Origin of the sequence: Serratia proteamaculans, assembly GCF_008830365.1 — a bacterium.
Lineage (GTDB): Bacteria > Pseudomonadota > Gammaproteobacteria > Enterobacterales > Enterobacteriaceae > Serratia > Serratia proteamaculans.
This window is the reverse complement of record NZ_WBKI01000002.1, coordinates 228051-285721: the sequence shown is the minus strand read 5'-3', so window position 1 is coordinate 285721 and position 57671 is coordinate 228051. Positions and strand designations below refer to the sequence as shown.

Annotated in this window: 55 protein-coding genes (2 of these 55 cut by a window edge); 28 read left to right on the top strand and 27 right to left on the bottom strand. The window is 54.4% G+C overall.

From position 1 onward, the window contains the following. The 4 genes from F8R23_RS10285 to F8R23_RS10270 form a co-directional block, all read left to right on the top strand. A protein-coding gene (locus F8R23_RS10285; RefSeq protein WP_129935491.1) for an MFS transporter crosses the window boundary here: on the top strand, positions 1-768 show its 3' portion. The gene continues 657 nt to the left of window position 1, outside the view; 768 of the gene's 1425 nt are visible here — the last part of the coding sequence; the start codon falls outside the window, past its left edge; it ends in the stop codon at positions 766-768. A 61-nt stretch (positions 769-829) separates the two neighbouring features. Then, complete coding sequence (locus tag F8R23_RS10280; RefSeq protein WP_151415595.1) at positions 830-1462, top strand: FMN-binding negative transcriptional regulator; 633 nt, start codon at positions 830-832, stop codon at positions 1460-1462. Between the two features lie 39 nt (positions 1463-1501). Beyond that, positions 1502-2461, top strand: coding sequence for a DNA-binding protein YbiB (ybiB, locus tag F8R23_RS10275; protein ID WP_129935488.1), 960 nt, complete (start codon positions 1502-1504; stop codon positions 2459-2461). A 50-nt stretch (positions 2462-2511) separates the two neighbouring features. After that, complete coding sequence (locus F8R23_RS10270; protein ID WP_151415594.1) at positions 2512-4368, top strand: M3 family metallopeptidase; 1857 nt, start codon at positions 2512-2514, stop codon at positions 4366-4368. A gap of 65 nt (positions 4369-4433) precedes the next feature. Here F8R23_RS10270 and F8R23_RS10265 read toward each other — a convergent pair whose 3' ends face one another. Next, positions 4434-5072: a flavin reductase family protein gene (locus F8R23_RS10265; protein WP_151415593.1), complete on the bottom strand. Its 639-nt coding sequence runs from the start codon at positions 5070-5072 to the stop codon at positions 4434-4436. Positions 5073-5191: 119 nt separating this feature from the next. Here F8R23_RS10265 and rlmF point away from each other — a divergent pair, with 119 nt between their 5' ends. Together rlmF and F8R23_RS10255 are read left to right on the top strand one after the other, a co-directional pair. Then, complete coding sequence (gene rlmF, locus F8R23_RS10260; RefSeq protein WP_170287984.1) at positions 5192-6157, top strand: 23S rRNA (adenine(1618)-N(6))-methyltransferase RlmF; 966 nt, start codon at positions 5192-5194, stop codon at positions 6155-6157. A 302-nt stretch (positions 6158-6459) separates the two neighbouring features. After that, on the top strand, positions 6460-7764 hold the full coding sequence (locus F8R23_RS10255) for a methyl-accepting chemotaxis protein (protein ID WP_129935480.1): 1305 nt from the start codon (positions 6460-6462) through the stop codon (positions 7762-7764). A gap of 40 nt (positions 7765-7804) precedes the next feature. Here the strand turns inward: F8R23_RS10255 and ybiO are convergent, their stop codons facing one another. The 6 genes from ybiO to dps form a co-directional block, all read right to left on the bottom strand. Next, positions 7805-10024, bottom strand: coding sequence for a mechanosensitive channel protein (gene ybiO, locus F8R23_RS10250; RefSeq protein ID WP_151415592.1), 2220 nt, complete (start codon positions 10022-10024; stop codon positions 7805-7807). A gap of 153 nt (positions 10025-10177) precedes the next feature. After that, positions 10178-10900, bottom strand: a complete 723-nt coding sequence (glnQ, locus tag F8R23_RS10245; protein ID WP_012005910.1) for a glutamine ABC transporter ATP-binding protein GlnQ — start codon at positions 10898-10900, stop codon at positions 10178-10180. Then, positions 10897-11556: a glutamine ABC transporter permease GlnP gene (gene glnP, locus F8R23_RS10240; RefSeq protein WP_099064044.1), complete on the bottom strand. Its 660-nt coding sequence runs from the start codon at positions 11554-11556 to the stop codon at positions 10897-10899. Before glnP ends, glnQ begins: the two co-directional genes overlap by 4 nt. 105 nt (positions 11557-11661) lie before the next feature. Next, a complete protein-coding gene (gene glnH, locus F8R23_RS10235; protein ID WP_085115857.1) occupies positions 11662-12405 on the bottom strand; it encodes a glutamine ABC transporter substrate-binding protein GlnH in 744 nt (247 codons plus the stop codon). 354 nt (positions 12406-12759) lie between these two features. Further along, complete coding sequence (locus F8R23_RS10225; protein ID WP_099064186.1) at positions 12760-13026, bottom strand: DksA/TraR family C4-type zinc finger protein; 267 nt, start codon at positions 13024-13026, stop codon at positions 12760-12762. Positions 13027-13185: 159 nt separating this feature from the next. Next, positions 13186-13689, bottom strand: coding sequence for a DNA starvation/stationary phase protection protein Dps (gene dps / locus F8R23_RS10220; protein WP_099064045.1), 504 nt, complete (start codon positions 13687-13689; stop codon positions 13186-13188). Positions 13690-14051: 362 nt separating this feature from the next. Between dps and F8R23_RS10215 the strand changes: the two genes are divergently transcribed. Continuing rightward, complete coding sequence (locus F8R23_RS10215) at positions 14052-14591, top strand: P-loop NTPase family protein (RefSeq protein ID WP_129935476.1); 540 nt, start codon at positions 14052-14054, stop codon at positions 14589-14591. Positions 14592-14633: 42 nt separating this feature from the next. On the opposite strand, the gene nanQ is transcribed toward F8R23_RS10215, so the two are convergent. Both nanQ and rhtA read right to left on the bottom strand, forming a co-directional pair. After that, a complete protein-coding gene (nanQ, locus tag F8R23_RS10210; protein WP_129935474.1) occupies positions 14634-15101 on the bottom strand; it encodes an N-acetylneuraminate anomerase in 468 nt (155 codons plus the stop codon). A 145-nt stretch (positions 15102-15246) separates the two neighbouring features. After that, positions 15247-16134 carry a threonine/homoserine exporter RhtA gene (gene rhtA, locus F8R23_RS10205; protein ID WP_151415591.1) on the bottom strand — a complete coding sequence of 296 codons (888 nt, stop codon included), beginning with the start codon at positions 16132-16134 and terminating at the stop codon, positions 15247-15249. A 398-nt stretch (positions 16135-16532) separates the two neighbouring features. Here rhtA and ompX point away from each other — a divergent pair, with 398 nt between their 5' ends. After that, positions 16533-17051 (top strand): outer membrane protein OmpX, encoded by a 519-nt coding sequence (gene ompX, locus F8R23_RS10200; RefSeq protein ID WP_012005917.1) that lies wholly within the window; start codon positions 16533-16535, stop codon positions 17049-17051. Positions 17052-17152: 101 nt separating this feature from the next. On the opposite strand, the gene F8R23_RS10195 is transcribed toward ompX, so the two are convergent. Beyond that, entirely contained in the window at positions 17153-18136 is a 984-nt protein-coding gene (locus tag F8R23_RS10195) for a nitrilase family protein (protein WP_112348210.1), read from the bottom strand. Between the two features lie 93 nt (positions 18137-18229). Here F8R23_RS10195 and F8R23_RS10190 point away from each other — a divergent pair, with 93 nt between their 5' ends. Beyond that, positions 18230-19105 carry a LysR family transcriptional regulator gene (locus F8R23_RS10190; RefSeq protein ID WP_129935472.1) on the top strand — a complete coding sequence of 292 codons (876 nt, stop codon included), beginning with the start codon at positions 18230-18232 and terminating at the stop codon, positions 19103-19105. 10 nt (positions 19106-19115) lie between these two features. Here the strand turns inward: F8R23_RS10190 and F8R23_RS10185 are convergent, their stop codons facing one another. From F8R23_RS10185 to ltnD, 6 genes are all read right to left on the bottom strand, one after another. Continuing rightward, positions 19116-19646, bottom strand: a complete 531-nt coding sequence (locus tag F8R23_RS10185) for a GNAT family N-acetyltransferase (protein WP_129935470.1) — start codon at positions 19644-19646, stop codon at positions 19116-19118. Positions 19647-19697: 51 nt separating this feature from the next. Then, positions 19698-21068 carry a GntP family transporter gene (locus F8R23_RS10180; RefSeq protein ID WP_129935469.1) on the bottom strand — a complete coding sequence of 457 codons (1371 nt, stop codon included), beginning with the start codon at positions 21066-21068 and terminating at the stop codon, positions 19698-19700. A 107-nt stretch (positions 21069-21175) separates the two neighbouring features. Beyond that, positions 21176-21952, bottom strand: coding sequence for an HPr family phosphocarrier protein (locus F8R23_RS10175; protein WP_112348213.1), 777 nt, complete (start codon positions 21950-21952; stop codon positions 21176-21178). Between the two features lie 3 nt (positions 21953-21955). Beyond that, positions 21956-22588: a 3-oxo-tetronate 4-phosphate decarboxylase gene (gene otnC, locus F8R23_RS10170; RefSeq protein ID WP_112348214.1), complete on the bottom strand. Its 633-nt coding sequence runs from the start codon at positions 22586-22588 to the stop codon at positions 21956-21958. Then, complete coding sequence (otnK, locus tag F8R23_RS10165) at positions 22572-23846, bottom strand: 3-oxo-tetronate kinase (RefSeq protein WP_129935467.1); 1275 nt, start codon at positions 23844-23846, stop codon at positions 22572-22574. The genes otnC and otnK overlap by 17 nt, the downstream gene beginning before the upstream one ends. Further along, a complete protein-coding gene (gene ltnD, locus F8R23_RS10160) occupies positions 23846-24760 on the bottom strand; it encodes an L-threonate dehydrogenase (protein WP_129935465.1) in 915 nt (304 codons plus the stop codon). The genes otnK and ltnD overlap by 1 nt, the downstream gene beginning before the upstream one ends. A 283-nt stretch (positions 24761-25043) precedes the next feature. Between ltnD and ygbI the strand changes: the two genes are divergently transcribed. Beyond that, positions 25044-25808, top strand: a complete 765-nt coding sequence (gene ygbI / locus F8R23_RS10155; RefSeq protein WP_112348217.1) for a DNA-binding transcriptional repressor YgbI — start codon at positions 25044-25046, stop codon at positions 25806-25808. Positions 25809-25840: 32 nt separating this feature from the next. On the opposite strand, the gene F8R23_RS10150 is transcribed toward ygbI, so the two are convergent. The 5 genes from F8R23_RS10150 to F8R23_RS10130 all read right to left on the bottom strand — a co-directional run bounded on the left by F8R23_RS10150 (position 25841) and on the right by F8R23_RS10130 (position 28641). Continuing rightward, on the bottom strand, positions 25841-26041 hold the full coding sequence (locus F8R23_RS10150; protein ID WP_129935463.1) for a hypothetical protein: 201 nt from the start codon (positions 26039-26041) through the stop codon (positions 25841-25843). Beyond that, positions 26025-26510 (bottom strand): hypothetical protein, encoded by a 486-nt coding sequence (locus F8R23_RS10145; RefSeq protein WP_129935461.1) that lies wholly within the window; start codon positions 26508-26510, stop codon positions 26025-26027. Before F8R23_RS10145 ends, F8R23_RS10150 begins: the two co-directional genes overlap by 17 nt. 124 nt (positions 26511-26634) lie before the next feature. Next, complete coding sequence (locus F8R23_RS10140) at positions 26635-27402, bottom strand: molybdopterin-dependent oxidoreductase (protein WP_129935459.1); 768 nt, start codon at positions 27400-27402, stop codon at positions 26635-26637. Continuing rightward, on the bottom strand, positions 27395-28000 hold the full coding sequence (locus F8R23_RS10135; protein ID WP_129935457.1) for a cytochrome b/b6 domain-containing protein: 606 nt from the start codon (positions 27998-28000) through the stop codon (positions 27395-27397). Before F8R23_RS10135 ends, F8R23_RS10140 begins: the two co-directional genes overlap by 8 nt. 14 nt (positions 28001-28014) lie before the next feature. Next, positions 28015-28641, bottom strand: coding sequence for a hypothetical protein (locus tag F8R23_RS10130; protein ID WP_112348220.1), 627 nt, complete (start codon positions 28639-28641; stop codon positions 28015-28017). 140 nt (positions 28642-28781) lie between these two features. Here F8R23_RS10130 and F8R23_RS10125 point away from each other — a divergent pair, with 140 nt between their 5' ends. The 9 genes from F8R23_RS10125 to F8R23_RS10085 all read left to right on the top strand — a co-directional run bounded on the left by F8R23_RS10125 (position 28782) and on the right by F8R23_RS10085 (position 39735). Beyond that, positions 28782-29453, top strand: a complete 672-nt coding sequence (locus F8R23_RS10125; RefSeq protein ID WP_085115875.1) for a heavy metal response regulator transcription factor — start codon at positions 28782-28784, stop codon at positions 29451-29453. Next, complete coding sequence (locus F8R23_RS10120) at positions 29450-30874, top strand: heavy metal sensor histidine kinase (RefSeq protein WP_129935453.1); 1425 nt, start codon at positions 29450-29452, stop codon at positions 30872-30874. The genes F8R23_RS10125 and F8R23_RS10120 overlap by 4 nt, the downstream gene beginning before the upstream one ends. Before the next feature lie 582 nt (positions 30875-31456). Then, complete coding sequence (locus F8R23_RS10115; protein ID WP_242506417.1) at positions 31457-32260, top strand: winged helix-turn-helix domain-containing protein; 804 nt, start codon at positions 31457-31459, stop codon at positions 32258-32260. Between the two features lie 198 nt (positions 32261-32458). Further along, a complete protein-coding gene (locus tag F8R23_RS10110; protein WP_151415590.1) occupies positions 32459-33088 on the top strand; it encodes a helix-turn-helix transcriptional regulator in 630 nt (209 codons plus the stop codon). A 435-nt stretch (positions 33089-33523) separates the two neighbouring features. Beyond that, on the top strand, positions 33524-34111 hold the full coding sequence (ecpA, locus tag F8R23_RS10105; RefSeq protein ID WP_112348224.1) for a common pilus major fimbrillin subunit EcpA: 588 nt from the start codon (positions 33524-33526) through the stop codon (positions 34109-34111). A gap of 81 nt (positions 34112-34192) precedes the next feature. Then, a complete protein-coding gene (locus tag F8R23_RS10100) occupies positions 34193-34861 on the top strand; it encodes an EcpB family pilus assembly chaperone (RefSeq protein ID WP_112348225.1) in 669 nt (222 codons plus the stop codon). A gap of 54 nt (positions 34862-34915) precedes the next feature. Then, on the top strand, positions 34916-37438 hold the full coding sequence (locus F8R23_RS10095; RefSeq protein WP_129938497.1) for a CS1-pili formation C-terminal domain-containing protein: 2523 nt from the start codon (positions 34916-34918) through the stop codon (positions 37436-37438). Further along, the gene (ecpD, locus tag F8R23_RS10090) at positions 37428-39062 is read left to right on the top strand and encodes a fimbrial adhesin EcpD (RefSeq protein ID WP_151415589.1); all 1635 of its coding nucleotides are present in this window, start codon (positions 37428-37430) and stop codon (positions 39060-39062) included. Before F8R23_RS10095 ends, ecpD begins: the two co-directional genes overlap by 11 nt. A 10-nt stretch (positions 39063-39072) precedes the next feature. Beyond that, positions 39073-39735, top strand: coding sequence for a fimbria/pilus periplasmic chaperone (locus F8R23_RS10085; RefSeq protein WP_129938495.1), 663 nt, complete (start codon positions 39073-39075; stop codon positions 39733-39735). Here F8R23_RS10085 and F8R23_RS10080 read toward each other — a convergent pair. Both F8R23_RS10080 and F8R23_RS10075 read right to left on the bottom strand, forming a co-directional pair. Then, positions 39732-41198, bottom strand: coding sequence for a sensor histidine kinase (locus F8R23_RS10080; RefSeq protein ID WP_129935445.1), 1467 nt, complete (start codon positions 41196-41198; stop codon positions 39732-39734). The two genes, F8R23_RS10085 and F8R23_RS10080, sit on opposite strands and share 4 nt — an antisense overlap. 3 nt (positions 41199-41201) lie before the next feature. After that, positions 41202-41915 (bottom strand): response regulator transcription factor, encoded by a 714-nt coding sequence (locus F8R23_RS10075; RefSeq protein ID WP_129935443.1) that lies wholly within the window; start codon positions 41913-41915, stop codon positions 41202-41204. Positions 41916-42065: 150 nt separating this feature from the next. On the opposite strand from F8R23_RS10075, the gene F8R23_RS10070 reads away from it, so the two are divergent. The 3 genes from F8R23_RS10070 to F8R23_RS10060 are packed head-to-tail and all read left to right on the top strand — an operon-like array spanning position 42066 to position 43841. Then, a complete protein-coding gene (locus tag F8R23_RS10070) occupies positions 42066-42677 on the top strand; it encodes a cytochrome b/b6 domain-containing protein (protein ID WP_129935441.1) in 612 nt (203 codons plus the stop codon). Between the two features lie 10 nt (positions 42678-42687). After that, on the top strand, positions 42688-43476 hold the full coding sequence (locus tag F8R23_RS10065) for a molybdopterin-dependent oxidoreductase (protein ID WP_151415588.1): 789 nt from the start codon (positions 42688-42690) through the stop codon (positions 43474-43476). Between the two features lie 59 nt (positions 43477-43535). Beyond that, positions 43536-43841, top strand: coding sequence for a pentapeptide MXKDX repeat protein (locus F8R23_RS10060; protein WP_151415587.1), 306 nt, complete (start codon positions 43536-43538; stop codon positions 43839-43841). A 66-nt stretch (positions 43842-43907) separates the two neighbouring features. Here F8R23_RS10060 and F8R23_RS10055 read toward each other — a convergent pair whose 3' ends face one another. Then, a complete protein-coding gene (locus F8R23_RS10055) occupies positions 43908-45947 on the bottom strand; it encodes a choline transporter (RefSeq protein WP_099064074.1) in 2040 nt (679 codons plus the stop codon). 414 nt (positions 45948-46361) lie between these two features. Here F8R23_RS10055 and betI point away from each other — a divergent pair, with 414 nt between their 5' ends. The 3 genes from betI (at position 46362) to betA (ending at position 50316) form a co-directional block, all read left to right on the top strand. Continuing rightward, positions 46362-46958, top strand: coding sequence for a transcriptional regulator BetI (gene betI, locus F8R23_RS10050; protein WP_207213256.1), 597 nt, complete (start codon positions 46362-46364; stop codon positions 46956-46958). Between the two features lie 20 nt (positions 46959-46978). After that, on the top strand, positions 46979-48451 hold the full coding sequence (betB, locus tag F8R23_RS10045) for a betaine-aldehyde dehydrogenase (protein ID WP_151415586.1): 1473 nt from the start codon (positions 46979-46981) through the stop codon (positions 48449-48451). Between the two features lie 197 nt (positions 48452-48648). Next, a complete protein-coding gene (gene betA / locus F8R23_RS10040; protein WP_112348235.1) occupies positions 48649-50316 on the top strand; it encodes a choline dehydrogenase in 1668 nt (555 codons plus the stop codon). 93 nt (positions 50317-50409) lie between these two features. Here betA and F8R23_RS10035 read toward each other — a convergent pair whose 3' ends face one another. From F8R23_RS10035 to F8R23_RS10025, 3 genes are all read right to left on the bottom strand, one after another. Next, the gene (locus F8R23_RS10035; RefSeq protein ID WP_112348236.1) at positions 50410-52032 is read right to left on the bottom strand and encodes an FMN-binding glutamate synthase family protein; all 1623 of its coding nucleotides are present in this window, start codon (positions 52030-52032) and stop codon (positions 50410-50412) included. Positions 52033-52203: 171 nt separating this feature from the next. Continuing rightward, on the bottom strand, positions 52204-52794 hold the full coding sequence (locus F8R23_RS10030; RefSeq protein WP_061807054.1) for a LuxR family transcriptional regulator: 591 nt from the start codon (positions 52792-52794) through the stop codon (positions 52204-52206). 22 nt (positions 52795-52816) lie between these two features. Beyond that, a complete protein-coding gene (locus F8R23_RS10025; RefSeq protein ID WP_112348237.1) occupies positions 52817-53533 on the bottom strand; it encodes an EAL domain-containing protein in 717 nt (238 codons plus the stop codon). A 472-nt stretch (positions 53534-54005) separates the two neighbouring features. Between F8R23_RS10025 and F8R23_RS10020 the strand changes: the two genes are divergently transcribed. The 3 genes from F8R23_RS10020 to F8R23_RS10010 all read left to right on the top strand — a co-directional run. Continuing rightward, entirely contained in the window at positions 54006-54563 is a 558-nt protein-coding gene (locus F8R23_RS10020; RefSeq protein ID WP_129935433.1) for a fimbrial protein, read from the top strand. 66 nt (positions 54564-54629) lie between these two features. Continuing rightward, positions 54630-55358 (top strand): fimbrial biogenesis chaperone, encoded by a 729-nt coding sequence (locus tag F8R23_RS10015; RefSeq protein WP_129935431.1) that lies wholly within the window; start codon positions 54630-54632, stop codon positions 55356-55358. A 77-nt stretch (positions 55359-55435) separates the two neighbouring features. Further along, a protein-coding gene (locus F8R23_RS10010) for a fimbria/pilus outer membrane usher protein (RefSeq protein WP_129938490.1) crosses the window boundary here: on the top strand, positions 55436-57671 show its 5' portion. The gene runs 326 nt beyond the window's last position; only the first 2236 of its 2562 coding nucleotides appear in the window; the start codon lies at positions 55436-55438; its stop codon lies beyond the right edge, outside the window.

Genomic DNA, 57671 nt, shown 5'->3' with positions numbered 1-57671 from the left:
CCGTTGCTGGAAGGGCCGTCACGCGGCTGGCCCTGGTGGGTATTGCCTGCGCTGGTGCTGAGCGTGGCGGTGCTGTGGGGCTTTATTCGCTGGGAACGCCGACTGGCGCTGAGTGCTGGGGACGCAGTGCTCGATCCGGCGTTGCTGCGGCAGGGGAGTTTCGCCCCAGGTGTGGCGGTGGTGTTGGCGATTTACTCGACCGCTTCTTCGTTCTTCCTATGTTTTGCCCTGCTGCTACAGGCAGGCATTGGCCTGACGCCGTTTCAGGCCGGCAGCCTGTTTGCCCCCGCCAGCGTGGCTTTTATGCTGGCTTCATTTTTGGCACCGATGTTGGCGCAGCGTTGGGGCAATGGCGTGTTGGCACTTGGCGTGGTGATTTACGCCGCGGGGATGGCGCTGCTGGTGGCACAGGTATTGTGGGGGGCGGCGCTGGTGCAGCCCCTGTGGTTGTTGCCGGGGCTGGTGATCCTGGGCTTTGGCCAGGCACTGAGCATGACACCCTTGCTTAATCTGGTACTCGGGCTGGCAAAACAGCAGCAGGCGGGGATGGCCGCCGGGGTGATTTCCACCGTGCAGCAGGTTGGTGGGGCATTGGGAATTGCCGCCAGCGGTGCATTTTTTGTCCCCTTGCTGGCAGGCGGCGCGGGTGCTGAACGCTATGGGCAGGCGTTTGCCGGGGCAATGGTTTACAACCTGCTGGCGATGGTTGTCGCCTTTGTGCTGCTGAGGTGGATCATCCAACAACAGCGCAAAGTGGCTCTTCAGTAAACCGCGGGTGAGTGTTATTGCTATTTCATCTCCCTGATTACGCTAAAGGACGCCCAACGCCATGTATCAACCCGCTTCATTTCGTGATGACTGCCTGGAAAGCCAAATTGCGCTGGTTCGTGCCCACCCGCTGGGCATGTTAATCAGCCAGGGTGAGCAGGGACTGGTAGCCGACCCGCTGCCGTTTTTAATTGATGCCGATGAGCAGGGAAACGTGGTGCTGCGGGCGCATCTGTCCCGTGCCAATCCCCACTGGGCATTGTTACAGAAGGTGCAGGAATGCCTGGTGATATTTCAGGGGCCAGAGGGATATATCTCGCCCGGCTGGTATGAAACCAAGCGTCAGACCGGCAAGGTGGTGCCGACCTGGAATTACAGCGTGGTGCAACTGCACGGCGTGCCCAGGGTAACGGAGGACGCGGGCTGGTTGCGGCAACAGCTGGAAGGATTGACGGCGTTGCAGGAAGGACGCCAGCCTGAACCCTGGCGCATCGACGACGCCCCGGCCCATTACATTGCTGCGCAAATCAAGGGCATTGTCGGCATCGAGATCGCCGTGACTCACCGTGAAGGCAAAGGGAAGATGAGCCAAAATCGCAGCGCCGAAGACGTTGACGGGGTGATCGCCGGGCTGCGTGCCGGTGATGCAGCGCAGCAACGACTGGCGGATGAGGTTGAGCGGCGGCGTGGATAAGGTATGCTGAACCCAGAATGAATCAGGGGAACGCAGACGATGGATTACACCAAAATTATCAAAGAAATAGGCCGTGGCAAGAACCATGCGCGCGATCTGGACCGGGAAACCGCCTTTCAGCTCTATCAAAAGATGCTGGCCGGTGAAGTGGGCGAGCTGGAACTGGGGGGCATCCTGATTGCCATGCGCATCAAAGGGGAAGCCGAAGAGGAAATGCTCGGTTTTTACCAGGCGATGCAACAGCAGGTGATGTGTCTGCAGGCACCACAAGGGCGGCCGATGCCGGTGGTGTTGCCGAGCTATAACGGTGCGCGCAAACAGGCGAACCTGACGCCGCTGTTGGCACTGTTGCTCAAGCGTGTCGGTCTGCCGGTCGTGGTGCATGGCGTGTTGGATGACAGCACCCGTGTCACCAGTGCAGAAACCTTCCAGGCATTGGGCCTGCCCTGGTCGCAAGACGCCACCGATGCCCAGCAGCGTCTGGATCATGGCGAAGTGGTGTTTATCCCGGTTTCGGCCTTGTCTGCGCCTCTGGATCGTCAGCTTGGTATGCGCTGGCGCATGGGGGTGCGCAACAGTGCCCATACGTTGGCCAAACTGGCTACGCCGTTTACCGGGCAGGATGTGTTGCGTATCGCCAGCGTGTCGCACCCGGAATACGTTGGCCGTGTGGCATCGTTTTTCCGCCAGATCGGCGCCCGTGGGTTGTTGATGCACGGCACCGAAGGCGAGGCCTACGCCAACCCGCAGCGTTGCCCGCAGATCCATTATATCGTTAATGGCGAGCAGCAGGTGCTGCTGGAGCGACCGGGGCAGGACGACACGCCGGATCTGCCGGCAGCAAAAGATGCCGAGACCACCGCGCGCTGGACCGAACGTTGCCTGGCGGGGGAAGTGGCAATCCCATTGGCGATCCAGCGCCAGATTGCCTGCTGTTTGCTGGCTACCGGTGAAGTCGGCAGCCTGGAGCAGGGACTGGAGCGTTTACGCAGCGCGTAAATCCCGTCGTCTATACTGGAATATTTCGCGAATCGGCTGAAAGGATGGTTATGCAACAGGCTCTCGATTACTTCAATCAATTGAATCAGGATTACCTTGAGGTTCACCGCACCAAAGAAGATCTGTTCTGGCAGAACTATATGGGCACTGGCGGTGACGATGTTTCTGCACGCTTCTCGGCGGCGGAAAGCGCCTATAAACGCTTTATCGCGGAGCCGCGTCGATTGGCAGAGATCCGTCAGTTGCTCGCCGGGCTGGAGGTACTGCCGCAGGATGCGCAGCGCGACGCTTTGCAACACGGGCTGAACGGCTGGCTGCGTTTCTTTGACTGTAACGCCATTGAAGATGCCGAAGCCCAGACGCTGCTGGATCACATCATCAGCGCCGAGGCGGACCTTTATACCCGGCGTAAGGCCAACCCGGTCAGCCATCTGAATGCCGCCGGGCAGCGGGTGAACGCCTCGCTTGGCGAACTGCTGACCAATCAGGCCACCAATGAAAATGAAGATTATCGCCGTAGCTCGCAGCATGCGTTGCGTGAGCTGGAGCAGTGGCTGCTGCATAACGGCCTGCCGGAGCTGATTAGCCTGCGCAACCGCTTTGCGCGCCAGATGGGCTTTCGTAACTATTTCGACTACAAGGTCAATAAAACCGAGCGCATGACGCCGGAGCAGCTGTTCGCCATTCTGGATCGCTTCGAACAGCAAACCCGTGAAGCCAATGCACGCAGCCTGCAGCAGTTGACGGCGCAGAAGGGCGAGCAGGCGCTGGAGCCCTGGAACGTTCGCTTTGCCAGCGCCGGTGACGTGACCCGCCAACTGGATCCTTACTTCCCGTTCGCACAGTCGCTTGAGCGTTGGATCAACAGCTTCAAACGACTGCACATCGGTTTTCGCGGTGCGCGGATGGATCTCGATCTGTTGGTGCGTGAAGGAAAGTATGAAAATGGCTTTATGCATGGGCCGGTGCCGCCGTTTATCCAGCAGGGGAAATGGCTGCCGGCACGGATTAACTTCACCAGTCTGGCGCAGCCGGATCAGGTGGGCAGTGGCGCTCAGGGGTTGAATACGCTGTTCCACGAGGGGGGCCATGCCGCTCATTTCGCCAATATTTGCCAGAACGCCCCCTGTTTCTCGCAGGAGTTCCCGCCGACGTCTATGGCCTATGCCGAAACCCAGTCGATGTTCTGCGACAGCCTGCTGGACGACGCCGATTGGCTGAAACGTTATGCGAAAAACGCCGCCGGCGAGCCGATACCGGATGCGCTGATTGAGGCCAGCATTGCTGCGCGTCAGCCGATGCGCGCGTTCAACGAGCGCCATATTCTGCTGGTGCCGTACTTTGAATGGGCGTTATATCAGTGGGATGAACAGCAGTGCACGCCGGAGGCGATTACCGCGCTGGCGCGTGAGGTTGAGCACAAAATACTGGGCATCAGCGGCAGCCCGCGCCCGACACTGGCGATCCCGCATTTGTTGTCGCTGGAGTCGGCCTGTTCCTATCAGGGCTATCTGTTGGCGCTGATGGCGGTCGAACAGACACGCCACTTCTTCTTGCAGCGTGACGGTTACCTCACCGATAACCCGGCGATTGGCCCGGATCTGGCGCGTCACTACTGGTTGCCGGGTAACGGTGTCAGCCACGATGAGACGCTACGCAGCCTGACCGGCGAAGGCTTTAATCCGGACTATCTGGCGCAGGCCTGTAACCAGACGGTGGCACAGGCGTGGCAGGATGCGCAGCAGACCATCACGGCAGCGGCTGCCCGGCCTCAACCGGCGGCGGACTTTGACCTGGCGGTGCATATCCGCGTGGTGGACGGCGAGCAGGTGCTGGCGGATAACGCCGAAGGTGACGAAAAGATGTGTCGTGATTTCGCTGCGGCGATTAACGCACGTCTGGTCTGAATCGCATGAAAAAAGCCCGCCGATAACGAGTATCGGCGTGCTTTTTATCAAAAATATGAGGTCACTCAGCGCTTTTGCGCATCCGGCCGGGTCAGATCGAAACGGTGTAGTTCCGAGATGCCATAGTAAGCGGTTGGGCCCCCTGCACGCAGAATAGGCTCGGCGGCGGCAGTTTGATAGACGCCATGTTCGTCCAGCAGTGCGGGATCGATATGCACCGCCACCACTTCCCCCAGTATCAGCCAGGTGTCTACTTTTTCGCCGCCGGCACTTTGCAACTGAATGCATTGCGACAGGCGACATTCAAAGTTCACCGGGCTTTCTGCTACGCGTTCGGCCTTCACCCGACGGCTTGGTAATGGTGTCACACCGGCAAAAGCAAATTCATCTTCCCCGCGTGCCAGGCTGGCGGAGCTGTTATTCATGGCATCGGCCAATGGACGAGTCGCCAGGTTCCAGACAAACTCCCCGGTCTCGACGATGTTCGCCACGCTGTCTTTCCAGCCGGTGCTGGCGAAGCCGATGATCGGTGGGCGGTAATTGAAGCAGTTGAAAAAGCTGTAGGGTGCCAGGTTGCGCTGGCCAGTGACGCTGACCGATGAGATCCAACCGATGGGGCGCGGGCCGACGATGGCATTTAGCGGATCGTGCGGCAAACCATGGCCTGCGGCGGGTTCATAGTAATAACGGGACTCACTGCTCATAGGTGACCTGAGATAGGGAAACAGAGCTTTTATTCTGACGCGTTTCCCGTCGTCTGCAAGTTTGCCGCTGCTTTATGGTATCTTACGCGCCAGAAATACCTTTAAGAGAGCCCGTCACGGTGGAAAAAAAGAAAAGCTTCCCGCAGCAGAAAAGCGGACTGCACCCGCGTAACCGTCATCGCTCACGCTATGATTTCCCGGCGCTGATCGCCAGTTGCCCGGGGCTGGAGCCGTTCGTCAAGCCGAACGCCTGGGGCGATATCTCGGTCGATTTTGCCGATCCGGCGGCGGTTAAAATGCTCAACCGTGCGTTGCTGCAACATTTTTATGGTATCGAGCATTGGGACATTCCTGCCGATTACCTGTGCCCGCCGATCCCTGGGCGCTCTGATTACCTGCACCATCTGGCTGACCTGCTGGCGACCAGCAATGACGGTGAGATCCCGCGCGGTAAAGGCGTGGCGATCCTCGACGTGGGCATTGGCGCCAACTGCATTTATCCGATTATTGGCCTGCGTGAGTACGGCTGGCGTTTTACCGGTTCGGAGATTGACCCGGTATCGCTTAATTCGGCCAAAATGATCGTCGAAATGAACCCGACGTTGAGAAACAGCGTGCGTCTACGCCTGCAAAAACAGCCGGAGTTTATCTTTAACGGCATCATCGGTGTAGCTGAGAAGTTTGATGCCACGCTGTGTAACCCGCCATTCCACGGTTCCGAACAGGAATCGCAGGCCAGCACCCGTCGCAAATTGCACAAGCTGGGTAAAGGCGAAGTGGCCGACAAGCCGGTACAGAATTTCGGTGGCAAAAATAACGAGCTTTGGTGTGAAGGTGGTGAAGAAGCCTTTGTGCGTAAAATGGTAGAGGAAAGTGTCAGCAAGGCGCAGAACTGCCTGTGGTTCACCTCGTTGATTTCCAAACACACTACTTTGCCATCGATTTACCACGCGCTGAAGCTGGCGGGTGCGGCCGAAGTGCGTACCATTGAGATGGCGCAGGGGCAAAAGATCAGCCGTTTCGTTGCCTGGACCTTCCATGACGCAGAACAGCAGGCCGCCTGGGCGGCAGAACGCTGGCGTTAATTACCAGACGCCGGTTATTTAACCGGCGCCAATAATACTTTTCGTTTTCCTTTCAATTTCTTCAACTTGCGTTATTCTCAATGCGGTTGTCACTAATAAAAATCTTGATTTAATTATTTATTAAAAAAACAATAGTCACCTTGCTGAATTGATATATTTACCCCGGTTAGCGTTATCTGTCTGGAGAATATGGCCTGCCTATTTCTCCGGGTGATGCGTGCCTGCGTGTGGGCGCGGCGTGCAGAAAAATAAAATGAAAAGCATTTGTTCGCTAAATCATCTGCCAGAAGGATCCTCACTCTATGCTGTTACGATTCAGTCAGTTAAATACCCACAGCCGCGCGGAGCTAAACGCGATAGAAAATGCCGTTGCCATGATTGTCTTTAATCCGGATGGCACCGTGCTGCGTGTCAACGACTTATTTTTGCAGACCATGAAATTCCAGCGTCAGGAAGTGCTCGGTCAACATCACCGTATTTTCTGCGATCCACAATACGCCGAGAGTACGGCGTATCGTAAACACTGGGATATGTTAAATCATGGCAAACCTATCACCGACAATATAAAACGGATTCGCAAAGACGGTGAAACCGTATGGTTGCAGGGGACCTATACCCCGGTTTTGAACAAACAGGGGCGGGTCGTGGAGATCGTCAAGATCGCCAGCGTGGTGACAGAGCGTATTACCCAGGCGCAGGAACATCAGAGTTTATTGGCCGCGTTAAATCGTTCCATGGCGATGATCACTTTCAACGCACAGGGAAAGATCCTCGATGCTAATGACAATATGTTGAACTTAATGGGCTATCGGCTTGAGGAAGCGCGCGGGCAGTCACATGCGGTGCTTTGCCCACCGGAGTTTGCCGCCTCCGACGATTATCGCCAACACTGGCAGCGTCTTGCGCGCGGCGAATTTATCACCGGGCGCTTTGAACGCGTAAACCGTCGCGGGGAACGGGTCTGGCTGGAAGCCAGCTATAACCCGATCCTCGATGAGAAAGGGAGGCTGGTGAAAGTGGTGAAGATCGCTCAGGACATCACCCAATTGATGATCCAGCAACAGCACGAAGAAGAGATGGTGCGTAATGCACATCATCTTTCCCTGGATACCGACCGGACCGCCGCGCAAGGGGCAGTGATCGTGCAGCAGGCGGTGGCAGGCATGCAACAGGTGGAAGCGGCTGCGCGGGATACTTCGGCGGTGGTTAGCGAACTGGGTAACGGCTCACAACAGATAGGCACCATGGTGGAGGCGATCCGTAAAATTGCCGCCCAGACCAATCTGCTGGCAATTAATGCCTCTATCGAGGCGGCACATGCGGGGGAGCACGGCCGAGGGTTTGCCGTGGTCGCTAACGAGGTACGTACTCTGGCAGAGCAGTCTCGCCAGGCGGCAACCGAAATTGAGCGCATCACCAAAGCGATTCAACAGGGTGTGACGGCGGCGATTGCCGGCATGGCGGTGTGTGTGGAACAGGCGGGTGGCGGCGTAGCCCTGACGAATGATGCCGGGGAAGTGATTAATCAGGTGAATGTTGGCATGCAGGATGTGGTCAAGCTGATGCAGACATTTGCTTCGGTGAAACAGACCGAGGCACTGCACTGAGACTTGTGACGCTAACCCCTGCCGGGGCTAGCGTCTTTTTTCACTCAGCTTGTTTGGTTGCCGACTCTTGCGAGCCCGGAGCATATGAAAGCTGCATGGCCTGCTGTGGCATGGCGATATCGGCCTGGTCAAAATGCATTTTCACCAGACGGTCGAGCGCATACTGCACCACCCATTGTTTCAACGCCTGGGTACGCACGGTCACCCGGGTGGTGAAGGAACGGTCACCCAGTGCCACCACGCCATTGAATACCGGTTCACCCACCAGGAAATGCTTCACCTGCTCGTCCTGTTTCAGCGCGTCTACCGCCTGATGCAGTACCTCATGAACATGATCTATGTCTTCATCACGGCTCACGCTGTAGTTGGCGCGGTATACGCCAAATTCGCGGGCATAGTTGGCCAGCGTGGTGATAGAAGAGAAGGGAACGATGTGATACACGCCGTAGTCGTCCCGCAGGCCGATTGAACGGATGGTCATGCGTTCCACCGTGCCGGTAATGCCGCTGACGGTGACATATTCGCCGGTATTCATGCCGTTCTCGAACTGGATGAAGACGCCGGTGATCACGTCTTTCACCAGCGTTTGCGCACCGAAGCTGATGGCCAGGCCCAGTGCCCCAGCACCGGCCAACAGGGGCGCAATGTTAATCCCTACCTGTGACAGCACAATCATGATGGTAATGGTACTGATCACGATGGCCAGCACGTTGCGAAACAGCGTTAGCAAGGTGCGTTCACGCGCGCTTGGGCGGATGCCATTGCTCAGTTCCAACGCCAGCCGGTGTTCGATAATGCTGGCCATTAGCGTCCAACTGAAGACGGCGACCACCATAATCAGCAGGATATGTACCAGCCCGCCAATGATTTTTTCGCCGTTCTCGCTGCCGGCCCACTGATACAGATTGATCAGGTGCCAGGCGTCAAACAACAGCAGTGTTACCGCCAGCACCACCATCACCCGCAGTATCTTCAAGCCATTGGGGATATAGGAGTTAATGCGCCGCTCCAGCATTGGATAGCGCCGGTTGACGTCATCCGGCAGTGAAATGCGACGGAAAATCCAACGGGTCAGCATGCCGGAAAGCAAAGCACCGACGCCGATAACCACCAGACTTTTCACCGTTGCGGTCATCATAAAGCGCAGGCTGTTACCGATATCAAACTGTGACAGCGCAAATAACACCAGGAAATAAGCGATGGCCAGCAGGTGCCAGACATGGCCCAGCCCACGCAGAATGATGCTGAAGAATGCCATGGATCGTTCTGCCAGCAGGTTAATCTGTTGTTGTATCGGTTTGCGGTTACGCAGGATCAGCGCCACTGCGTACAGCGTCAGCGCCAACATGATTGCCAGGTTAGCCGCCGCCGCCGCCGGGTAGCTGATTTGCGTCGCGACCACCGGCACCACTACCATCAGGCCGTAGCCAATCAGGCCGCTTAGCCAGGCGAGGCGTTTATTCCAGTAATGGGCGCTGGCATCGCTAAATGCAAAGGGACGCAGATAATCAAAGTCAGGCGAAAAAATCAGTCGCAGCACGGCTTTGAAGAATTCGATAACCGCGAAGGCGCTGAGAAACAGAGTTTGCAAGCGCAGGATGGTCGCGCTGTCGGCATTAACATGGCGGGCAAACAGGTTACCCGCAGCCAATGCCAGTACCAGTACCAGCAGGTCGACGGCGAAGGCCCCGAGGATCGCCGTTGGCAGCTTGTACCAAGGTCCTTGCTGCAGTTTGGCGTTGTGGCCCCAACTACCCATCCGCTTGTACAGCGGGCGGATCAGCCGCCGGATCAGATGGAACAGGGCGAAGGTGGCCGCGACCGTCAGCAGAAAATAACCCAAGGCTCGGAAAAAACTGTCGGGATTAAAGGTGCGTTTGGGTCCGGAGTCGATCAGCTTTTGCAGCGAGTTTAACCGCTGGTTGACCGTGCTGATGCCTCCCTGCGCCAAACTGCTCAGGTTGTCGCTCAGCGACTCGGGCGTTTCTGACGCGGCGGGTTTCGTCTGGGTTTTGGGCGATTCATCTGCCGCCTGTCTGAGGTGGTCGATCAGCGTGGCGCGGGCTTTGTCGTCCTGCAGAATATCTGCCAGTGCGGTGTAGGACGCCTTTTGCTGCTCGGTCTGGTCGCTGGGCGCGGTATTCTGCGCGGGTTGCGCCATCGCCAACGGGGAAGCGGTGCAGGTGACCAACAGCAGTAGCAGGGGGAACCAACGTTCTCGCAGATGAGAACCGAATCGGGAGCATGCGGTTGCGGGCATTTATCCTCTCTTGGGGCTCTGTAAATCGGCGGATTGATACAAATGTTAATAAAAACAAGCAATATAGTAGGAAATGATACGAGGCGGGGAGTGGGAACGCGTGCTAAATAGAAACGGCGGGCGCAGAGTACGCCTGCCGTTGAACAGGATAAATCAGGAAACGTGCTGCAGGAACTCTTTCAAGCGTGGGCTTGGCGGGTTGTTGATCAACTCATGAGGATTGCCGTCTTCCGCAATCCGTCCCTTATCGATAAAGATCAGACGTGACGCCACTTTTTCGGCAAAGCCGACTTCGTGGGTGACAATCACCATGGTCATGCCTTCTTCCGCCAGATCCTGCATCACCTTCAGCACTTCATGGCGCAGTTCCGGGTCAAGTGCGGAGGTTGGTTCATCGAACAGCATCATTTTCGGCTTCACCGCCAGCGCACGGGCGATAGCCACACGCTGCTGTTGGCCGCCGGAAAGCTCTGAAGGATAGTGGTGCGCACGCTCAGCCAGGCCCACTTTGGCCAGCAGGTCACGTGCCAGCTTTTCCGCATCCGACTTTTTCAGTCCACGCACGCGAATGGGGCCAAAGGCGACGTTTTCCAGCGCGGTCAGGTGTGGGAACAGGTAGAACTGTTGGAACACCATGCCGGCTTCCTGACGGATCAGCCGATCGTCAACCTTGGGATCGTTAGCTTTTAGCCCGTCGACGATCAGATCGCCGCTGGTGATCTCTTCCAGCTTGTTGATGCAGCGCAGCAGCGTAGATTTGCCGGAGCCGGAAGGCCCGATAATCACTACCACTTCACCCTGGTTAATTTTCAGGTCGATATTGTGCAGCACCTGGGTTTGCCCAAAATGCTTGGAGACGTTTTTAAATTCAATCACAGGATTTTCATCCTTCTTTCCAGACGACGCAGCACGAAGCTCAGCACCAGAGTAATAATCAGATAAATAACCGCCACGGCGCTCCAGATTTCCAGCGCGCGGAAGTTACCGGCAATAATCTCCTGCCCCTGACGGGTCAGTTCCGCCACGCCGATCACGATAAACAGCGAGGTGTCCTTAATGCTGATGATCCACTGGTTACCCAGCGGTGGCAGCATGCGGCGCAGCGCCAACGGCATGATGACATAACGGATGGTTTCACGGCGTGACAGGCCTAATGCCAGGCCGGCCTCGCGGAAACCGCTATGAATTGACAGCACGGCGCCCCGGGTAATTTCCGCAATATAGGCACCGGAGTTGATCATAATGGTGACCACCGCTGCGCTGAACGGGTCAATGCGTAAATCGTTGAACGCCATCGGCAGGGCGAAGTAGATAAACATCACCTGTACCACGATCGGCGTGCCACGGATAACTTCAATGAATACCAGAGCCACGTGGTTGGCAATCCAACCGCCGTAGGTTCGGGCAAAGCCGGCCACCAGGCCAATGATCAGGCCGCCAATCAGACCGAGGACCGAAATCCACAGGGTCATTTTGGCGCCTTCTAACAGGATGGGGATGGCGGGCCAGATGGCGCTCCAGTCGAACTGCATGGTGTTTTCTCCCGGTGATCCCAAACGTGGGAATCAGATACAACAAAGCGCAGGGGCTAAGACACCACCCCTGTGCTCAAGTGAATCAGTGACTGACTTCATCCGTTATTTAGGTTCGGTACCGAACCATTTTTTGTAGATTTCGTTGTAGGTCCCGTTGTCGCGCAGTGTTTTCAGCGCGCCATTGACCTTCACGCGCAGCTCGTCACTGCCTTTAGGGAAGGCGATACCGTATTGCTGGGCTTCCAGTGATTCACCGACGGTTTTGAATTTGCCGGCGCCGGCAGTCTTGATGAAGTACAAGATGTTTGGCGTGTCGTGCAGTACCGCGTCAGCGCGCTTGGTGCCCAGTTCCATATAGGCGTTATCGATGTTCGGGAACTGACGCAGGTCTTTGGTTTTGATGTGTTGTTTGGCGTAATCAACGGAACCGGTGCCGCTCTTCACCGCCACCACTTTACCGTTCAGGTCATCAATACCCTTGATGCTGTTGTCGTTGGCATTCACCATCACCAGCAGGCCGCTTTTGTAGTAGCCGTCGGAGAACTCGATGGCCTTTTTACGTTCTTCGGTAATGGTAATACCGGCCAGCGCCAGATCGATGTTTTTGGTTTGCAGTGCCGGGATGATACCGCTGAAGTCCATTGGTTTCAGGGTGTAATCCAGTTTAAGTTCTTTGGCGATAGCGGCCCACAGGTCGATATCGAAGCCGACATATTTGTCGCCTTGCTTAAACTCAAAAGGAACGAATGCGGTGTCGGTGGCGACGACCAGTTTGTCTGCTGCGTGGGAGCTTACGGCAAAGGCCAACGAAAGTGCGGCCAGGGAGACTTTAAAAATTGACTTCATGAGAGGAATTTCCTGTACAGGTTGCGGATTACCCATTTTTTATATTGCAGTTGGTGCCATGAAAAAATCGTGCCATGTTTTCAACTACTATAAAAACAAAGAGTTAGGCTGTGACGTCGTGCTTGAAGATCGAATTATTATTTTTATGCACCCAATTGGGGCCCCAGAATGGTGCTTTGAGTTGCCTGTTGGTGCAGTCGTCTATCATTAACCAAATAATGGTGCTGAAACAACCGATAGTTAACCGTTTCGCTTCAATACTGATAACTAACTCTAACTTTTGTGCAGCAAGGGTGTTGCATCTGGTGCAGGAATGTTCAGTCACAAAGGGCGGGAGGGCTTTACCCCATCAGCTTAACGCAACTGGCTGTCTTTGCTGCCGCGGCGGTTATATAAGCTGCTAGCCGCCTGTTTTTTATCCAGCTCGGTTTGGCAGGCCAGGCAATAGCGCACGCCTTGCAGCGCTTGCCGACGCGCCAAAGGAATTTCTTCCCCACACTCCTGACAATAATGCTCACTTTCGCCGTGGCCCAGCGCCTGTCTGGCACGCTGTACGGCGTCATCCACGGTGGAATCGATTTGATCTTGCACGGCACCTTCTGCCGCCCATCCGCTTGCCATAGTCACCTCACTTTTGTGGCGCCGCCCACCGTCTGATTTATCTACTATGGGCGGTTTTTTGAGCAATTCAAGCCGCGCAAAAAGAAAAACAGGCTGGGGCAAAGCCCGCAGCCTGTTCAATCCCGCGATGCGGGCCGTTTTGATTGCTTTTAGCGGGGTTTATTCGATGTTGGATTCGATAAACCACAGGAATTTGTCCAGATCGCGGGATGCCGCGGTGAACATATCCGCCGTATCTTCATCTTCCACTTCAGTGATGGCCTTGCGAATGTCATTGGCCACCGCACCGTAACGATCGGCCAGCGCTTTCAGGTGTTCCTGTACGCTATGGATATTGGTCGGATAGCTTTTCAGCGGGGTTTTATCGTTCACTACCTGCACGGTGCCCAAGGCGACGCCACCCAACTGCACGATGCGCTCGGCAAAAGTATCCTGATGATCGATAATCGCGGTACGGAACCCGTCCAGCATCTCATGAACGGCAATAAAGTTGGCGCCACGCATGTTCCAGTGGGCCTGTTTGGTGATCAGTGACAGGTCGATAAACTGGATAACCTGACGGTTCAGCGCCTTGATGGCGTCCAGCTTGGTTTTTTCGTCCATGTCATTGCGAGTGTAAAGCAGCTCAGAAGATTTCGTTTTCACCAGTTTAGCGGTACTCATATTAGATCTCCTCTTGTTGTGGCGTTGTCCTATTTTGGTTCGGGAGTAATTATAGCAATGACAGGGATTTTTGCAGGACGAAAATGGCTATTGGATAAATAGGGAGTAACGAATTGAAAATGTGATTTAACAGGCGTAGAGTGGTCGGGTATAATTTAACTTATTGAGTTTTAATTAAATTTTTTATTTCCTTTTGTAATATTTTATAAACCTATTTTATTATCATCCTTATTATTGTTTCAATCGTATGAAGCTGTGCTTTAAATTTAAAGGTCAATTGTAGAAATAGCCGTTAATTCATATTGATAGGCCAATGATATCTCCGCTAAGATATTCAGCCCTTATTTCAGAACCCGATGCCAATGAAAATCAACGTCGTTGGAACCAGTGGCAGTGGCAAAAGCACCCTGGCACGTCAGTTGGCGCAAACACTTGCGTTGCCCCATATCGAGTTGGACAAGCTGTTTTGGCGGTCAGACTGGCAAGGCACACCCGATGATGTGTTCTTGGCGCGAGTCGCAGAGGTATTGGTCGAGGCGGAAAGCGGCTGGGTGCTTGACGGCAACTATAGCCGAACCAAAGCGGTCAAGTGGAATGCCGTCGATTGGGTTGTGTGGGTGGATTATGGTTTCTGCCGTACGCTGTTTCAAGCAGTGCGGCGTGCCGCCACACGTGCATGGGCCGGTACTGAGTTGTGGGCGGGCACCGGCAATCGTGAAAGTTTCCGTCGTTCTTTTTTCAGCCGCGATTCAATCGTGTTGTGGACCCTCAAGACCTACCGCAAAAACCGGGTCGGCTATCTGGCTGACATGAGAGATCCCCGCTATCAGCATATCCGCTTTATCCGCCTGCGCTCGCCTGGGCAGGTCAGGGAGTTTATTCACGATTTGTCCCGGCATTAAAGTGGGTCATGGGAAAGCCGGCCATCTCGACCGGCTGGCCGTTTACAGCAACAGGGTGTAATGCACTTTCATCACCGCTATTTTGATCAGCATCGGCGCGTTCAACTGACAACCGATTTGATGCGGCTCATGGGGGAAAAATATGGCGTACATACCGGGAAACATCGTCAGCGTCTGGCGATGGCGGTGGATATCCAACAGCTGCAAATCCTGAACTTCGTCATAGGGCAATTCGCTTTGCCAGTCACCCGGCATGCTGTAATCAATACGTTCTTCACCGCTGATTAACAGATGGATATCGGCATATTCCTGATGCAGCTCTGCGCGCCGGGTTTCCGCCAACCCAGTGGTTAGCGTCATCACGTCCATAAAGATCTTTTCACCGTCGATCTCATGCCGCCCGAGCGCCAGCTCAGGCAGATCGTATTGACGAAGAGTGGTGAGGATTTCGATCAGTATCGGTGACAGCCCACGGCCATAGCGTGGGTTAAACAGAGTGTTATAAATCACTTTAATTCTCCATGTGGTGAACCCTGCCGGGTCCGGTTCCATAAAAACGTGGGGGTACTGCGCGGAAAAGTATGCCTGTTTGCCAGTATGAAAACAGTTAACCCGCCTGCATTCCGTTTTTGGCAAATGCAGGCGTTACCGATCCTCAGGACAGGTTTTCGATTTGTGGTTTTGGTTTGATGGTCAGGGTGGCACCCATGGAGGCTGCGATGATCGCTGCCAGTGCCAGCCATTGCACCGTGGTCAGGTGTTCATTAAGGAACAGCATGCCGGAAAGCGCTGCCAGCGCCGGCTCAAGGCTCATCAGGGTGCCGAAGGTCCGCGCCGGAATTTTCGGTAGCGCGATAATTTCCAATGAGTAGGGCTGTGCGGTAGACAAAATGGCCACCGCCAGTGCGACGGGCAGGATATCAATATTCAGCAGGGCGCTTCCGGCTTGCCAGGCGCCAATCGGGCAGAACACCACGGCGGCGATCAGTGAACCGACCGCCACGGTGCCTGGGCCGTGGTCGCCGCCGGCTTTTTGGCCGCAGATAATATAGACCGCCCAACAGGCACCGGCACCCAGCGCGCAGGCCGCACCAAAGGGATCGATGCTGCCCATGTCATGGCCCAGAGGCAACAGGAACCACAAGCCGGCGATCGCCAATGCGACCCACAAGAAGTCTATTGGGCGGCGTGACGAGAACATGGCGACCGCCAATGGCCCGGTGAATTCCAGTGCGACGGCGATGCCCAGCGGCAGGGTACGCAAAGAAAGATAGAACAGGTAGTTCATCGCCCCCAGCGCCAGGCCGTAGATAAACAGCGGCAAACGGCTGCCGGCGGCAAAGCGCATGCGCCACGGGCGGAAGATAATAAACAGGATCAGCGTACCGATACTCAGACGCAGCGTGGTGATGCCTTCAGCACCGACCAGCGGGAACAGACTTTTGGCCAGTGAGGCACCGGTCTGGATCGACACCATGGCAATAATTAATAAACAGATAGGCACCAGCGTGGAGGACGCTTTAGTGGTTGCAGACGAGGACATCCTTTAGAGCCTTTTATGCGTTTCCCATAATCTGGGAAGACTGTCGTTTTTTGGATGACGGCAGTGTAAATGAAATGAGGTAAATGTGTCTGAGAAAAGCTTATGCAGCGGAGAAAAGTGCCAGCTTCAGGACGGCCAACTGGTTTTTATGCTCAAAAAATGCGCTTTTTTTAAGAATCATCTGGATATTAAATAGGTGATTGTTGTCACAGAAACGCGTAGAATGCGGCTCGAAAATAGAGCGAAAAGAAGAAGATACACTGTTCTTGAAATCTAATGTTACACGATATAAAGCATTAGACACTCATTTTAAGGCAGAGTTTCACGCTAATTTTTGCTATATTTTCAAAGCATGAACAAATGGATTTACTTAAAAATATAACGCGTTTGAGGTGGTTATGAAAAAAATTGCATGTCTTTCCGCAGTAGCAGCCTGTGTATTAGCAGTAACCGCAGGTACCGCATTCGCTGGCCAGAGCACCGTTTCTGCTGGTTATGCGCAGGGTGATCTCCAAGGCGTTGCTAACAAAGCCGACGGTTTCAACCTGAAGTACCGTTACGAATTCGACAACAACCCACTGGGTGTGATCGGTTCCTTTACCCACGTGGAAAAGAACGGTTCTGAGAACGGTTACTACGGTAAAGCTCAGTACAACTCTATCACTGCCGGTCCAGCTTACCGCTTCAATGACTGGGCAAGCATCTACGGTGTGGTTGGTGTTGGCTACGGCAAAAACATCGACAATGCTCAGAACGGTTCCGACCGTAACGGCAGCAGCGACTACGGCTTCACCTACGGTGCTGGCCTGCAGTTCAACCCAATCCAGGACGTTGCTCTGGATGTAGGTTACGAGCAGAGCCGTATCCGCAGTGTTGACGTTGGTATCTGGAGCGTTGGCGTAGGCTACCGTTTCTAAGATTTCTCCACGCCTGCGGGCGTGAGCATGTGGCGCAGTTAGTCGCATCAGATAAAAATCCGCCTTCGGGCGGATTTTTTTTGCCTGTTATCCAGCAACCTTCACTTGCCCAACTTTTGCCCCGGCTCTGACGAAAAGCGCGCGCTGCGGGCATCTCGTTCATAACCCTGCGGCTGGGTAAGAATACCGTATAGTGCCGGTCGGCGGCCATGGATCCAGCGGCGTCCGGTGCTAAGTGGGATCAGCGACAGGTCAAGTTCGGCCGTGACCATCTGATTTTCTGCCGCCCAGGTTTCCGCCAGAATACGGCCGTAAGGGTCGAGGATCATCGCGTTGCCGGTACGCACCTCGTCGTCATCACGCCCTACGCCGTTACTGAATAAAACGAACAAACCATTGTCATGTGCGCGTGCCGGTAGCCAGCGCAACAGCCAGCCGCGGCCATGTTCGCCACGAAACGCCGCCTCAATTGCCGCCGGGTTTTCCTGCCGACGTTGCCAGATTTCCAGCGGAATCGGCTTCATGCCGTGTGGGCTACGTGAATGAGTTCCCCCCGTTTGATGCGGTGCCAGCAGCACCTCCGCCCCCAGCAGTGCTGTTGCCCGCACGTTTTCCACCAGGTTATTGTCCCAACAGATTAATACTCCCATCCGCACACCCCATGGGGTATCAAACACGGTGAAACTGTCGCCGCTGGCTATTGCCGGGTGCTCAAAGGCGTGCAGTTTACGGTGCACGTGAAGTTTGCCATCGGGCAGGCAAACAGCGTAGGCATTGTAATATTTTCCGTCTTCACCCTGTTCAATCAGCCCAACACCGATCGCCATGTTATAGCGCTCCGCCAGCGGACGAATATGCGCCAGTGAAGGGCTGGTGGCTATCGGTTCCGCCAGTGCGCCAATTTCGCCAGCGCTGAGGTGTCGAACGTGCCAATAGCCGGTAATGCACATCTCCGGGAAGGTCAGCACTTGGATTTGTTCGGTGGCGGCGCGGGCGATAAAGCCCTCAATCACCGACAGGTTGTAGTTTTTATCGTTGGCGCGATGCTGAAACTGCACCGTTGCGGCACGCAGAGAGCTTGTCATGGGATCACCTTTGGCTGTTGTCTGGCGTTGATTACAGCAAAGCTATTGATTACTGTATAATCAATTAAATTCCTTATTTGATAACTAAACGGAATGGATATTCGACAACTACGCGCCTTTGTGGTGCTGGCTGAACAGGGTAATTATCGCCTGGCGGCGGAGCGGCTGTGTATCACCCAGCCGGCGCTGAGCAAACAGATCCAGGCGCTGGAAGCGCTGCTTGGTGCCCGGTTGTTTAACCGTGGCCGCCAGGGAGCACAACTCACCGCCAGCGGGCAGCGGCTTTATCCCGAAGCCCAGATGTTGGTTGGCCAGCATCTGCAGTTTCAACAGCGAGCCTTGCAGATCGTGCAAGGGGAGGCGGGGCGGTTGGCGATGGGGTTCGGGCTGTCCAGTTTTCATCTGGCGCCGCAGCTGGTTGCTGCTTTCCGCCAACGTTTTCCTGAGGTTGCCGTGGGGCTGGAGGATCTGCCTTCGGAGCGACAGTATCAATTGTTATTGCAGGGTGAGTTGCAGGTGGGGTTCGTACGGCTACCGGTCAGCACGCCGCTACGGGCCGCCGCGCTGCTGAGCGATCGCTTGGTGCTGGCCGCCCCAGCCGCGTTGGCGCTGAAGGCGGAAACGATCATTGGGCAATTCAATACTCTGCCGCTGCTGCAGTTGACGCCGAAACGCGGACGCGGTTTGAGCGAACAGTCGCTGCGCTTTATTGCTGCCCACCAACTGACACCTAACGTAGTGCAACAGGCCGGGGACATCCAGACGCTGTTGGCGCTGGTCGCCGCCGGCATTGGCGTTGCCCTGTTGCCGCACAGCGTCACCCATATTGCCCCGGCGGGCATCGATATTCTGCCGCTGAGCGGCGAACAGACTGAGTGGCAAGTCGGTATTGCCTGGAACCCGCAGCAGGCTGATGCACTGCGGGATAATTTTATCCAGGTTGCGCTGACCACGGCGTCGGTGAGTTAATACCCCCGGATTACAGCGGGCAATGCATCACCAGAATAGGGCTCTGATGATACTCGCTACGGCGGCTTTCGCTAAAACCGACCTTCTTCGCTAGCGCCACTGAAGGCTGGTTTTCCGGTGAAATAATGCAGACCGTCTTATCACCCGGTAAATGCTCTTTCCCCCAGGCCAAAGCCGCCCGCAGCGCTTCGGTGGCATAGCCTTTGCCCTGCGCCGATGTCACCAGCGTCCAGCCCATCTCCGGGGCGTCGAGCGCCGGGGTGATATGGCGTTGGAAGTCTGAAAAACCGATGCCGCCGAGGTAAGCGCCGCTAACTTTATCGCGCACGGCCCAATAGCCATACCCTAACAGCGCCCAGTGACCCACGTAACGCATCAGGCGGCCCCAGGAGTCTTCCCGGTCTCTCGGCGTGCCGCCGATATAGCGCACCACTTCAGGATCGGCCCACATGGCGGCCAATGAATCAAAGTCGTCCAGCGTGTGGGCATCCAGGCGTAAACGTTCGGTGAGCAACTGCGGGGCGGTGGTGATAAGGGGCATTATTTTTTTCCTGCACAGAGCCAAAAGGGTCTGTGCAGTATGCCAGAGAAATTACACCGCCAGCCACAGCAACCAGGTGAACAGGAAGCCACTGAGGCCGAGGATAGTGGTCAGCACCGTCCAGGTTTTCAGGCCATCAGCCACTGAAAGACCGAGGTATTTGGTGACGATCCAGAAGCCGGAATCATTTACGTGCGACAACCCCAGCCCGCCAAAGCAGGTAGCGAGAGTAACCAACACCAGTTGCAGATGATTCAGTCCACTGACCGCTTCCGACAATAATCCGCCGGTCGTCAGGATCGCCACGGTGGCGGACCCTTGTGAGGCACGCAGAGCCAGCGAGATGATAAATGCCGCCGGGATCAACGGCAGGCCGATGGTGGTCAAAACGTCCGCCAATGCCTTGCCCACGCCCGATTCAACCAGCACTTTGCCGAACACTCCACCGGCACCGGTCACCAGGATCACCACTGCGGCAGTGGGCAGCGCGCCACCCATCACGTCGCTGGTGTGTTGCAGGCTCCAGCCACGACGAATCGCCAGGAAATAGAACGCCAACAGCAGGGCGATCATCAGTGCTACCGCTGGGGAACCGATCAACGATAGCGTGTCACGTAGCGCTGAACCTGGCTCAAGCAAGGTGGCGGAAACGGTGCCCAGCATGATAATCGCGATCGGAATGACGATCAGTGCGGCCACCAGCCCGGCTCCCGGTGGATTAATACGATCGCTTAACGGTGCTTTGCCTTCCGGTGCCGGTTCGGGCGCCGCCAGCTGCAACTGTTCCAGCACTTCAATCGACAATGGGTAAGCTTTACGGTTCAGTCGTTTGGCCGTGAAGTAGCCGATGACGCCAACCGGAATACAGATCGCCAGGCCAATAATGGTCAGCCAGCCAATGTCGGCGTTCAGTAACCCGGCAGCGGCCACCGGGCCAGGGTGCGGTGGCAGTGCGACGTGTACCGTCAGCATCACACCGGCCATCGGCAGGCCAAACTTCAGCGGCGAAACCTTGGCCACCTTGGCAAAGCCATAGATGATCGGTGCCAGGATGATAAAGCCGACGTCGAAGAACACCGGAATGCCGAGAATAAACGCGGCGATGGTCAGTGCGGCCACGGTACGTTTCGGCCCTAACGCCTTGCTGAAGCGCTGGGCCAGCGACTCGGCACCGCCGGAATGCTCGATCATTCTGCCGAGCATGGCGCCCAGACCGATGATGATGGTCACCGAGCCCAGCACGCCGCCCATCCCGGCGGTCATTACTTTCATCACTTCACCGGTCGGAATGCCACTGGCCAGCGCGACCAGCAAGCTGACCACCAGCAAGGCGACAAACGGCTGGATCTTGGCCTTGATCACCATCAGCAGGAGCAGCACTACACCTAATACGGCAATCATCAAAAGCATAGAAGTCGACATGGGATAGCCTTTAATCGGGTAAGAGTCAGGCACCGCGATCGCCGGTTGGCGATACGGGTGCGTTTAATTTTTATGTTGTTGCTGTGCAGGTTGGGGTGGTTAGTCCGTTACAGGTAAGGCCTTATCCAACCCAGTCCGGCGCGGGTATCGCCCCGGGGTTTGTACTCACAACCAATCCAGCCGCTATAACCGAGGCGGTCCAGTTGGGCGAACAGCCAGGGATAATTCAGTTCGCCGTCGTCCGGTTCATGACGATCCGGTACCGAGGCGATCTGAATATGGGCGTAGCGCCCGGCCAGAGCGGTCATCAGGCCGCTGATATTGCCGTCGACCAACTGCGCATGGAAAAAATCGAACTGGATAAAGACGTTCGGGCGATCGACGGCCTCGACCAGTTTTGCTGCCTGATGCTGGCTGGAGAACAGATAGTTGGGCTTTACCTGTGGGCTGAGCGCTTCGATCAGCACCTTGATGCCGTGTTTGGCGAAGCTGTCGGCGGCGTAGCGGATATTGCTGATAAAGGTATCGCGGTAGCGCGGCCCGTCTTCGCCAGGCGGCACCACACCGGCCATGACGTGTACGCTGGGGCAGTTCAGCGCGATAGCGTAAGCCAGGGCGCGGTCGATATCGGCACGCGCAGCCTGTTCGCGGCCAGGTACGGCCGTCAGCCCCCATTCACCGGCATCGGCATTGCCGGGCGCGGTATTGAACAGCACCTGTTGCAGGCCGTTATGGCGCAACTTTTCAGCCAACAGCTCGGCCGGATAGTCATAGGGGAACAGAAACTCCACCGCGCTAAACCCTTCGGCGGCTGCGGCCTCGAACCGCTCCAGGAACGGCAGTTCGGTAAACATCATCGATAAATTGGCAGCAAAATTAGGCATGATTCAGCTCCGTAGCTCGGCAATCTCATCATCGGTCAAATAACGAATGGGGCGCTCGCCGAGGGTGAAAATCAGCTTCGCCGCATCTTCCATCTCTTCAGTGTTGTCTGCCGCCGCTCGCAGATCTTTACCCGTGACGACCGGGCCGTGATTGGCCAGTAAAAAAGCGCGGTGGGTCGGTGCCAGTTTGGCCAGATCCTCCGCCAGCCGCAGGTCGCCGGGACGGTAGTAAGGCACTACCGGCACCTTGCCGACCCGCATCACCACATAAGGGGTGAAGGGTTTGATGGCGTTCTTCACATCCAGCCCTTGCAGGCAGGACAGGGCGGTAAGATAAGTACAATGCAGGTGCACCACGGCTTTGCACTCCGGGTTATTCAGATACAGCGCCCGGTGGAAGCTGATCTCTTTTGACGGCTTATCCCCGGACAACCATTCGCCGCTCATGCTGACCTTCGACAGTCGTTCGGCCTGCAGTTCGCCCAGGCAGGAACCGGTGGGGGTTGCCAGCAACGTGCCGTCCGCTAACAACAGCGAAAGATTGCCGGCCGAACCGGTGGCGTAGCCGCGCTGGAAGAACGAGTCTCCCAGACGTACCATTTCCTCACGCGCCTGCTGTTCAGTGGGTTGTGTCATAGGGGAACTCCGTTTGTGCCCGGGCGAAAAAGTTCTCATCGCCAAAGTTGCCCGATTTGAGGGCCAGTGAAACCGGTTGATCGATGGCTCGCACCCAGGGCACGCCGGGAGAAATGCAGGGACCAATGTGGAAACCGCGAATGCCCAGCGCCTGAGTCACTACGCCAGAGGTTTCGCCGCCGGCAACGATAAAACGAGTGAAACCTTGCTGCTGGAGCTGTTTAACCACCCCGGCGAACAGCGATTCTACCGCCTGGCTGGCAGCGGCCATGCCGTATTGCTGTTGCACCTGTTGCAATTTTTCCGGCTCGGCGGTGGCGTACAGCAATGGAGCCAGTGGGCCGTTAGCCTGCTGTTGCACCCAGTCGGTCAGTTCGGTGACGTAAGCCGCGCGGTCGTCATCGTTAAGGCAACGGGCCACGTCGATAGCTTTGGCAGCAGCCTGCTGACGGTATTGCGTCACCTGTTGATTGGTCATGATGGAGCAGGAGCCGGACAACACCACTGCCTTTTCCCCCTGTGGCGCCCCGGCCGCCTGTGGGCTGCCTTGCCCCGGTTGTGCCCATTGACGAGCCAGGCCGATCGCCAGACCAGAGCCTCCGGTCACCAGCTTCATATTTTTTAGTGCGGCACCCTGGGTCAGCAAATGCTGTTCATTCAGCGTATCCAGCACGGCGTAACGTATGCCTTGTTGCGCCAACTGCCGCAGCTTTTCAGCCACCGTTTCGACACCGCGATCCATTTCTGTTGCCGTCACCAGTCCGCAGCGTCCCTGAGCCTGCGCTTCCATCAGCCGCAGCAGGTTACTGTCGGTCATCGGTGTCACCGGGTGGTTGCGCATACCGGATTCTGACAACAATTGATCCAATACGAACAGATAGCCCTGATACACAGTGCGACCATTGACCGGCAGTGCCGGAGAGATCACCGTTTGGCTTTCGCCCAATGCATCAAGTAGCGCATCGGTCACCGGACCAATATTGCCCTGCGCGGTGCTGTCGAAGGTAGAACAATACTTGAAATAAAATTGCCGACAGCCCTGGCGTTGCAGCCAGGCCAGCGCCTGTAACGACTGTTCAACCGCCTGTGCCGCCGGGCAGGAGCGTGACTTCAGGCTGATGACCACCGCCTGCGCTTCGAGCGGTAGTTCATCCTGCGGCACGCCGTTCAACTGTACCGTCGACAGTCCGTTTTCCACCAAAAAGCTGGCAATGTCGGTGGCCCCGGTAAAATCATCTGCAATAACGCCGAGCAGCATTATGCGTTCTCCTTCTTGTGCGGCAGGTCGATACCGGCGAAGATCTTGATCACCGCGCTGTCGTCCTCTTTACCGAAACCGGCGTTGCTGGCGGCGGTAAACATATTGAAAGCGGTAGACGCCAGCGGCAGCGGGAAATGCAGCGCTTTGGCGGTATCCGCCACCAGCCCCAGATCCTTCACGAAGATATCAACTGCCGATTTAGGCGCATAGTCCCCGTCGACCACGTGGCGCATGCGGTTCTCGAACATCCATGAATTACCGGCGGCGTGGGTGACCACATCGTACATCACGTCCAGCGGGATACCGGCGCGGGCGGCCAGCGCCATGGCCTCGGCCCCGGCGGCGATATGCACCCCGGCCAGCAATTGGTGGATGATTTTCACCGTGGCCCCCAGGCCAATTTCTTCACCAATGCGATAGACCTTACCGGCAATGGCGTCCAGTACCGGCTGCAACTGGCGGAAAGTAGACTCAGCGCCGGAGGCCATCACCGTCATCTGACCTTCTGCGGCCTTGGCGGCGCCACCGGAAACCGGGGCATCCAACATGTTCAGCCCCAGCGCCAGTAACTGTTGTTCAATCTGTTTGGCATCGGCGGCGGAAATGGTGGAGGACACCATCACCGGCGTGTTTGGCTTCAGCTTCGCTGCCAGGCCGTTCTCACCAAACAGGATCTGTTTCACCTGTGCGGCGTTGACCACCAGCAGTAACAAGGCATCGAGTTCGGCTGCGAAGTCGTCTGCACGGGGGGCCGCTTGTTTTGCTCCGGCCTGTTGCAAGGTGGCCAGTGCCTGCGGATTAAGATCGACGCCGTAAGTGGCCAGTCCGGCATTAATACACGACTTCGCTGCTCCCATGCCCATTGAACCTAGTCCTATGATGCAAACTGCAAAATCCCCTGGCTGTGTCATGCGGCACCTCGTGTTAATTTTAGTGATTATTTGTTTTGTTGTGTTAAATGTAAGCGCTTATTGGTCCGAAGTCAGCGATCGGCATCACAATTATTAACAGTTGTTGTTTCAGGTTAACATCAGATAAAAGAGCTAAAAATTTTCTTATATCACTGTTTTAAAACTATTTTAAATAATGTGTTGATACCATGACCCACCTCACGACCTGAATAAAGGGGACTGTTATCGAACGAAAATTGACGTAAAATCACAATTATTATCACTGCGGTAAAGAGAGGGAACCGTGATACCTGTAGAACGCCATCAGCAAATTTTAGCGCTGGTATCAGAACGTGGGGTGGTCAGCATTGCTGAATTGACCGAACGGTTGGGGGTGTCGCACATGACTATCCGCCGCGATCTGCAAAAGCTCGAAGAACAGGGGGCGGTACTGGCGGTGTCGGGCGGCGTGCAGTCGGCAGAACGGGTGGCGATCGAGCCTTCTCATCAGGATAAGGAAGGGATGTACAGCCAGCAGAAAGCGGCCATTGGCCAGTTGGCGGCCCGGCAGATCCCTCCTGACAGCTGTGTCTATCTGGATGCGGGTACCACTACGCTGGCGCTGGCCAAGCACATCAGCGATCGCGACGATCTGACAGTGGTCACCAATGATTTCGTGATTGCCGGTTACCTGATTGAACATAGCCAGTGCAAAATCATTCACACCGGCGGTACCGTCTGCCGTGAGAATCGTTCATGCGTGGGTGAAGCCGCAGCGCAGGCGTTGCGTGGGTTGTTTATCGATCTGGCATTTATTTCCGCTTCGTCATGGGGCATGCGCGGGTTGTCGACGCCGAACGAAGACAAGGTGATGGTGAAGAAAGCCATTGTCGACGCCAGCCGCCGCTGCATCTTGCTCAGCGACACCTCTAAATACGGCAAAATTGCTACCTATCTGGCGCTGCCGATAACGGTATTTGACGCGATTATTACCGATGACAATCTGCCCGCCGCCGCGCGCGAGGCGATATTGCAGGCAGATATCACGCTGATGACGACCGGGGAATGAGAGGCTAAAAACAGAAAACCCCCAGATGGGGGTTATGGCGTATCGTTGGAACGGTAGCGGCTGATGACCCGACCCGGCGTACCGAGGCAACCCCGTTCACGCCATTCCTGACATCTTTGTTCCCACCAGGCATCATGGAAAGCTTGTATGGCCTGCAGGCGCTGTTCTTTAATACTCAGAAAGTCCGAGCTCTGCTCCTGAGATTGATCTAAGACGTTAGATTTCGATGACATATAAACCGTCCTTTATGAATTCCATTTTGTACAAATACTGTACTCTCTGAGCATGTTTTTTCAAGAGTGAATCATAGATTTTGGCCAAGGCGGGTCTTAAAGGTACGCTAAAAACGAGCTTTGCCTGATATTGGGTAACGAAGTCGGTAATAGTTTTACCTATTCCCTCGACGAACAGGCGCTCACGTTCGGAAAATGTATACCCCATAGGGGTATAGGTATCGAATGCAGAGCGTCCTTGCTTGATGGCAAGATTCAGTGCTTTGACGTCATAAAACTCTATGGCATAAGCGTTATCTAAAAAGTCAGGGTCGGTATAAACATGCGTAAACCATGCCCGCATTTCTTGAGTGATATTTTTGAAATCAAGGTAATATTCAGCAGTTTTTTCGTCACTTTTGCTTACTGTTATCTGATATCTGAATTCACCCGCCCGTAGCGAATAACGTTCAGTAACATCAATCTCCATGAGAAAATCCTTTTTATTATTACTTTTCCAATAGTTACCTTCCTTTTTAGAGATGAATTATTAACAGCGTCGGAATACATGTACCAGCCGTCAGCGGGAATTCTGCGCAGTGTTGTGCAGAAAACTAAATGCCGCTGAACCAGTTATAGCCCTGGTCTTCCCAGTAGCCACCGGGGTTGGTATCGCTGACAAAAATGGCGGCGATATGTTTGGCATTCTTGAACCCCAGCTTGGTCGGCACCCGTAGCCGCAGCGGGTAGCCGTAATCCGCCGGCAGCGCCTTGCCGCCGAAATCCAGCGCCAAAATCGTCTGTGGATGCAGCGCGGTGGCCATATCGATGCTGGAGTAATAGCGGTCCGCACATTTGAAACCGACATAGCGGGCGTTCAGATCTGCCCCGACATGCTGCAGGAAGTCGCGCAGCGGCACGCCGCCCCACTGCCCGATGGCGCTCCAGCCTTCGATACAGATCAAGCGGGTTATCTGGCTCTCCTGCGGCAGGCGTTGCAGCTGTTCCAGCGTCCAGGGGGCCTTTTTTTCAACTTTGCCGGAGACTTCCAACCGATAGCTGGCGAGATCCACTTCCGGCACGTTGTACTCGGGATAAAACGCATTGAACGGGAACGGATGGGTGATCTGCTCCGGGCGATAGGTTTGCGCCAACTTTTGACCGTTGAACAGCCAGGCTTGCACCCGATCGTTCCAGCGCGACATGGCCCACAGTACTTTATCCACCTGATCCCCGTCCTGCAGGTTACAGCCGCTCAGCATGGCAATGCCGCCCAGCGTCAGGCCGGATCGCAGCAACAGGCGGCGTTGTAAATTGACCAGCTGTTTCTTTTGCGCCGGCTCCAGCGTCGGTGCCGCAGGGCGCTGTTTTTTGTCATTCATGTTTGCCACCCGTAATCATTGCCCATAGCGTGCGCGGCACGATAATCACCATCAGCAGGTGGATGACCACAAACATGCCAATGCCGGACATAGCAAAAAAGTGAACGTAACGCGCGGTGTCAAAGCCGCCGAACAGGCTCACCAGCCCTTGCAGTTGCACCGGCTTCCAGATCGCCAGCCCGGAGAGCACCAACAGCAGGCCCAGAGCCAGCACGCCGAGATACATCAGTTTTTGAATCGCGTTATAGCGGCCGTGCTGATGTTTTAGCCGCAGCGTGAGCGCCTGCCAGATATCTCGCCCTAAGCTGCCTGCAGTGAGCGGCAGCAGGTCGCGTCGGAAATGGCCGCTGAACAGGCTCCACAGCAGATAGCACAGTGCATTGCCTGCCAGCAGCCACATAACTGCCAGATGCCAACCAATCGCGCCGCCCAACCAACCACCGAGTGTGACCTGCGGCGGGAAGTGAAAGCCGAACAGCGGTGAGGCGTTATAGATTTCCCAGCCACTCATAAACATACAAACCATGGCAAACAGGTTAATCCAATGGGTGATACGGACCGGCCAGCGATGCACCGGCCGTGGCGCGTTGGTTTTCATCACAAACTCCCGAATTACATTGGTGGAACGGTGCCGTCTTTACCGGCAGAAATGCGGGTGGCTACGCGTTCGCCCTTGTCGTCAGTCGCGGAGAACAACACGATGTGCACGCCAGGTTTCAGCAGGCTGCGGTCGCCGGGATCGAGCGTGACGATCGGCACATCTTCCGGCACGTTAACGGTTTTCTGCTGGTTACCGTAGGTCACGGTCAGGGTACGGCCGTTGGATTTAACCAGTTTGCCGACAGTGCCGTTGGTCATGGTATCCACTTTGCCGTCGGCAGATTCCCAGGCCGAATGGCCTTCACCGGTGCCGCGTAGGCTGGCGGCAAACACGTGGACTTCCAGCGCCTTCAGGCTGCCGTCCGCTTGCGGTACCGCGGCGGTGCCGATAAAGCTGTCCGGTTTGATGTCATCCAGCGTGCCTTTTGAAACGCTCAGCACCTTGGTCTGGTCGTTGAGTTTTACGCTGATCTTTTCCCCTTTTCGGTCAGTGACCTGCAGGCTGCTGTCGGTCACCTGATCGATAGTGCCGCGCAGGGGAGCAATCACTTTTCCTGGCGTTTGAGCCGCAGCGGCGGCTCCGCTGCACAGCATCAGGGTGGACAGCAGTAAACCGGCAAAACGATGACGGGTAATCATAATGTTCTCCTTTGTTTAGGTTGCCGGTTAAGCATGGTTGAACAATAGGGACAGCACCATGTCCGTTTAATGACATTAATGTCATCAAGCATGTCCGCCGAAACTGCTAGTATTTCCGCAGGTGTAATGAGGTGGCGACAATGCGGATATTGGTAGTTGAAGACGACATCAGCACGGGTGATTACCTGAAGAAAGGGCTGGGGGAAGCCGGGTACAGCGTCGATTTGGCGCGTAACGGCACCGACGGCCTGTTCCTGGCGCTGGAGCATGGCTACGATGCCATCGTGCTCGACGTGATGCTGCCGGGGTTGGATGGTTGGCAGATCATTGAGGTACTGCGCAAGAAAAGCGACGTGCCTATTTTGTTTCTGACCGCCCGCGACGGGGTACAGGATCGTATTCATGGGCTGGAACTCGGGGCCGATGATTATCTTATTAAACCGTTTTCCTTCACCGAACTGGTGTTGCGACTGCGCACGCTGCTGCGGCGTGGCACGGTGCGTGAGGCCGACCACTATGCGATTGCCGATCTGCAACTTGACGTTCTGCGCCGCAAAGCGGTACGGCAGGAACAGGTGATCTCGCTGACCAACAAAGAATTCATGTTGTTACATCTGTTGGTTCGTCGGGAAGGGGAGGTATTGTCTCGCACCATGATCGCCTCGCAGGTCTGGGACATGAACTTTGACAGCGATACCAACGTGGTGGATGTGGCGATCAAGCGGCTACGCGCCAAGATTGACCGACCCTTTGACGTCAAGCTGATCCACAGCGTGCGCGGTATCGGCTACGTTTGCGAGCCGCGTTCATGAAGGCCCTGGCCCAACGCTGGCGTGCGCTGTCGTTGACACTGCGCAGTGCCATGCTGTTTGCGCTGGTGGCGGCACTGGTAGTCAGCGGTGCGGGAGGATACCTGTACGAAGCCATGCGTCAGGAGATGACCATTCGCAGCGATTTGCAGGTCACCGGCCGCGTGGAGTATTTCCGCCATTTATTGAGTCAGCGTTTTCCGCTCGACCGGCTGACGGCTAACACCGGCCTGTTCGAAAATATGTTGGGCAATGAACAGGATGTACTTATTTTTCAGCAACTGGGTCAAAAGCCGTTAATCAACGTTAACCCGTCCCGATTGACCCTGCCGGCAATGACCCCGACGCCGGCGGGCACTCCGCAGCGGTTGACTGCGGTACAGGGTGGGCTGACGGAGCAAGGCGTGCCCTTGCGTGCCGTATCGGCGTTGGTCAGGCTACAGGACGGCAACCTGCTGCAGATCTCGGCGGCCCATGTGATGGTCAATGAACAGAAGATGTTGGCGCGTTATCTTTGGCGAATTGTGGCCGCGGTTGTGGTGGCGTTTGTCCTGATCGCCTTGCTGGGGTATTGGGTAATGCGTCGTGGGTTGCAGCCGTTATGGCGCATGGCGGCGCAGGCGGCGGTGATCACGCCGAATACGCTGTCGACTCGCCTGAGTGAGCAGGGCGCGCCGAAGGAGTTACAGCAACTGACTCGTTCATTTAATGCCATGCTCGATCGTCTGAACGAAGGCTACCAGCGTCTGACACAGTTTTCCGCCGATCTGGCGCACGAGATCCGCACTCCGGTGGGCGCGCTAATGGGGCAATGTCAGGTGGCTCTCTATCAGCCGCGCAGCGTGGAGGAGTATGAAACCCTGCTGTCGAACAATATGGATGAACTGGAACGCATTTCGCGCATGGTGGAAAACATTCTGTTCCTGGCGCGTGCGGGAGAAGGGCAGGCCGTGCTGAACGCCAGCCGGCTTGATGTGGCGCAAGAGCTGCAGCGAGTGGCGGACTATTTCGAAGGTCTGGCGGAAGAGCGTGGTATGACACTGGTTTGCCAGGGGGAAGGGCAACTGTTGGCGGATGCGATGCTGTTCCAGCGTGCATTGAGCAATCTGGTGGCCAATGCGGTGCGTTATGCCGATGAAAATAGCCAGATACAGTTGCAGGTGCTTAACCAGCCGACGGGGGAGACGGTGATACAGGTGGTTAATCAGGGACCGCCGATTGCCCCGACGCATCTGGATAAGCTGTTCGACCGTTTTTACCGGGTTGACGCTGCCCGCAGTGCCGGCAGCCATGCCAGCGGTCTGGGGTTGGCGATCGTCCGTGCGATCATGACGCTGCATGGTGGTGTGAGTCGTGCTCACTGTTCCGCAGGGAATCATGCTGTCCGGATCACCTTCAGCCTGACTTTTCCCGCTGCGGATTAATTTAATTACGCTGTTTAAGGCTATTTTTTACGTCGATAATATAGTGACATAGGGTATTATTGACGAAAATGTTATTCGTAACATTTTACTTTCATTTCCTTCCTTATTGCCTCTATAACCCCCGTATCAAGTGATTAACTCTGCTGATGATTACGTCAATTTTGCGCTTTACTCTTTGATTTTTGGTTAAAAATAACGCTGTTAAAGTTTATGCAATATTATTTATTCATTAAAAATACTTGCAATAAATGAACGGAAAGGATTTTTAGCTTAAAGGTGGTAATTTACAAAACAAAAAACTAACTTTAAGAACCTTTACATATAAATATATCAATGGTTGTGATGTTTGTATAATCTTTGGTTATGGTTTATGAGAAAAATCTTATATCTAAAAGAGTAAAGAAAGAGACATCCATTCTGTGGCGTTAATTGATTTTCATTTCGATTGCTAGCTGAGATTGACCAATTAACCTGATTAAATATTGATTAATATCCCATTAACATTTAACGCCGGCGATAAATAATCACTAGAGTGACCTTTAAAAAATGAAATATAGATTAAACGACCACATTATTTTTGATGTGGATACGGGTACCCTGAGCCAGACGGAGTTCTCTGATGACCCCATCTCTATTTCCAATCCTTCAAAACGATTACTGCTGCTATTGATTACCCATCATGGTGAGGCCGTTTGCAGGGAAGTGATATTCAAGAAGGTTTGGGATGATTATGGCATGGTTTCAGGCAACAATAATCTTAACCAGTGTGTGAGCAAACTGCGTCGGGTAATTAAAAATCTGGGCATTGAGGAAGAGGTGATCGCTACTGTTCCCAAAGTCGGTTTTATGCTGCGCTATGAAATAGAGGTGGAATCCTGTGACGGTTCGCAGGACAGCTTCACGGACGAAGACATACCCGTGGTTCCGCGAGCCTCAGATCAACCTGAAATAGCCTCATCGCCCGCAGAACCGCCAGTCACCGGGATGGTCTACGCCGGCTATTCCCGGCGTTGGTGGGCGATAGCCAGTGTAGTCGCGCTGGGGGTGATTATGTTGGTGGTGGCCATTAGCAGCTATCTCACCGGATCGGTTTCCCGGCAGGAAATTTATCTGGGTAAGGCCAACAGTTGCAAGGTTTTCATGTCGATGCCCGGCGCTGCGGCCGCCGCCAGTGCCGGTCTGAGCCGGGACATTCTGGCCTATGCCGCTCCGCAGACAGCAGAGTGCAGCGGTGATGAGTTTTTGTTAGTGGTACGCAGCAACCAGGTGCGCTCGTACATTTCCGGCATTTCCCGGCTATTTTTCCTGCGTTGTCGCATTTTGCGTGAGCACAGGGTCGAAATTTGTTCTGGTCTTGAAAGCGACAAAGCAGCAATTATCAATTAATCGGTGTCAGGATGAACGCCACCCCGGGGGAAAGGAATATGCCGCCAATATTATCACCTTGATATTAACCACTTAACTTTCACTGTCTGGCTATTAATGCAGCATTTTCATGGCGCAATATTTATACTTTTCCAACCTGTGATGCCCAACACTTCCGCCTTGAACGCTATTTTTATACCTAATTTTCGGTAATAGATTATGACGAATACCCCTATCAGGGAGACTATTCTTTTTTATGAACCCAATCCCTGGGTGAGAAAAGGATTACGGGCGCTTATTGACCCTGAGCCCACACACTATCAATTTGCCCACAGTATCAGGGAAATAGACGCTGTGCTGAAGGAGAATGAGAAACAAATCCTCATTATGGAGTTATATAATGAAAGTGAGAATTTGTATGATGTATTACGCTTCATTCTGACCATTAACGATTTCTGGCCGAAGACGCCGCTGATCATATTTACTGAAATCACCAACGCCAGCATATTGGCGATGCTGGCGGCGGAGGTGCATTTATCTCTGGTGGCAAAAGAAGATCCGCTGGATTGTTTGTTCGAGGCCTTTGCCGCTGCCGATACAGGGGCGGGGTATCGCAGTCCGGGTATTCAGACGGCATTGACTCAACCCGTAGAGCCTCTTTCCCGCAGTGAATGGCGCATATTGGCGATGATGATTACCGATACCAATCCGCAGCGCATTGCTCGTGTCACGCATCGCAGTTATAAAACGGTGAGTACCCATAAGTTGAATATCATGCGCAAACTTGGCCTTAATCAGGCGGGGTTTATGCGTTTGATTCTGGCTTTTCGCCTCCAGCACCCAGTCTGAAAGTAAGTCGTCGGTCTGTCTTGTCACCGGGACAGTCGGCGACGTATTCCCCTTCTCCTCAGATCTTTTATTTATGCCGGGCGCCTCATTCCGGCGGAATTGATTTAAATCAAATTAAACATCCTACAAAAACAATCAAGAAGGCCGTATTTTGATTTGGCTTATATGAGTGTTTTATATACAGTTGCGGCCGCTTTATTTGTCCGGAAAATAATAAGTTTTTTGTCCTTAGAGACAATGCTGCTTGGGGTTTTAACCTTAAAGTTGGTTTTATAAATATTAATAACAGAATTTAAAGCTAAATATTTATCAATTGATAGTTAATGATTCTTTTTTGATCTGGTGCGGTTACTCTTCATCTCGTCAAGCAGACTGGCTAAAGCAGGTCACGCTAATGGACGCACAATCATATTCAAAGTTGAAGGGAGTTTTACCATGAAGAAAATTACACTGGCTCTGGCAATCATTTCAGCCTTCGCTGCGGTCAGCACTGCACAAGCCGCCGACGTCACCGCTCAGGCGTTGGCCACCTGGTCTGCTACTGCGAAGAAAGACACCACCAGCAAGCTGGTTGTTACCCCTATTGGCAGCCTGTCCTTCAACTATGCGGAAGGCATCAAGGGTTTTAACAGCCAGAAAGGTCTGTTTGACGTGACCGTGGAAGGGGATGCTACCGCGACCGCATTCAAACTGACTTCCAAACTGGTTTCCAACACCCTGACTCAGCTCGACACCTCAGGTTCCACCCTGAATGTAGGTGTGAACTACAACGGTGAAGCCGTAGAGAAAACCGCTGAAACCACCATGATCGATACCTCTGCCGGTATTCTGGGCGGCAACCTGAGCGCGCTGTCCAACGCTTATAACCAGGCTATTCGCACCAGCGCACAAGATCAGTTCACCTTCACCATCATTGGTGCCACCTCTGACGGCACTACCGCCGTAACGGATTTCAGCACCTTGCCTGAAGGGATCTGGAGCGGCGATGTGAGCGTTGAATTCAACGCCACCTGGACCGCGTAACTTCCCAGGTTCACCGCTATAAAACAGGGGGGCAACTCCCTGTTGTTTATCGCCACAGAAGCTCGTCATTGGAATGCCACCATGAAACACATCTCTCTCGCCGCTCTCCTGCTGTTATCGCTGTCTCACCCTGTTTTCGCTCTGGATGTCGGTGAGATCAGTTCGTTCATGCACAGCGATAGCGCGCGTCTGAGTAAAGAAATCAAGAACACCACCGACAGTGGCCGCCTGGTGAACATCAAAATCGAGCGTATCTCCAGCCCACTGGAATCCGGAGCCGTGGTACCGATGGGCAGCAAGGATGAAATGTTGCTGTCACCGGCCAGCCTGATATTGCCAGCCAACGCCAGCGATGTGATCCGCTTTTATTACAAAGGTCCCGCTGACGGCCAGGAGCGCTATTACCGCATCGTCTGGTTCGATCAGGCGCTGAGCGACGTGGGGCAAAACTCGGCCAGGCGCAATGCTGTCGCGACCACCTCTGCGCGTATTGGCACCATTTTGGTGGTGGCGCCAAGGCAGGACCAATTCAATTACCAGTTTGCCGATGGACAGATCAAAAACACCGGCAACGCCACTTTCAAGGTGGTGGCCTACGGCAACTGCCGCAGCAAGAAAGACGGCAATGACTGCAAGGAGAACTATTTCGTTATGCCGGGCAAGGCACGCGGTTTCAGCAAAGTGGACGTCAACGACAAGAAAGGTCGCGTGGCGCTATGGCATGGCGACCAGTTTATCCCGGTGAAATAGAGCAGGTTGTCTGCAATGAAACGGAATGCACCACATTAAAGCAAGGAGTGGCATGTGAAGGCTGTGCTGTTGAGAACGCTGCTGGCCAGCGGGGTGATGGCGATCCCTGCAGTATTGCTACCGGGCCAAACGGTGAACGCTGCCGGGCTGACCCAGATTGACGGTGTGTTAATCCCACAGACCTTCAGCCTGGCGCTACGCGAAGGCATGAGTATTCCATTACTGCTGCACTTTGAAAAAAATAGCGGCGTAAAAGATGACCGCCGTATTGGTCACGCCTTTTTATACCTGGATAACAATCAGCTGAAAATCCGCCAGATTACGCTGGAAGACGGTGATGATGGCACTCCGCTGACTGCCGAGACCATCAGGCAATTGCAGGCGCTGCAGGAAGCCGGCTTTGGCCCGCAGCAGCGCATTGCACTGACGGATGACGCCTGGCTGGCGCTGGATTTCCGCCAGCTTAATTTGCAACTGGTGGTGAAAGAGGCGGCGATGGGAACCCTGTTGCGTGCTCGCTCCAGTGACATCGGCGTTTCCAGCGTGGATGCCATCAGCAGCACGCTGGATTATAACCTCGGGGTTTACGATAACCGCACCCGGGCCAGCAAGGGCAATACCTCCAGCTATTTGTCGCTCAACAGCGTCACTGCCCTGCGTGAGCATCATGTTGAAGTTAACGGTTCCGTCTATGGTATCGGCAGCGGCGATGAGAATGCCACGCTGTATAAGGCGATGTACGAACGTGATTTTGCTGGCCGTCGATTTGCCGCCGGCATGCTGGACAGTTGGAATCTGCAGTCGCTGGGGCCGGTCACCACCATCAACTCCAGCAAGATTTATGGCCTGTCTTACGGTAACCGCGCCAACTCCACCGTATTTGATAACAGCCAATCGCTGACGCCGATCGTGGCGTTCTTCCCCTCGGCGGGGGAAGTACATTTGTCGCGCGAGGGACGACTGCTGAGCGTGCAGAACTTCGCTATGGGCAACCATGAAGTGGATACCGGCAACTTGCCCTACGGCATTTATGACGTTGAGGTTGAGGTAGTGGTCAACGGTCGGGTGGTGGATAAACGCATGCAGCGGGTAAACAAGTTGTTTAGCCCCAACCGCGGTGCTAATGCACCGCTGGCCTGGCAATTTTGGGGCGGGATGATCCGCATGGACGACTGGCGTGGTGATGATCAACGCCAACGGCAGGCCAAGGATTCTTACCTGATCGGCGCTTCGGCCACCGGTAACCTGCGGACGCTGAACTGGGCGCTTTCCGGTTACTCGTTTGACAGCAACGCGGTGGGCGAAAGCCGTATCAGCGTGCCACTGACCCAATCCATTCAGTTCAACGTGCAGAACATGGCGGCGTCTGACCATTCCTGGAGCCTGGTCAACAGCGTCAGTGCTGCGCTGCCCGGCGGTTTCAGCAGCCTGTGGGTCAACCAGGAAAAAACGGTGATCGGTGACAAGCTGCTGCAAAACGATGCGCACAACCGCGCCATCGGTGGCACGATGAATTTTGGCGCGCTTTGGTCGCCGTTGGGCAGCCTAAGCCTCAGTTACAACGACGATAAAAAGAACAGCAGCCACTATTACAACGCTGATTATTATCAAAATATTTTCACCGGCCGTTTTGGCACGCTTGGCGTGCGTGCCGGCGTTCAGCGCTACAACAACGGTGGCTACAGTTCGAATACCGGTAAATACATCGCACTCGATTTTTCACTGCCGATGGGCAACTGGCTCAGCGCCGGGATTTCAAACCAGAACGGCTATACCACCGCTAACCTGGCTGCGCGTAAAGATATTCAAGACGGGCCAATCCGTACCCTTGGTGCCAACCTGTCGCGGGCGATCTCCGGTGACACCAATGGCGACAACAGTATGAACGGCGGCGCCTACGCGCGCTTTGACACCAAGTATTCCGCTGGTACGGTCAACGTCAGCAGCTCTGCCGACGGTTACGTTAACACCAGCCTGACCGCCAGCGGCAGCGTGGGCTGGCAAGGGCATGATATTGCGGCCAGCGGCAGAAATGAGGGCAATGCGGGCATCATCTTTAACACCGGCATCGAAAATGACGGCATGCTGACCGCTCGGGTTGATGGCCGGACGGTGAAGCTGACCGGCAATAAAAATTATGTGCCGTTATCGCCTTACGGGCAGTACGAAGTTGAGTTAATGAACAATAAAAACTCGGCGGAAAGCTTCGACATCGTCACCAGGCGCAAGAGCAAGCTGACGCTGTATCCAGGTAACGTGGCGGTGATCACGCCGGAAATTAAACAGATGGTGACGGTGTTTGGTCGCATCAAGGCGGAAGACGGCACGTTGCTGGCTAATGCCTATATCAAGAACCATATCGGCCGCACCCGCACTGATGAGAAAGGTGAATTCATTATGGACGTCGATAAGAAATTCCCGGTGATCGACTTTACCTACAGCGGTAACCAGAGCTGCGAAGTGGGCCTGGATCTGAGCAAGGCGCAAGGGGCGATATGGGTCGGCGACGTGATTTGTACCGGACTTAAAACCTATGCGGGTAACCAGCAGGCAGGAGAAATGGCGAATGAAGGCTAAGTTTACGCTGCTGCTGATGCTGTTGGCTGCTTTACCCCTGCGGGCGGCGGTCACCGTCACCAACTGGCCGGATGCCGCGACGGTGAAGTTTGTGTTTGTCGAAAATAACGCCGATGACAACTTTTTTGTCACCCCGTCCGGGGCATTGGATCCGCGCATGACCGGTGCCAATAAATGGACCGGGCTGAAATACGGCGGCTCCGGCACCATTTACCAGCAGAGCCTGGGCTATGTGGATAACGGCTATAACACCGGCCTGTCGGCCAACAACCGTTTTGACATGTGGCTGGAAAATGCCCCGATCAAGAACCCGTTCCTCGGGCTGCGCTGCATTAACTGGTATGGCGGTTGTAATATGGATACCAGCCTGATTTTGCCGCAGGCCACCGATGAAAAAGGGTTTTATGGTGCGGTAGTGACCTCGGGTGGTGCTAAATGGATGCACGGCATGATGTCGCCGAGTTTCTATCAGTATCTAAAACAGATGGTGCCCGGTGATGCGTTCAGCATGCAGATTAATGGTTGCCAGACCGCAGACGTCTACGATGCCAGTAACGGGGGACGTTGCCAGGATCAGAGCAGAGGTAGCTGGTATAAACGCAACGTGACCCACAGCAAGGCGGCGCATCTGCGCTTTATCAACACCAACGCGGTGTCGGAAGTGTTTGTTAACAGTGACGGTGTGCCGATCATCGGTGAAGGTAATGCCGACTGCAAAAACCAGACGATCGGTTCGCGTTCCGGCATTACCTGCAAAATGGTCAGTTACGATCTGCAGACCGACGGCAGCGTCAGTAACACCTCGATTCATGTGTTCCCGGCGATCAACAATGCGGCGTTAACCTCGGCGACCAACGCCGCCGATTTGCAGTTCAGCCTGGACGGAAACAGCTGGAAAAATACCTCGGGTACCGGCAGTTACTACACCTTTAACCAACTGAAGAGCAGCAATGTGATCTATGTGTTCTTCGCCAGCAACTTTTTCAAACAGATGGTGAAGCTGGGCATCTCCGACAGCGGCACTCGCGACCTGATTAACTTCCGCTTTCAGAACACCACTTCGCCAGAGTCCGGTTGGTATGAGTTTTCCACCTCCAACCAGTTGATTATCAAACCGCGTGATTTCAGTATCAGCATCATTTCTGACGACTACGACAACCAGCCGCACCGTGAGGGCTACGTCGGCCCGGCAGAGCCACCGCTGGAATTTGGTTATATCGTCACCACCAGCGGTAAGACCGCCGCCGATCAGGTGAGGGTGATGGCTACCGGCCCGACGCAGGCCATCAACGGGATTAATTACTGTATTTTTTCCTCGGCGGATAGCCACAGCCAGGTACCCTTTCCGGCCACGCTCAGTATCACTACCAGCACCAATGGTCAGCAGAGCTATGACGCCGGCTGCGACGGGCAGTGGCATGACATGACTAACGCGTTATGGAGCAGCACGCCGTGGAACGATATTTCCGGCGAGGTCGGGGTGTTAAACAAAACCCGGGTGAAGTTCAGCATTCCGATGAATAACCCGATCTCGCTAAAGACGGTGGACGGCAACGGCTGGTATGGCGACGTCAGTGCCGCCGGGGAGATCCACGTTGAAGCCACCTGGCGCAATATTAACTAGAGGAAATTCCGTGAGAAGCTGGCTGTTGTGGCTACTGTGTCTGCCATTGAGCGCGACGGCGATTAATGTCGGCACTCTGACGTTTGCGATGGATCAGGACCAATCATTCACCGCCAAGCGGGTGCTGAACAATAACCGCAGCGCGCGTATTTATCAGGTGACTTTGCGAGCCATTGACCGGCCGGGGGAGAATGAGGCTCGCAGCCGCCCGGCGGACGGCGAACTGCTGTTTGCCCCGCGCCAGCTGCAACTGCAGGCCGGGCAGGGCGAATATTACAAGTTCTTCTACCGTGGCCCGCAGGACGATCGCGAACGTTATTACCGGGTATCATTTCGCGAAATTCCCACCCGCCTTTTCGACCCGGCGCAGCGTCAAACTGCCGGCGTCAATCTGGAGCCGATAGTGGTGATGGACACCATTTTGGTGGTGCGCCCACGCCAGAGTCATTTCGCCTATCGGTTGGATCCGCAGCGTGGCACGCTCACTAATACCGGCAACACCTACTTTAAGTTTCTGCTCAAGCCCGGTTGTGACAGTACCGACGAGGAGGGGATCACCGAATACCTGCGCCCCGGTGATACGCTGACCCATGCAGGCATTCGGCTGAAAGGGCAGAAATTTATTATTTATAACGACAAATTTATCAGCGTCGATAAAAGCTGCATTAACTAACGCAGCGGGATCGAAAAGCGGAAACAGGCACCGGTTTGCGGCCGCTCGACCAGTTGGATATCGCTGTCGTGCAGCAGCAAAATGCGCCGAACGATCATCAGTCCCAACCCGCTGGCATGGCGGCGGGCGCTGCTCAGAATCGAAGGGCGCACGAACAGGTCGGCGCGTAGTTCCTGCGGGATGCCCGGGCCGCTGTCATTAACCTGCACCAGCACCTTGCCTGCCTGTTGCCACAGGCGCACCTCAATCTCACCGCCCTGCGGCGTGTGGCGGATGGCGTTGTCCAGCAGGTTGGTCAGTACCCGCTCAATCATGCTGACATCGGCAAACACCAACGGAATGCCGGGGGTAATATCCGCCAGCAGCCTTTGCTGGCGAGCCTCTGCTGCCAATTCGAACTTCTGGAAGACATCCTGCACCAGTTCGCTGAGTGAGAACGGCTCTTTCTGCGGTTTCACCACGCCATATTCCAGCCGCGCCAATTCGAACAGTTCCTGCGCCAATCGACCTACTTTGCGGCTCTGCGCCAAGGCGATCTCCAGATAGCGTTGACGATCGTTTTCGCTCAGGTTGGCGGACTTGACCGACAGGGTTTCCAGATAGCCGTGCAGTGACGTCAGTGGGGTACGCAGATCGTGCGAGATGTTGGCGATAAATTCGCGGCGTTGCTGATCCTGCTGCGAAAGCGTCTGCCACTGTTCGGCGATACGCTGCGCCATGCTGCGGAATGCCTGCTGCAGTCGGCTGACTTCATCGCGACCGCCGCTGTCGGCCGGCAGTGCTGCATAGGCTTGTACTGCCGCGATGCCACCGCTGTCCAACTCACTGACCTGACGTGTCAAACGGCGGATAGGTCGGGTCACCCAATAAAACGCAAAACCACCGGCCACCAGACTAAATAGCACCATCAGGCCCGAGGTCCACAGCGCCATGGAGACCGCAGAGTTATGCAAAGCATGGCTGGTTAACGCGTCGTAATCCTCGCCCAGTAGCACCACATACAAATAGCCCTCAACCTGGCCATTGACCTTGAGCGGCGCGGCGCTGAACACTTTTTTGGCATCCGGATTACGCGGGTCATCGCCGTAAACCGGCATACTGGCACCCTCAAACAGCGCCTGCAGCGGCTGTAAATCCACTTTCTGCCGTTTCAGGTGACCGGCCGGTGCGGCGTTGCCGATAATCTCGCCCTGCTTATCGAGCAGGTACACCTCAACGCTGGGATTCACCGCCATCAGTTGACCGAACAGGTTTTGCACCGACTGCGCGTTCAGCCCGTTTTGCCCCAACAGCGGGTTGCTGTCGGCAATGTGCTGCGCCAGATTACCGGACAGTCGTTGGATCACCGCCTGGCTGTACTGGGTGCTGCTGCGCACCTGCATCCAGCCGGAGATGGCGCAGCTGACTACCATCAACAGGGCGAAGATCAGGGTCAGGCGTTGCGTTAGCGTAAGATTTTTCATGGTTTACTCTTGCGGCACCGCCGCGAATTTATAGCCCATGCCCCACACGGTGAGGATGCGCTCGGGTTCCGCCGGATTGGTTTCGATCTTGATACGCAGCCGGTTGATATGAGTATTCACGGTGTGCTCGTAGCCTTCATGCTGATAACCCCACACCTGATTGAGCAGGCTGAGGCGGGAAAATACCTTGCCGGGGTGTTTGGCAAAAAAATACAGCAGGTCAAATTCACGCGGCGTCAGATCGACCGTCTGCTGGTTCAAATGCACTTCACGGGCAATCGGATCTATGGTCAAGCCGTCAAAACTGAGCGTGCCGGCGTCCATTCGCAGGTTGCGGCTCATCGCCTCTTGACGGCGAAACAGCGCTTTGACCCTGGCCACCAGCTCCAGCATGGAAAAGGGTTTGGCGAGGTAGTCGTCAGCGCCCAGCTCCAATCCCAGCACGCGATGCACTTCGCTGGAACGCGCACTGGTGATGATGATCGGCGTGTAGCGTGTCATATTGCGTGCCCGACGGCAGATCTCCAGCCCGTCGATCCCCGGCAGCATCAGATCGAGGATCAGCGCGTCCCAGCCGCCCTGTTCCAGCATCGCCATACCCAGATTGCCATCGGCGGCATGGCTGATGTCATAGCCTTCATCACGCAGATGTAATTGCAGCAGCTCTGCGATATTGCCGTCATCCTCGACGATTAAAATTTTCTTTGGCTTATCCATTCTTCTCACCGCTGATTGCCAGACCTGATTGAAGTCTACACAAGCGACGCAGCCGGAGTTATCACATTTTATTTAACTTTGCGTGAGGTCTTGGGGAACAAATCAGGCGGATACTCAGCACATCGAAACCGCCACCCTCAGGAGAGCCCCATGGCCATGTCCATTACGCCGGAAAAACCGGTGCTGATCCATCCGCTGTGGCTGCGCCTAACGCACTGGCTGAATGCGCTGGCGATGTTGATCATGGTGGCCAGCGGCTGGCGCATCTATAACGCTTCGCCGTTGTTTAACTTCAGTTTTATCAATGAGCTGACGCTGGGCGGTTGGTTGGGCGGCGCGTTGCAGTGGCACTTTGCCGGCATGTGGCTGTTTGGCATTAACGGTCTGTGTTATCTGCTGATTAATATTTTCAGTGGCCGGCTGAAACGCAAATTCTGGCCGCTCAGCCCGAAAGCCTTACTCGGCGATTTGCTGGCAGCGCTGCGGGGCAAGCTCGGCCATAACGATTTACGCCATTACAACATGGTGCAGCGGGCAGCCTACCTGTTTGTGATGGTGGCGGGCGTGGTGATGGTGCTTTCCGGCCTGGTGCTGTGGAAGTCGGTGCAATTTCCGCTGCTGCGTGAGCTGCTCGGTGGCTATGACGCGGCACGCTATATCCACTTTTTTGCCATGTCGGCGCTGGTGGGGTTTGTGGTGGTGCATCTGGTGATGGTAGCGCTGGTGCCACGCACGTTGTTGGCCATGCTGCGTGGACGTTAAGGAGAGCCCGATGAAAGCAGATAAACAGCCGATCAACCTGAGCGAAGGGTGGGAGATCGTCAGGGAGGCGCAGCAATTGCTGGCACGCCAACTGGAGTCTTCTTCGCGGCGGCGCTTCCTGCGCAACGGGCTGACGCTGGGCGGTATTGCGATGCTCACCGGTTGTGACATCAGCGACAACGCCAATGTGGAACAGGCGCTGAACCGCATCTCGCGGTTTAACGATCGGGTACAGGGCTGGCTGTTCAATGCCGACCATCTGGCACCGGTGTACCCCGAATCGATGATCACCCGTCCGTTCCCGTTCAATGCGTTTTATGCCGAGGAACAGGCACCGGATATTAATGGCGACGACTATCGGCTGGAAGTCAGCGGACTGGTGCTGAATAAGCAGCCCTGGACGCTGCCGCAATTGCACAAGATGACGCAAATCAGTCAGGTGACGCGCCATATCTGCGTAGAGGGTTGGAGTGCGATCGGCAAGTGGGGCGGGGTGCCGTTCGCGGAATTTCTCCAGGCGATCGGTGCGGACCTGAGCGCCAAATATGTCAGTTTCAAATGCGCCGACGATTACTACACCAGCATCGATATGGCCACGGCGCTGCATCCACAAACCATTATGGCGCTGACTTACGACGGCCAGATCCTGCCACGTAAATACGGCTACCCGATGAAGCTGCGCATGCCGACCAAGCTCGGCTACAAGAATCCGAAACACATTCAGGTGATTGAAGTCACCAACCGTTTTCCCGGCGGTTACTGGGAAGATCAAGGTTACAACTGGTTTGGCGGCAGCTAACGAAGGCCGCAACTATCCCCCGGCACACAGGTGCTTTTTAAATGAGAGAAGGAAATACCATGAAAAAGTTATTCGCAGTGATGATGTGTAGCGCGTTGATGTTGGGTTCTGTCGCTGCCAATGCGGCAGACAGCATGAGCAAAGACGCGATGAAAAAGGACAACATGGGCCAGATGTCTCATGACGGCATGGCTAAAGATGGCATGAAAAAAGACGCCATGAAGAAAGACTGCATGAGCAAGGATTGCATGAAGAAGGACAGTATGAGTAAAGATGCGATGAAACACGACGGCATGAAGAAAGACAGTATGGCCAAAGACGGCATGAAAAAAGATGAAATGAAAAAAGACAGCATGGCGAAATAAGTGCTGCAGACTCAGGTTAGCCTGAAAACCTAAGGCCACGTGATGTGGCCTTAGGCATTTTAACGCTTACATATCCGGGAAGGTCAGGGTATTCCCCGGCGCCTCGCGGTGGATGTGCACAAAGTTCAGGTGTTTTTCGTACTGATCGAGGATATCGCCGATCACCTGTTCCTTGCTGTAGTCCATCAGGTCATTGCCCTGGGTGCCTTCCATCAGGAAGGTTTCCAACCGGTAGTAGTGAGATTTACCGGAGCGGGCGCGATAGGTAAAGCCCGGCACGGAGTAACGTTGTGGCCAGATTTGGTAGGTAAAGTTCTGCTCTTCACCCAAATGCACCAGCAACTCCAGATGGTTTAAACGCTCATCTTCGGTTGGTGGCACCTCACTGAACTCCACTTTGGCACCGCGCAATTCCAGCTCACGCGCCACTTCCTGCATCGCCGGCCGGCAGCGGGTATCCATCATTTTCTGCGTGTATTGGGTACCCGGATAATTCATCACCCGTGACAGGCGCTGTTTCCAGTTCAACACGTCATTGCTGGACACCGGCATCGGTGCAGTCGTATTCAGGGCGCTGGCCTTGCGGTAATCCTCTACCCGCAGCGATTTATACAGCCCGGCCATCACAAAGAAGATCACAAAGCTGAACGGCAGGCCCATGATCACCGTGGTTTTTTGCAGCGCGGGCACGCCGTCGGTCATCAACATACCTATGGTCAGCAGGCCAATCGCTACCGACCAGAAAATACGCAGCCAGTTGGGGGCATCATTGTTGATGTCGCTCAGGCGCGAGGTGAAGTTACCCAGCACCAGCGAACCGGAGTCCGCCGAGGTGACGTAAAACAGCAGGCCAGTGATAGTCGCCACCGAGGCGCTGAAGGTAAAGCCCGGGTACTGCGCCAGCAGGCTGTAGAAACCGCGTTCCGGGTACTGCATCACTTCCTGCGCAAAGGCAGCGTTGCCGTGAATAATCTGGTACAGCGCGCTGTTACCGAAGATCGACAGCCACAGCAGAGTAAACACGAAAGGAATAATCAGCGTGCCGACCACAAACTGGCGGATGGTACGCCCGCGTGAAATTCGCGCCAGGAACAGGCCGACAAAGGGTGCCCAGGCTACCCACCAGGCCCAGAAGAACAGGGTCCAGTTGTTCATCCACTCTACCGGACGATCGAAGGCGAAGCTGTTAAGCGTCATACCCATGAAGCGGTTGACGTAATCGCCGACGTTGAGCACCAGCGCATTAAGCAGGAACTCGGTATCGCCGAAGAACAGCACGAACAGGATCAGCCCCAGAGCCAGCAGCACGTTGAGCTCGGAAAGAATACGGATGCCCTTGTTGACGCCGGAGGTCACCGAAATAGTGGCCATGATCACCGACAGCAGGATCAACGCGGCCTGAACTGTCAGGTTTTCCGGTATGTGGAACAGGACTTTCAGCCCGTAGTTCAACTGCACCACGCCAATGCCGAGCGTGGTGGCGATACCGAAGATGGTGCCCAGTACCGCAGCAATATCAACGCTGTGGCCGATCGGGCCGTTGATGCGCTTACCGAAGATCGGGTACAGCGCCGAACGGATGGTCAGCGGCAGGTTATAGCGGTAGCTGAAGTAGCCAAGAGCGATGCCCATCAGCGCATACATCGACCAACCGGTCAGCCCGTAGTGGAACAGCGTCCAGACCATCGCCTGGCGTGCGGCTTCCAGCGTCTGGCCCTGGCCTTCCGGCGGCATCATATATTGTGTCACCGGTTCGGCGACCGAGAAGAACATCAGATCGATGCCGATACCGGCGGCAAACAGCATCGCTGCCCAGCTCATCAGGCTGAATTCGGGTTTTGATTGTTCAGGCCCGAGCTTGATTGAACCAAAGCGTGAAGCGGCGATAAACACCACAAATACGATGTACAGGGTAGCGGCCAGCAGATAGTACCAGCCGAAGGTGGTAGAAACCCAATTCAGGGTGCGGGTGATCCATCGCCCGGAGAAATCGGTAAAAAAGATAGTCATCAGCGAGAAGGCCAGGATCAGCCCCGCGGAGGTGAAGAAAACCACAGGATTAAGGCCATCCTTTTGTGGTTTTGAGGAGGTTTCGCGTGTTGTCATCGTCTTCCTCTGTTTTTTAACAACTGAGTAAAATCGTGCCCACACACCAGCCTGAACGACACTCAGGTGTCGCCCGGAAACAGTGCGGATAAAAACGCCGCGGCAATTGCTGTTCTGCTTGCCAAAAGTTGCCGCTTTGTTTGTTAACGAAACGGGAAATCGTTTCGTGGTGGGAACCGCTTACAGACACTGATTTTGGTCAGATTCGTTAAATACCTCACGAAAATCAGCCAGTTCCACAACCGAAAAGTACATATTTGTAACCAAGCGGTAATAAAATATATGCAATTTTTATTGAACGTTCAATCAAAAAAAAGTTTAATAGTTGCCATGAAGACCAAGTTCAGCAGGCGGAAAGACGGTGAAATCCCGCCGCTGAGACGAGGCCGAAGTCGGTTTTGTGAGAGTCGAATTATGCCAAAGGTAGGAATGCAGCCGATCAGAAGGCAGCAGTTGATAGATGCCACGCTGGCCGCAGTCAATGAAGTTGGAATGCATGACGCCACTATTGTGCAGATAGCGCGACGGGCGGGCGTTTCCAACGGCATTATCAGCCACTATTTCAAGGATAAGAACGGCCTGCTGGAAGCCACAATGCGCTATTTGATTAGCCATTTGGGCGAGGCGGTGAAGCTGCGGTTACAGGCGTTGAGCGACCACAGCCCGGCATCACGGCTGCAGGCGATCGTCGCCGGTAACTTCGACGACAGTCAGATCAACAGCGCGGCGATGAAAACCTGGTTGGCTTTTTGGGCCAGCAGTCTGCACCAACCGCAGCTTAACCGGTTGCAACAGGTGAACGGTCGTCGTTTGTATTCCAACCTGTGTGCTGAATTTAGCCGCGAACTGCCGAAGACGCAGGCACGGCTGGCGGCCAAAGGGCTGGCGGCATTGATTGACGGTCTGTGGTTACGCAGCGCGTTGCGCGGTGCGGCGTTTAATCAGGCACAGGCGATTGCGCTCACTACCGATTACATTACGTTTCAACTCCGGGGGCACACGCCACCCTGAGGACAACCCAAGGAGAACCTATGTCCCGTTTTGGCTTACAGAAGCTCTATATTAATGGTGCCTATGTAGACAGTACCGATGGAAAAACCTTCAACGCAGTGAACCCGGCGAATGGCGAAGTGCTTGCCGAGATCCAGTCCGCCAGCGCTGAAGACGTCAACCGTGCGGTTGCCAGCGCAGCCAGTGGACAGAAGGTATGGGCGGCGATGACGGCGATGGCACGTTCTCGTATCCTGCGTCGTGCGGTGGATATTCTGCGTGAGTGCAACGACGAACTGGCCGCGCTGGAAACGCTGGATACCGGCAAGGCGATGTCGGAAACCATGGCGGTAGATATTGTCACCGGTGCCGACGTGCTGGAATATTACGCTGGCCTTATCCCGGCTATCGAAGGGCAGCAGATCCCGCTGCGCGACACTTCTTTTGTTTATACCCGCCGAGAGCCGCTGGGCGTGGTGGCCGGTATCGGTGCCTGGAACTACCCGATTCAAATTGCCTTGTGGAAATCTGCGCCAGCGCTGGCCGCGGGCAATGCCATGATCTTCAAACCGAGCGAAGTGACTTCTTTGACGGCGCTGAAGCTGGCCGAGATCTACACCGAAGCCGGCCTGCCGGACGGCGTGTTCAATGTGGTCACCGGCAGTGGTGCAGAAGTCGGTCAGTACCTGACCGATCATCCGGGCATCGCCAAGGTGTCGTTCACCGGCGGCGTGAAAACCGGCAAAAAAGTGATGGCTAACGCCTCCGGCTCGACGCTGAAAGAAGTCACCATGGAACTGGGCGGTAAATCGCCGCTGATCATCTTTGATGACGCCGACTTGGATCGCGCCGCCGATATTGCCATGATGGCCAATTTCTACAGCTCCGGCCAGGTGTGTACCAACGGTACCCGCGTGTTTGTACCGGCAGCGCTGCAGGCGCAATTCGAAGCCAAAATTCTCGAACGGGTAAACCGCATTCGTCTGGGTGATCCTACCGATCCGCAAACCAATTTTGGCCCGCTGGTCAGCTTCGCGCACATGGAGTCGGTGCTGCGCTTTATCGAAAGTGGTAAGAACAGCGGCGCGCGTCTGCTGTGCGGCGGCGAGCGTGTGACGGCCGGTGAATTTTCCAAGGGCGCTTATGTGGCCCCGACGGTATTTAGCGATTGCCGTGACGAGATGGAAATCGTGCGAGAAGAGATCTTCGGGCCGGTCATGAGCATCCTCAGCTATCACAGCGAAGAAGAAGTGATACGTCGCGCCAACGATACTGCCTTTGGCCTGGCTGCCGGGGTTGTCACTAACGATCTGACCCGCGCCCACCGGGTGATCCACCAACTGGAAGCCGGCATCTGCTGGATTAACACCTGGGGCGAGTCGGCGGCGGAAATGCCGGTTGGCGGCTACAAGCAGTCTGGCGTCGGTCGCGAGAATGGCCTCGGTACGCTGGAACACTACACCCAAATTAAGTCGATTCAGGTCGAGCTGGGTGAATATATTTCCATCTTTTAAACACCCCATTATCGATTAAATGCTTGTCCGGGCATCCTAAGCTATTAATCATAAAAATATACACCCAATGGATTTCAAGTCACAGCTAGGCGGCAAGTGCGGGAGTCCCCAGGAGCTTACTTAAGTAAGTGACTGGGGTGAGCGCATGCAGCCAACAACGCTGTGGCTTGAAAGACGAAGGGGATAAGGAGATATCGATGGAATACGATTACATCATTATCGGGGCCGGCTCGGCCGGTAACGTATTAGCCACCCGTTTAACCGAAGACGCTGACGTCAGCGTGCTGCTGCTGGAAGCCGGCGGCCCGGACTATCGGATGGATTTTCGCACTCAGATGCCCGCTGCGTTGGCATTCCCGCTGCAGGGTCGCCGTTACAACTGGGCCTATGAAACCGATCCTGAGCCACACATGGACAATCGTCGCATGGAATGTGGCCGTGGTAAGGGACTGGGCGGTTCATCGCTAATTAATGGCATGTGCTACATCCGCGGTAACGCGATGGATTTCGACAATTGGGCGAAGGCACCGGGTCTGGAAGACTGGAGCTACCTGGATTGTCTGCCGTATTTCCGCAAGGCGGAAACCCGCGACATCGGCCCGAATGATTTCCACGGCGGCGAGGGCCCGGTCAGCGTAACTACGCCGAAGGCCGGTAATAACGAGTTATTCCACGCGATGGTGGAGGCTGGCGTGCAGGCGGGTTATCCGCGTACCGATGATCTTAATGGTTACCAGCAGGAAGGCTTCGGCCCGATGGATCGTACCGTCACGCCGAAAGGTCGTCGTGCCAGCACCGCCCGTGGTTATCTGGATCAGGCGCGTTCCCGCCCTAATTTGAAGATTGTGACCCATGCGCTGACCGACCGCATCCGTTTCGACGGCAAGCGGGCGGTGGGTGTTGATTACTTGCAGGGTGAGGCCAAGGAGATCACCAGTGCGCGTGCGCGCCGGGAAGTGTTGCTGTGCGCAGGGGCGATCGCGTCACCGCAGATCCTGCAACGTTCCGGCGTGGGACCTGCCTCGCTGCTGAACCGTCTGGACATTGAGCTGGTGCACGATCTGCCGGGCGTGGGTGAGAACCTGCAGGACCACCTGGAAATGTACTTGCAGTACGCCTGTAAAAAACCGGTCTCGTTATACCCGGCGCTGCAATGGTTTAACCAGCCAAAAATTGGCGCGGAATGGCTTTTCAACGGCAGCGGCATTGGCGCCAGCAACCAGTTTGAAGCCGGTGGCTTTATCCGCAGCCGGGAAGAGTTCGCCTGGCCGAACATTCAGTATCATTTCCTGCCGGTGGCGATTAACTACAACGGCAGCAATGCGGTGAAAGAGCACGGTTTTCAGGCTCACGTCGGTTCGATGCGCTCGCCGAGCCGCGGTCGGGTGCAGGTGAAATCCAAAGATCCGCGCCAGCACCCGAGCATTCTGTTCAACTACATGGCGACAGAGCAGGACTGGCAAGAGTTCCGCGATGCCATTCGCATCACGCGTGAAATCATGGCGCAGCCAGCGCTGGATGAGTACCGGGGGCGTGAAATCAGTCCTGGGCCGGAAGTCCAGACCGACGAACAGTTGGATGCTTTTGTGCGTGAGCATGCCGAAACCGCATTCCATCCTTCCTGCTCATGCAAAATGGGTGAAGACGAGATGGCGGTGGTTGATGGGCAGGGCCGGGTGCACGGCATGGAAGGGCTGCGGGTGGTGGACGCCTCCATTATGCCGTTGATCATTACCGGTAACCTGAATGCTACCACCATCATGATCGCCGAGAAAATAGCCGATCGTATCCGCCAGCGCACGCCGCTGCCGCGCAGCACCGCCGAATATTATGTGGCTGGTGACGCCCCGGCGCGCAAGGCGTAACCCACATGTCCTCTCGCCGTTAAGGGGTAAGGCTGCCGTAGCAAGCAACCCCTCTCCAAAGTCCTTCCCTGAGGCGAGGGGACAATCCACCGATTAAACCGGCAGGGCGATCGCCTGATCGAAACTGTTGGGTGTCGCCATACGCCACATGCGCGCATAGAAATCGCTTTCAATCTCTTTTTGCAACAGTGCCCCAGGTTTCAGGTAGTAATAGATGTCGGCATAGACCTTGATTTCCGTTGAGGTAATGCGGCGCAGCATATGGTGCGAGGTCAGCTGTTCCGGGCGACTGACCCCGGCAGCCGCCAACATTTCCGCCAGCGCTTTTACCGTATTCTGGTGGAAATGATAAACGCGCTCCGCTTTGTTCGGTACCACCAGTGCTTTTTGTCGTAGCGGATCTTGGGTGGCAACACCGGTTGGGCAGTGGTTGGTGTGGCAACTCTGTGACTGAATGCAGCCGACGGCGAACATAAAGCCGCGTGCGGAGTTCACCCAATCGGCACCCAGCACTAACACGCTGGCGATGTCGAAGGCGCTGATGATTTTGCCGCTGGCGCCGACTTTGACCTTGTCACGCAACCCGCAGCCGACCAGGGTGTTATGCACAAACAGTAATCCTTCGCGCAGCGGCATGCCCATATAGTTGGACAGCTCAAGCGGCGCGGCACCGGTCCCACCTTCCTTACCGTCCACCACGATAAAGTCCGGCAATATTTGGGTTTGCAGCATGGCTTTGACGATGGCGACAAACTCCCATGGGTGGCCGATACACAGCTTGAAACCCACGGGTTTTCCGCCGGAGAGTTCGCGTAGCTGCTGAATGAAGTGCATCATTTCCACCGGGGTGCTGAAGGCACTGTGCGAGGCCGGAGAAATACAGTCGACCCCTTCTGGGACGCCGCGCGTCGCGGCAATTTCCGCATCCACTTTTTTAGCCGGCAGAATGCCGCCATGGCCCGGCTTGGCACCCTGACTGAGTTTGATTTCAATCATTTTGACCTGCGGGTTTTTAGCCTGCTCGGCAAAGCGCTGTGGATCAAAATGGCCGTCGGCGGTACGGCAGCCAAAATAACCACTGCCCAGTTCCCACACCAGGTCACCGCCGTTCTCTCGGTGATAGCGACTAATACTGCCTTCACCGGTGTCGTGGTAGAAATTGCCTTTCGCTGCACCCAGGTTAAGAGCACGAATAGCGTTGGCCGACAGGGCGCCGAAACTCATGGCGGAGATGTTGAAAATAGAGGCGGAGTAGGGCTGGCTGCAGCCAGGGCCGCCGATCGCCACGCGAAAACTGGTCGGGTCGGACACCTCCACTGGGCGCATGGAATGGCCGATGCATTCATAGCCGGTTTGATAAACATCCAACTGGGTGCCGAACGGTTTGTCACCCATCTCGTTTTTGGCCCGACGATAAACCAGCGTGCGTTGGGTGCGTGAGAACGGGATCTGCGCGTTATCTTCTTCCAATAAATACTGGCGTATTTCCGGGCGGATAAATTCGAAGAAAAAGCGCAAACGGCCGATGATCGGGTAGTTACGGCAGATAGCGTGGCGCTGTTGGGTCAGATCGTAAATACCCAGTGCGCTCAGACCACCAAAAATGATCGTTGGCAGCCAAAACCAAGGCTGGTGCGGCAATAGTGCCAATGACACCAGTGTCAGCAAGAGGCTCAACACAAGACAGGTATAACGGCTGAATAAGGATGACTTCATAACATCTCCTGATGTTTTTTTGATCCAGACGACATGGCTCACGGGAAATTTCCGTGGCTGGATCCTAACCAACAGGCAGAAGTGTTATTTGGCTGTTACTGCTTTATCGTTCATTGTTACATTATTTTAACGTAACCAAGGGAAAAGGCCGCCGGGCGGCGGCCTGAAGGTTTACTTGCTGGCGACGAAGATAGTGCTCATGCTGCGCAAACGCAGTTTTTTCATCGCACTGTATTTCTGAGAGAAAATGGTTTTGGGATGAGTGCCGCGCTTTTGGGCAATATGCAGCAGGCTGTCGCCACGCAACAAATTGAAAATAACGTCACTTTCCGCCGGGCTGAGTTCCCGGGTTTTCTGCATTTTTATCCCGCCGGGCTCTTTGCTTTCCAACAGGTTTTGTATTTTTTCCTGCAGCGAATAAAGTGGAATGCGCGTCGAGACCAATTCAACGGAAATCCCCAGGATCGATAATAACTTTACTACGCGCTCATCGTCATAAAACACCAGCAGGCGTGTTTTTGAGTTGTATTGCTGATGTAAAGACACCAGGCTTTCAATGACGTTGACGCTTTGCTCCAGATTTTGTGAGGTGAAGATCAGGGCGATGTCGTGTTTAATTATTTTCTCCGCCTTGGCTCCGCCGTGCATGAAATCCGAGAACAGTCTGATATCGTACTTACCGTAATGTTTTTTCAGTAATACCGAAAGGCCGACATAGCTGTACTTACACTCACTAATCACAAGGACATTGTTTTTAGACATAATGGCAAACACCCATAATGAGTTAAAAGTATTCAGCTGTAAGAAGCGAGTTCAAATCCTTGATGTCGGATTCCTTCCACAGCTTTCCCTGCAGTGCGTAATATGGCATTTCGTCCAGCCATCTTTTATGTTCGGGAGTTTCTACCCCTTCGATAATCACCTTGTAATGATTAAGGTGAAAAAAACGCAATAAAGCGCGCATTAAACCGTCACCGCCGGACTTTTTCATAAAGTCCCACAATAAAAAACGGTCGAGTTTAACGAAGCGGAACTGGCTGTTATACAACGCAGAAAAACCCGCGTAGCCAGAACCAAAATCATCGAGCCAAAATGAATAGCTCTTGAGTGAGGGATCGCCATGGACGCGATCTTTTACCAGTCGGGTTGAGTTCTCACTGATTTCGAAATGAATACAGCGAGTAGCGCTGATTCTTTCTGCAAAATGGCTATTGGCCAAAGATCTCAGAGAATGGTCGTCCACATTTAATGTGGCTATCACCTGATTGTCGCGAAACCAGTGGTTATATTTCTCTATCAGACTGACTTGCTCTAACAGAATCTCAATCCGGGTGGCGCTATCGGCAGTGCGAAAGAATTGTTCAGGAGAAAAATGCGCATATTCACTATTAAAAGTGAATCGTGACAGGCACTCAACGGCCAGCAATTGTCCAGATTTTGCGAACATAGGCTGGAAAACATAATTAATTCCGTTATTTTGCTCTCTAAAAGAACTGCGCATTCCTCAATCCCTTGATTGATATACAACTATCTGTTTTATAACGAAAATAAAATAAAATCAGTCTGTTTATAGGTAAATATCTTATTTGATGCAGCCAAGATGAGCAATGCCGCTTACAGACCCTTAAATGCGCAATTTGTCGCGAAGTCTAAACCGCTCAAAATGTAATAAAATGTTAATAAACGGAATAATGTGCTGTTAATCAAGCCTTAAGGCAAAATCTCCGACTGCATGCCTTTCTAAATCACAGATTATTCCTATTCGATTGAATCGTCAACATCGATCGATAGGTATTTGTTGATAGTTTATTCCTATCAAGAGGGGGGTTATGAATGTTTTAAACGATTTAACAATAAGAATACGCTTAGTCTATATTTCGGCGGGTAATGGATTCATCGGGGCTTCATTCCTGACAAGGAGTTGCATCGTTGAATGTACTTAATGGTTGTATTAATTCATCGAGAGTCTAAATATGAAAATCTCTAAACTGTCTGCTGTATTAGCATTGGCTGTAAGCACCGTAGGTATTTCTTCTTTCTCTGCGCAAGCTGCGGACGGTACTATTACTTTTAACGGTAAAGTAACTGACCAAACTTGTACTATCAGCACCCCAGGCGGTAAAGATTTCACCGTAACTCTGCCTACAGTTTCTGCTTCTACCCTGGCAACTCAGAGCTCAACTGCCGGTCGTACGCCATTCGCGATCAACCTGACTCAATGTTCTAAAGGTCAGGTAGCTACTTATTTTGAGCCAGGCGCAACTGTTGATTTCAATACTGGTCGTCTGAATAACCAAGCACAAGCTGATGCTGCAACTAACGTGCAGATTCAACTGTTAGGTAGCAACAACCAGTTCCTGCCTATTCTGGCGGCTGGCGCTAACGGTGCACAGAATAACTCCCAGTGGGTTACTGTTGCTAACGAAGGCGACTCTGCTGACCTGAACTACTATGCAGAATATTATGCAACTAACGCAGCAGGCGCTGGTGATGTGACTTCTAGCGTTCAATACACCATTATTTACCAATAAGTAATATTCTTATTCGGGCGGGTGGTTTATTCCCCCGCCGTTTTTCCCTACCGCAGTGATAAAATAATGAAAAATTCATTTAAAAAATACAGTGCATTGTTGATTGCCATGCTATTCAGTAGCAGCGTTTTTTCCAGTGTCATCATTAACGGTACGCGTATTATTTATCCGGGAAAACAACGGGAAGTTACCGTCCAATTATCAAATAATGGAGCTTCACCGGCATTAATCCAATCCTGGATTGACGAAGGCGATGCGAAAACCACGCCTGAAAACAGCAAAGCGCCATTTATCGTATCTCCGCCAATCAGCCGTGTTGAACCGGCTACGGGTCAGGCACTGCGTGTGTCATTGACTACTACAGCATTGGCACAAGATAAAGAATCCCTGTTCTGGTTGAATGTATTGGAGATCCCTCCAGCACCTACCGGGGCAAGCAGTAATACACCAGAGAACTTCTTACAGGTGGCTTTCCGCACCCGCGTCAAACTGCTGTATCGTCCGGCCGGTCTGACTGGCGAAGCGAACGATGCGCCTGAAAAATTGCAGTGGCGCTTTAGCAGCGCCGGCGTCAGCGTGAAAAACCCAACACCCTATTACGTGTCGTTTACCGAAATAGATGCCGTCGTCAACCAGAAGAAAGTGTCATTGGCACCGCATGGCGACATGTTAGCGCCAGGTCAGGAAAAAACCCTGTCGTTCTCTGGTGACAGCTCACGTATTGCCGACGTTGCATTTACCACTATTAACGATTTTGGCGGACGTGTGTCCCGCACTAAGAATAAGCAAAAGTAACTCTTGGAAGAGAGCCTCATACCCCAGAGCTTTGGCTATTGGTGGGGTGAGCTTAATTTGGTAAAGGAATGCTTTATATGAAAGAGTTACCTATCTCTGCAGCTATTAAATTGGCGTTATTTAACTGTAAATCAATTTTGTTGCTGTCTGGCAGCGCACTTTGTCTGGCTTCCTCCGGTTTCGCCTGGGCTGAAACCACTGCCGACAACAAGAAACCTGCCGCGCCTGTTGAAGCTTCCTTCAACAGTAATTTTTTAATAGGCGATGCACAGGGCGTCGATCTCTCGCGTTTCCGTGATGGTAACCCTATTCTGGCGGGTAAATATTCACTAGATATTTATGTTAACGGTGAATGGAAAGGCAAAAAAAGTATCGATTTCAAAAATGTGCCGGGAAAAAACAGTGCCGATACCTGTTTTAGCCTGTTGTCGTTGGATGAGTTTGGGGTGGATACCGCCGCGATAAGCAGCGATCCTTCTATTAACACCGACACATGTAAAAGTCTGGCTCAGTGGGTACCGGAAGCTTATTACCGTTTTGACACCAGCTCATTGCGTATGGATATCAGTATCCCGCAGGCGGCGTTGCGCCGTAGTGCACGTGGCTATGTCGATCCAAAATTCTGGGATCGTGGTATTACCGCTGGCAGCCTGTCGTATAATTTTAACGCCTTCAATACCCACAGCTCTGCCAACGGCAGCAATTCTGACTCTACCAATGCTTACCTGACGTTGAATGCAGGGCTGAATGTGGCTGGTTGGCAGTTACGCCATGACTCAAACGTTAATTGGCGTTCCAACGAAAGCACTCACTGGCAGAATACCGCGACCTATGCGCAACGAGCCATTCCGGGTGTGCGCGGCATGCTGACGTTGGGTGACAGCTACACCAGCGGCGATTTCTTTGACTCGATTGGTTTTCGCGGCGTGCAAATCGCTACGGATGATCGCATGTTGCCGGACTCTCTGAATGGATATGCGCCGGTTGTGCGCGGGGTGGCTCAAAGTAACGCCTTGGTGGAAATTCGTCAGAATAACCAGTTGATCTATCAGACTACCGTTGCCCCGGGTGAGTTCGTTATCAACGATCTGTATCCTACCGGTTACGGCGGCGATTTGAACGTCACCGTTAATGAGGCCGATGGAAGCAAGCGCCAATTTAGCGTTCCATACGCATCAGTGGCGCAGATGCTCCGCCCAGGTATTCAGCGTTATGCAATGACTGCTGGCCGAGTGCGCGATGATAATTTGAGCAAGGAACCCGACATGTTCCAGGCGACTTATCAGCGCGGGTTTACCAATATTATCACCGGTTACACCGGCGCGATCGCCAGTGATGGTTATGGCGCTGTGTTGTTGGGAAGTGCGGTCGCGACGCCGGTCGGCGCCTTTGCTCTGGATGTGACTCAGTCCAATACCCGTCTGAAGCAAGGTGACCAATCAGGTCAAAGTTATAAGCTCAGCTACAGCAAGTTGATGACGGAAACCAGCACCAACTTCACGATTGCTGCCTATCGCTATTCAACTTCAGGTTATCTCTCTCTGCGAGATGCCGTATTTTCGCGCGACAACGAACGTAAAGGGTTGAGCGCAGATGCGGTTAACCGTCAGCGCAGTGAATACCAACTGACTCTGAACCAGGGGCTGGGCGATAGCTTCGGCTCTTTATACATCACCGGTTCGGTACGTGATTACTGGAACCGTGGCGGCAGTACCAAGCAGTACCAAGTGGGTTATAACAACTATTATGGGCGCGTCACTTACGGCCTTTCCGCTATGCGAACCTCGGATATGTATAACCGTGATGAAACTCGTTATTACCTGACGATGTCGATTCCGTTCAGCGTGGGTTCACAGACCTTGAGCCTGAACAGCTCATTGGGCTATACCGATAATGGTTATGACAGCAGCCGCCTGGGTATTAACGGTTCTACCGGTGAAGACAACAACATTAGCTATAGCGCGACGTTGGCTAACGATCAAACTGGCGGTACCAATAGCAGCGTGAGCGGTGAGTATCGTAGCAGGTTCTCGACGCTTAATGGCTCTTACAGCTACGGCAAAGATTATCGCCAATCGTCGGTTGGAGCTTCGGGCAGCATAGTCGCCCACAGTGGCGGCGTTACCATGACGCCACAACGAGGTCAAACCATGGTGCTGGTAGAGGCACCGGACGCCGCCGGCGCTATTGTGACCAATTCGCCGGGAGTGCGTATCGACGACAACGGTTATGCGGTAGTTCCTTATGTAGCACCATACCGTATGACTAACGTAACGCTCGATCCGAGCGGCATGTCACGCGACGTGGAGCTGG

What these genes read in the sequence shown, in the direction of transcription:
- F8R23_RS10100 (WP_112348225.1), top strand. Translation starts at nt 34,193, where the DNA reads ATGAAACACATCTCTCTCGCCGCTCTCCTGCTGTTATCGCTGTCTCAC.
- F8R23_RS10075 (WP_129935443.1), bottom strand. Translation starts at nt 41,915, where the DNA reads ATGGATAAGCCAAAGAAAATTTTAATCGTCGAGGATGACGGCAATATC.
- F8R23_RS10030 (WP_061807054.1), bottom strand. Translation starts at nt 52,794, where the DNA reads ATGTCTAAAAACAATGTCCTTGTGATTAGTGAGTGTAAGTACAGCTAT.
- ecpD (WP_151415589.1), top strand. Translation starts at nt 37,428, where the DNA reads ATGAAGGCTAAGTTTACGCTGCTGCTGATGCTGTTGGCTGCTTTACCC.
- F8R23_RS10145 (WP_129935461.1), bottom strand. Translation starts at nt 26,510, where the DNA reads ATGGAGATTGATGTTACTGAACGTTATTCGCTACGGGCGGGTGAATTC.
- dps (WP_099064045.1), bottom strand. Translation starts at nt 13,689, where the DNA reads ATGAGTACCGCTAAACTGGTGAAAACGAAATCTTCTGAGCTGCTTTAC.
- F8R23_RS10025 (WP_112348237.1), bottom strand. Translation starts at nt 53,533, where the DNA reads ATGCGCAGTTCTTTTAGAGAGCAAAATAACGGAATTAATTATGTTTTC.
- F8R23_RS10255 (WP_129935480.1), top strand. Translation starts at nt 6,460, where the DNA reads ATGCTGTTACGATTCAGTCAGTTAAATACCCACAGCCGCGCGGAGCTA.
- F8R23_RS10175 (WP_112348213.1), bottom strand. Translation starts at nt 21,952, where the DNA reads ATGCCTAATTTTGCTGCCAATTTATCGATGATGTTTACCGAACTGCCG.
- F8R23_RS10270 (WP_151415594.1), top strand. Translation starts at nt 2,512, where the DNA reads ATGCAACAGGCTCTCGATTACTTCAATCAATTGAATCAGGATTACCTT.
- ybiB (WP_129935488.1), top strand. Translation starts at nt 1,502, where the DNA reads ATGGATTACACCAAAATTATCAAAGAAATAGGCCGTGGCAAGAACCAT.
- F8R23_RS10065 (WP_151415588.1), top strand. Translation starts at nt 42,688, where the DNA reads ATGAAAGCAGATAAACAGCCGATCAACCTGAGCGAAGGGTGGGAGATC.
- F8R23_RS10035 (WP_112348236.1), bottom strand. Translation starts at nt 52,032, where the DNA reads ATGAAGTCATCCTTATTCAGCCGTTATACCTGTCTTGTGTTGAGCCTC.
- F8R23_RS10020 (WP_129935433.1), top strand. Translation starts at nt 54,006, where the DNA reads ATGAAAATCTCTAAACTGTCTGCTGTATTAGCATTGGCTGTAAGCACC.
- F8R23_RS10070 (WP_129935441.1), top strand. Translation starts at nt 42,066, where the DNA reads ATGGCCATGTCCATTACGCCGGAAAAACCGGTGCTGATCCATCCGCTG.
- F8R23_RS10265 (WP_151415593.1), bottom strand. Translation starts at nt 5,072, where the DNA reads ATGAGCAGTGAGTCCCGTTATTACTATGAACCCGCCGCAGGCCATGGT.
- rhtA (WP_151415591.1), bottom strand. Translation starts at nt 16,134, where the DNA reads ATGTCCTCGTCTGCAACCACTAAAGCGTCCTCCACGCTGGTGCCTATC.
- F8R23_RS10015 (WP_129935431.1), top strand. Translation starts at nt 54,630, where the DNA reads ATGAAAAATTCATTTAAAAAATACAGTGCATTGTTGATTGCCATGCTA.
- F8R23_RS10140 (WP_129935459.1), bottom strand. Translation starts at nt 27,402, where the DNA reads ATGAATGACAAAAAACAGCGCCCTGCGGCACCGACGCTGGAGCCGGCG.
- betB (WP_151415586.1), top strand. Translation starts at nt 46,979, where the DNA reads ATGTCCCGTTTTGGCTTACAGAAGCTCTATATTAATGGTGCCTATGTA.
- otnC (WP_112348214.1), bottom strand. Translation starts at nt 22,588, where the DNA reads ATGACACAACCCACTGAACAGCAGGCGCGTGAGGAAATGGTACGTCTG.
- glnP (WP_099064044.1), bottom strand. Translation starts at nt 11,556, where the DNA reads ATGCAGTTCGACTGGAGCGCCATCTGGCCCGCCATCCCCATCCTGTTA.
- F8R23_RS10150 (WP_129935463.1), bottom strand. Translation starts at nt 26,041, where the DNA reads ATGTCATCGAAATCTAACGTCTTAGATCAATCTCAGGAGCAGAGCTCG.
- F8R23_RS10060 (WP_151415587.1), top strand. Translation starts at nt 43,536, where the DNA reads ATGAAAAAGTTATTCGCAGTGATGATGTGTAGCGCGTTGATGTTGGGT.
- ybiO (WP_151415592.1), bottom strand. Translation starts at nt 10,024, where the DNA reads ATGCCCGCAACCGCATGCTCCCGATTCGGTTCTCATCTGCGAGAACGT.
- F8R23_RS10120 (WP_129935453.1), top strand. Translation starts at nt 29,450, where the DNA reads ATGAAGGCCCTGGCCCAACGCTGGCGTGCGCTGTCGTTGACACTGCGC.
- F8R23_RS10215 (WP_129935476.1), top strand. Translation starts at nt 14,052, where the DNA reads ATGAAAATCAACGTCGTTGGAACCAGTGGCAGTGGCAAAAGCACCCTG.
- otnK (WP_129935467.1), bottom strand. Translation starts at nt 23,846, where the DNA reads ATGCTGCTCGGCGTTATTGCAGATGATTTTACCGGGGCCACCGACATT.
- ecpA (WP_112348224.1), top strand. Translation starts at nt 33,524, where the DNA reads ATGAAGAAAATTACACTGGCTCTGGCAATCATTTCAGCCTTCGCTGCG.
- betI (WP_207213256.1), top strand. Translation starts at nt 46,362, where the DNA reads ATGCCAAAGGTAGGAATGCAGCCGATCAGAAGGCAGCAGTTGATAGAT.
- F8R23_RS10110 (WP_151415590.1), top strand. Translation starts at nt 32,459, where the DNA reads ATGACGAATACCCCTATCAGGGAGACTATTCTTTTTTATGAACCCAAT.
- F8R23_RS10180 (WP_129935469.1), bottom strand. Translation starts at nt 21,068, where the DNA reads ATGTCGACTTCTATGCTTTTGATGATTGCCGTATTAGGTGTAGTGCTG.
- F8R23_RS10130 (WP_112348220.1), bottom strand. Translation starts at nt 28,641, where the DNA reads ATGATTACCCGTCATCGTTTTGCCGGTTTACTGCTGTCCACCCTGATG.
- F8R23_RS10080 (WP_129935445.1), bottom strand. Translation starts at nt 41,198, where the DNA reads ATGAAAAATCTTACGCTAACGCAACGCCTGACCCTGATCTTCGCCCTG.
- F8R23_RS10280 (WP_151415595.1), top strand. Translation starts at nt 830, where the DNA reads ATGTATCAACCCGCTTCATTTCGTGATGACTGCCTGGAAAGCCAAATT.
- ltnD (WP_129935465.1), bottom strand. Translation starts at nt 24,760, where the DNA reads ATGACACAGCCAGGGGATTTTGCAGTTTGCATCATAGGACTAGGTTCA.
- F8R23_RS10190 (WP_129935472.1), top strand. Translation starts at nt 18,230, where the DNA reads ATGGATATTCGACAACTACGCGCCTTTGTGGTGCTGGCTGAACAGGGT.
- F8R23_RS10055 (WP_099064074.1), bottom strand. Translation starts at nt 45,947, where the DNA reads ATGACAACACGCGAAACCTCCTCAAAACCACAAAAGGATGGCCTTAAT.
- ompX (WP_012005917.1), top strand. Translation starts at nt 16,533, where the DNA reads ATGAAAAAAATTGCATGTCTTTCCGCAGTAGCAGCCTGTGTATTAGCA.
- F8R23_RS10135 (WP_129935457.1), bottom strand. Translation starts at nt 28,000, where the DNA reads ATGAAAACCAACGCGCCACGGCCGGTGCATCGCTGGCCGGTCCGTATC.
- F8R23_RS10225 (WP_099064186.1), bottom strand. Translation starts at nt 13,026, where the DNA reads ATGGCAAGCGGATGGGCGGCAGAAGGTGCCGTGCAAGATCAAATCGAT.
- F8R23_RS10195 (WP_112348210.1), bottom strand. Translation starts at nt 18,136, where the DNA reads ATGACAAGCTCTCTGCGTGCCGCAACGGTGCAGTTTCAGCATCGCGCC.
- F8R23_RS10185 (WP_129935470.1), bottom strand. Translation starts at nt 19,646, where the DNA reads ATGCCCCTTATCACCACCGCCCCGCAGTTGCTCACCGAACGTTTACGC.
- glnH (WP_085115857.1), bottom strand. Translation starts at nt 12,405, where the DNA reads ATGAAGTCAATTTTTAAAGTCTCCCTGGCCGCACTTTCGTTGGCCTTT.
- F8R23_RS10125 (WP_085115875.1), top strand. Translation starts at nt 28,782, where the DNA reads ATGCGGATATTGGTAGTTGAAGACGACATCAGCACGGGTGATTACCTG.
- betA (WP_112348235.1), top strand. Translation starts at nt 48,649, where the DNA reads ATGGAATACGATTACATCATTATCGGGGCCGGCTCGGCCGGTAACGTA.